Here is a 55917-nt window from a genome sequence, read left to right on the forward strand (position 1 = left end):
TGCCGGGGGGCTTCGGCATCCTCACCACTGGCAGGGGACTGCGGCGGCTGCTCCCGCTGACCAGCCGCAGCCAGAAAGCGCGGCGCACGGTCACCGGGGGCATGCCGAGCCGCTTCCCTCGTTCAAAGAATTGTTCGGTGGCGTTCCCCGTCCGTCTGCTCACGGCCAGTCCGGCGACGACCGCTCCCAGCAGGCCGCCCATGCGTGGCCACTCCACGGCTCCACACAACCTACCGGGTCCTCCCAGGAGCCGGCACGGAACTACAGTCCGCCCGCTCAGAGCGCTCAGCGCGCCCCGCGGCGCTGAGATACACCTGCGAAGAACCCCCAGCCTCGGCGACTGGCCACAGCAACCACCCGGTCATGCACAGCACAGACCGAACTAGCCAACAGCGTCCCCCGGGCGGGGGTACGGCCCCCCCTTCTGCGCTGGTACGACGCCTACGTCGGCTGCGGCTCGAAGTCCCAGTACGGACGCTCCCGGCGCCGCGACGCGATGGTGTGCGGGTGGTCGGCGCCCAGCGTGTCGCTGAGGATCTGCATCGCCTCCCGCTCCACCTTCTTCGCCTCCTGCGAGCGGCGCTGCGACCGCAGGTCGTCCGCGAGCGCCATCATCGCCGACAGCGCCATGGGGTGCCGGTCGCCGAGGACCTCCCTGACGGTGCCGAGCGTCTGCCGGCTCAGCTCCTCGGCGTGGTCCAGGGCTTCCAGCCGGTTGCGGGTGGCGGCCGCGTTCAGCGCGCAGCCCAGCGTCCACGGGTGCGCGGGCCCGACGGCGGCGGTCATGCGGGTGAGCGCCAGCTCCGCGATCTCGGACGCCTCCTGCCAGTCGCCGGTGGGCCACAGGGCGAGCCCGACGTTGCCGAGGGTGCCGGCGGTGTACGGATGCTGCTCGCCGAGCATCGCCTCGTACCGCCGGTTGACCGACTCGGCGAGCTCCCGGGCCCGGTACAGGTCGCGGTGCTCGCGCAGGAAGGTGGCGTAGTCGGCCTCGACCATCAGGGTCTCGGGGTGCCGGGGGCCCTGGACCTGCGTGAACCGCTCGACCACGGACTCCATGAGGGTGTCGGCGTCGGTGAGCCGGCCCAGGCGGCGCAGGCACAGCGCGAGGTTGTGCTCGGCCCGGAGGGTCTGCGGGTTGTGCTCGCCCATGACCTGGCGGTGCAGCGCAGCGTTGCGCTGCTGCCGGGAGTGGGCCTCCTCGTAGCGGCCGAGGAGGCGGAGCGTCCAGGCGTAGAGGGTGCCGGAGGCCATGGTCCGGTGGTGGCGGGTGCGCAGCCGCCGCTCCCGCTCGACGAGCACGGCCCGGTGGATCTCCAGCGCGTCCTGGTAGCGGCCGAGCAGGGCGAGGGAGTCGGCGAGGTTGCTGCGCAGCGACATGGTGCGCGGGTGGTCGGCGCCGAGGAGGTCGGCGTACTTCTGCCGTACGTCGTCGAAGACCTCGCGCGCCGCCTCGTACTCGCCGAGGCCCAGCAGCGCGCCGCTCAGGCCGTTTCTGGCCAGCAGGAGGTCGGGGTCCTCCGCGTCCCGTACCGGCGTCAGCACCTCCACCAGCCGCCGGCCGGCGGCCTCGGACTCGCGGTAGCGGCCGAGGTTGCGCAGCGCCTCGGCGTGCCGGTGCGCCAGGGTGATCATCGAGCGGTGCGTCGGTTCGAGCCGGATGTTCCACGGGGCGAGCGCCAGCTCGCACATCTTCAGGGCGGCCCGGTACTCGCCGCGCTGGAGCAGGTAGTCGATGCAGTGCAGGACCAGCTCCTGCACCGCCGGGTCGGCGCTCTCCATCGCGCCGGCCGGCTCCAGATGCGGCAGCAGCTCGGCGTACCGCCCCCACTCCCGCGTGTCCATGGGACGCCGGGGGTCGGCCGCGGCGAGGATCCGGCAGGCGGTCGCCGACATGGCCTCCCGCTCGTCCTCGGGCAGATCGCTCCGCAGGAAGCGATGGTACAGACGGTGCATTTGGACCTTTTCGACCTCGGTCTCCGGCGAGGGGTCGGTGAGATAGTCGATCGTGACCGCGGTGGACTCGGACAGCCGGCGCAGGGCGGAGTGCCAGCTGATGGGATCGCTCGCCAGCTCCGCCAGATAGCCCGGCAGCTGGTCGCTGCGCTCGACGATGCGGGACACCGGGATGCTGTCCGGGGAGAAGAAGGCGAGCAGGTTGAGCATCGCGGCCGCCGCCGGGGCCTTCTCGCGCATCCCGTTCAGCGTTATCGACCAGCTGGTGAGGAAGCCCATCGGGTAGTCGGAGCCGATGCTGATGCCGACCTTGCCGGGCTCCTTCTCGCGCAGTAGCTCGATGTACTCGGCCGGCGCCATCGTGCTGGAGTCGAGCCACGCCGCGGTCTGGCTCAGCACCAGCGGCAGGTCCTGCACCGCCTCGGCCAGCCCGTCCGCGTCGTGCTCGGAGAGCCGGGGGGCGCGGCGGCGGGCGAAGGCGACGCTCTCCTCCCGGGTGAAGTGCGGGACCTCGATCTCCTGGGCGCCGCCGCTGACGGCCCAGTCCCGGGTGCGGGTCGTGATGAGCACGTGCCCGTCGCCCTCGGGGATGATGTCGTCGAGCAGCTCCATCTCGTCGGCGCTGTCGAAGACCAGCAGCCAGCGGCGGTACGGGCGGCCGGTGCGCAGCGCGTCGCGGACGCGGCGGACGCGGTCGCCGATGTTGCTGCCGACCGGGAGGTTGAGCCGTACGGAGAGGTCGGCGAGCTGCTCGCGGGCCGTCATGCGGTAGTTGGCGTTGACGAACCAGACGACGTCGTAGTCGTTGCCGAACCGGTGGGTGTACTCGATGGCGATCTGGCTCTTGCCGACGCCGGAGATGCCGGACAGCGCGATCCTGGCGCCCTGGCCGGCGGCGCCCGAGGACAGCGTGCCGTGCAGCCGCTCCAGGATGTCGTCGCGGCCGGTGAAGCGGTAGTTGCGGCGGGGGGTGTTGAAGACGACGGGCGGGTCGTTGGGGAACCGCGGGGCCCGCTCGGGCTCGCGGTCCGGGCGCACCGGGGTCTCCGGGTCGATGCCGAGCCGGGTCAGGACGCGGCGCCGGGCTTCGACGGTGCCGAGGTCGCGGAGGTCCACGGGCGCCAGCGCCGCCGCCGCGACCGGCATGGTGGTGGCCACACTGGCGGCGGCGAACCGCTGTCCGTGCTGCGGGATGATCGCCCGCAGCGCGTCGTTCCACTCGTCCTCTTCCCGCGGGCCGAGACCGAAGAACCAGTCGTCGAGCACCAGCAGGATGCGGTCGGGCGCCTGCAATAACCCCGACAGCTCGTCGACCAGCGGCCGGCCGGGCGCGGGGCTCCAGCGCAGCATCGCGGTGGGGTGTCCGAGCAGCTCCAGCTGATGGGCGATCCAGGCCGCCCAGGGGCGGTTGAACCCCGCGTAACTGATGCTGATGGGCTCGGCCATACGACCGTCTCCCTCCGGATTTCGAGACGGACCCTTGTGGGGGCACAGTACCCCATCTGGTGACCCGTCAGCTCACGCACGGCGGGCCCGCGGTGACCTTCCGCTGTGCCGCCACCGCGGTCGCCAGACGGTGCGCGGCGTGCCGGATCAGGCGCTCCAGATCGGCGCAGTACACGGAGGGGTTACGGAACCCCTCACCGGCCCGGAAGCGGTGCGCGTAGTTGCCGCCGCCGCACACGTCGACCACCGCGCAGCCGCGGCACTGCGCGGACAGCGCCCGCAGCCCCAGCTGCCGGGCGACGATGCCCGGGTGGTTCAGCGCCTCGTCGAAGGAGTTGCGGAAGACGTCGAGGCCGGTGCCCGACGCGTCTTCGTACACGAACTTGAGCGAGTCGATCTGCTCGATGGCGCCGTCGGTCTCCACCACGACCGCCGTGACCGGCGACAGGCCCACGGCCTCCGTGCCACTCGGCCGGCCCAGCAGCAGCCCGAGGATCTCGGTGAACAGCCGCACCCGCGGCGACGGCCGGGGCAGGTCCCACCACAGGTCGAAGACCTCGCAGAGCCAGTCGCCGTACGGGGTGGGGCCGCGCCCCGGCACCGCGGGCGGCGGCGCCGACCAGTTGGCATGCGGCAGCAGGAAGTCGACGACCGGCGGCTCCAGGGCGCACAGCGAGTCGAACACGGCGGTCGGCGAGGCGGTGACGTCGACCGTGCACAGGATGCCGCCGTAGCTCTCCGGATGGCGGCGCAGCAGCCGGGCCGCGCGCTCCAGCGCGGGCCAGGAGGGGCGTCCCGCGTGGTCGACGCGGCGGCTGTTCAGCCCGGGCGTGCCGCCGTCGGCGCTCAGGCCCACCCGGATGCCGGCGGCGGAGAGCGTCGCCAGCGCGGACTCGGTGAGCAGCGTGCCGTTGGTCTGTACGCCGGCGACGACGGTGCAGTCGGCCGGAAGGGTGGCGCGTACCTGCGCGGTCTGGCGGACCAGCGACGCGGCGCCGGCGAGCAGCGGCTCGCCGCCGTGCAGTTCGACGCGGATCCGGCGCAGCCCGTGGGCGCGTACGTGCTCGGCGATGCGCTCGGCGGTGCGGCGTGTGGTGGCCTCAGGCATGCGCGCCGGGCGGCGGCGCCACCCGCTGTCGGCGCCGTGGTACACGTAGCAGTAGGTGCACGACAGGTTGCAGCGGCTCTGCACCTTCAGGATGAACTGCCGGAACGGCACCGCCCGGACCCCGGTGGCGCGCAGCAGGTCGACATCCAGCAGCCGGCCCGGCCAGGGCGCCTCCTGCTCCGCGCCCGTGCCTCCGTAGTCCATGCGGCTCCCCGGTCCCCCCGAGTCCGGACGGTGACGACCCACCGCCCCTGAATGCATGGCGCACAAGTCACACGGGTGAAACCCGGCGGCAGCCCAACTGACTGTTTCTGTGCGTAATCTGCCGCGATCCGGCCGCCCGGCTCCTTCGGCGGGCTGTGCGAGGGCATCGGCCGGTGTGTGCGCCGTGACGTTGCGTCGGCGTCCTAATCGTCGTCGTCGTTGCCGTTGCTGAAAGAGGCGCCGGCGTCGTTGCCGGACGGCCAGGTGCGGAGCAGGTGGGCGACGGCTCCCGCGAGCACCGGGGGCTCGCCGCGGACGGCCACCGCATATACGTCGACGTCGCTGAAGTCGGGCAGGCGGACCGACGGGCCTGCGGCTGACGGTGTCCCGTCCCGCTTCGCCGACAGGGGGTTCTCCACGCTGTTCTCCTCCGAAGGGTGTGAGAGTCCTTCCCCGAACAGTCGTGCAGCGAAACGGACCGGGGTCAGTCCTCGGCTTCGAGGGTACGGATCTGCTCCCGGGTCAGCGCCGCCCCGGCGCTCTCCGTCTGCTCCGCGCGGTTCCACTGCTCCCAGGCGTCGCGGTACGCCCTGAGCGCCGCCGCCCGCCCCGCCGTGGGCCGCAGCATCTGCCCGCGCCGGTGGTGCGCGCGGGCGGCGTCGGCCGGGTCGCCGGCCCGTTCGGCCAGCAGGGCCGCGCGCCGGTAGCAGTCCGCCGCCCGCTCCTGCCGCTGCCGGAACTCGGTCCGCAGGTCTATCAGCAGCTGTACGTCCCCCAGCTCCAGCCAGGCGTGCGCCCGTACCCGCGGCGGCGCGTCGTCCTCGCGCGCGGCGAGGTCGAGCACCCACTCCGCCTCGTACAGGTCGGTGCGGGTGCCGAACGACTCGTAGCGCAGCCGCAGCGCCCTGCCGAAGAGCAACTGCCGCCGCGGCAGGTCCGGATGGCGCTGCGGCGTCTCCGCCAGCACCTCGCGCAGCACCGGCACCGCCCGGCCGCGCAGGTCGGTGTCGGTCGGGGTGAGCCGGGCGCGGCGCAGCAGCAGCTCGCCGTGCTCCGTCAGCACCTCGCCGTACAGCGCCGCGCCGGGCGGCAGCAGCCGCCGCGCGTCCGCCAGCCACCCGTCGGCCTCGACCAGCAGCTCGCCGGCGCCGCCGCGGGCGAACTCCGCGATGCGCACCTGGGCCTTGCGGCGCAGGCTCTCGGCGTGCAGCCGGTAGTCGTCGAGGGCGGCGGCGAGGCGGCCCGCCCGGTCGAGCGCGGCCAGCGCCCGGCCCGCGCCGGCGTCGCCGGCCGCGGTCGTGTTCGCCTCCGCCAGGTCGAGCAGCGCCTCGCACTCCTGCCGGCGCAGCTCCGGCCCGCCCTCCATGCGCAGCAGGTCGACGCCGGTACGCAGGTCGGCGGCGGCGCGCAGCCCGTACGCCCGGGTCTCGTCTATCGTCTGCTCCGCGTGGGCGCGGCCGAGGGTGACCCGGCCGCGGGCGAGGAACAGCCGGGCGGGCACCAGCTCGTCGTCGGGCCAGCCGGCCAGCAGCTCGTCTATGGTCTCCTCGGCCTCGTGCAGCGCGGCGCCGTCGCCGGTCAGCGAGTGCAGCCGGCGCAGCACCTCGGCGAGCAGGCCGCCGCGCTCCTGCCGGGCGGCGTGCGTGGTGGCCAGGGCGCGGCTGCCGCGGAGGTGGGCGGCGGACTCGCGGAGCGCGGCGAGGGCCTGCTCGTGCTCGCCGTCGGCCACGCGCTCGCGCGCCACCTCCCACATCACCTCGGCGTACGTGAGCCGTTCGCGCAGCGGCGGCCCCTCGGCCGCGACCGCGCCGCCGCCGCCCGCCGCCGCGCCGGGGTCCGCCGCGGCCAGTGCGCTACGGGCCCACTGCTCGGCCTCCGCCAGCGCGTCCGGCTCGCGCAGCCGCTGCCAGTGCAGCAGCAGGGCCCGCGCGAGCAGCCCCTGCTGGGCGGCGTCCCGCTCCTCGACGACGGCGCGCCGCAGGGCCCGTACGGCGTCCAGCAGGTCGCGGACGCTGCGGGTGCGCTCGTACCGCCCGAGCAGCTCCGCGCCGCCGGCCGCCGCGGGGCCGCGGAAGGTGGGCTGGAAGGCACGTAGCACCTGCTCGGAGACGCGCGCGAACTGGTCCGGGACCCTGCCCTCGCCGAGGTCCGGCTCGCGGTCCTCGCCGGAGAGGTAGGCGACCGCGACGGCGGGGAAGTTGCGCGCGCCCTGGCCGAAGGTCCGCTCGATGTACAGCGAGCAGTGCTTGAGCACGAGCGCCGCCTCGCCGTGGCTGAGCCGCCGCAGCAGCAGCTCGCGCACGCCGGGGCGGAAGTCGAACCACGGGTCGTCGCCCACCGGTTCGCGCCCCGGTTCACGCACTGACTCGGGCACCGGCTCGCGCGCCTCGACCAGCTCGCTGAGCAGGATCTCGGCGGTCTCCGCGGGCCCGGTGTCCGGGAACAGGGCGCGCTGCACCAGCCGGATGACGGGCAGCACCAGCGGCACCGCGGCCAGGTGGATGGCCAGCAGCCGGGCCGCCGGCGAGGCCGTCGCGTCGAATGCGGCGAGCGTGGCGGCCGGGTCGGGACCCACGTCGGCGGGCCGGGCGGTCGCGGCCGGGGCGGCGGCCGTGCCCCCGGCGGACCGGCGCACCCAGCCGGCGGCGCCGGGCAGCGACAGCCCCTCGCCGGCGGCCAGCAGCCGGGCCCAGGTGCCGATCGCGGCGGGCTCGGGCGCGAGCACGGGCAGCGGGCGGGCGTCGGCCGGGGGCGTGTCGCCGCGGGTGCCGGGGCGGAAGTCGAGCGTCGGGTACGGACCGGGGTGGCGGACGAGCAGCCCGGGCAGTGCGGCGAACGGCATCTCCCGCCACCGCCGGTGCGGTAGCGGCTGGACGACGGCGACGGGGGCGGTGCCGAGCCAGCCGTGCAGCATCCGCTGCATCCGGCCGTCGCGCCACATCGGGCCCGCGCAGTCGCTCAGCACGAGCGTCAGCCGGCGCCCGCCGGGGTCGTGCAGCCGGCCGGCGTCCTGCAGCATCGACGGGCGGCCGGCCTCGCCGGTGCAGCCGACGCGGCCGTCGGGCAGCGGGTGCAGGCGCTGCACGGTGACGTCGCGGAACGCGCCGGAGCGCTCGGAGACCGTGCGCAAGTCCTCCAGCAGCCGGCCCCACACCTCCATGGCGGGCGAGGCGTCCATGAGTAACTGCAGGGTGGCGCGCCGCCGCGGGGTCCGCAGCACGGGGATGACCAGGTCGGCCCGCGCGCTGAGTTCCGCGGTCTCGTCCTCGTCCAGCTCGTCGGGTGTCACCGCCGCGACGCGGGGCTGGTAGCGCCGGAGCGGGCGCAGGGCGCGCTGCAGCGGCACCAGCGCGGGCAGCGCGGGCGGCTCGGGTACGCCGACGCGGCCGACCTGGCGGTACGCGGGGGCGTCCGTGCCCGGCGCGCCGCGCGCGTCGTCGCGCCCCGGCGCACGCGGTGGGAGGACCGGGCCCGCCGCGAGCCCCACGTGCCGCTCGGGCGCCGCGTACGCCGCCGCGCCGGTCGCGTCCGAGGCGTCGTCGGTGTCCTCGGCGGCGTCGGCGGCGTCGGTGCCGCGAGCGTCGGTGGCGGTCGCCGAGCCGGGGTCGTCGTCGGCAAATGTGGCCGAATCCATGCGGGTCGCCGGCCCTCGCGCGGCGGCACCCGGATCCGCGCCGCCCGCCGCGGCATCCGCCGCCTCGGCGCTGCGCGCCAGCTCCTCGGCGAGCCACAGCACGTCGGCGAGGCCGCGGGCGTCCGGGGGCAGTCCGGCCGCCAGCAGCCGGCCCACCAGCTGCTCGGCCCCCTGCCCGCCCGCACCCCCGCGCCCCGCCATCGCGCTCACCGCGGCCTGTTGATGGGCCGCATCAGCTCCTCGGTGACGCGCCGGGCGGAGCCGTCCGCCGGATCCCAGTCGGCCTGCCGGGTCAGTTCGATGGCGTTGAGCAGTTGGTCCACGGCGCGTACGTCGCCGGCGCCGGCCGCCAGGAAGCGGTCGATCAGCTCGCCGAACCGCTCGTCGTCGCCCTCGGGGAAGTGCGCCCGCACCATCCCCGTCAGCCGCGCCCGGTCCGGCACCGGCAGCTGCAGCTCGATGCAGCGGCGGCGCAGCGGCGCCGGGAACTCGCGCTCCCCGTTGCTGGTGAGCACGATGAACGGGAAGGCGCCGCAGCGCACCCGGCCGCCGCGCACGGGCACTTTCGTACCGTCGTCGCTGAGTACCTCGACGACCGGCGCGCGGTCGGCGATCCGTTCCAACTCGGGGATCGTGAACTCGCCCTCCTCCAGGACGTGGAGAAGGTCGTTGGGCAGGTCGATGTCGCTCTTGTCCAGCTCGTCCACGAGCAGCACGCGCGGGCGCGCGGAGGGCAGCAGCGCGGTGCCGAGCGCGCCGAGGCGGATGTAGCGCCCGATGCCGCCACCGGGCTCCTCGGCGGCGTCCGTGCCGCTGGCGGTGTCCGTGCTGCCGGCTGTGTCCGTGCCGCCGGCTGTGTCCGTGCCGCCGGCGGTGTCGGCCCGCCGTGCGGCGCGCTCCAGTTGGGCGTCCTGCAGCCGGCCGATGGCGTCGTAGGCGTACAGGCCGTCGCGCAGCGTGCTGCGGCTGACGATGGGCCAGGACAGGACCCGGCCGAGGCCCAGTTCGTACGCCACCGAATGGGCGAGCGTGCTCTTGCCGCTGCCGGCCTGCCCGGTGACGAGCAGCGGGCGGCGCAGGTAGAGCGCCGCGTTGACCATCTCGCACTCGCGGGTGCTGGGCCGGTGGTGGCTGGCCTCGCGGCGCCGCTGGCCGAGCCTGCGTTCGGAGGAGGGCTCCAGCGCGGCCGGCGGAGGCACCGGTGGGCCGCCGTCGAATTCTCGCCAGGGCGGCGGTGCCGGCAGTCTCTCCATGCCGTCGTGGGGGGCGCCGGTGCCTCGGTAGATGAGCCACTCGCTCACGTCGTAACCCCTTTGTCGCCGACCGGGCAGCGGGCTTGCCCCACTGTCTGCCCGGCGACGGACGAGGGCAACCCTCACGGGGATAAGAGGCTAGCCGGGTGCGCTGACGTCGGGTGCCGAATCGGCCATTCCGCGTGGTGGCGGGCGGGTTTCGTCCAACTGCGCAGGCGGTGCGCGGTGTTCGCGTACGGCGCACCCGGACGACCGCGCGCCGTTCACCCGTTCACCGGCCCACATGGCCACCGGGTCACCCGTTCACGCCACCCGTACGAATGCGCCGGAACCTCCGCGGGGTGGGCTGCGCCCGGCGCGGCGGGTGAACGGCACTCACCCGCCCCCGCCGATGGCGTCATCCGCATCGTCGTAAAAGAGGATCACGTCCGCCGCACAGCCCCGACCCGTCTCCAGCGCCTCCCGGCGCACCGCGTGCAGCCGCTCCGGCAGCCCCCGCACGACCGTTCCCGCACCGTCCGTGAGCAGCGCCGCCAGCTCCTCGTGGTACGTCGCGCACGCCTCACCGCACTCGTCGTCCTCGTGGCCGTCCGCGCGCCACAGCGCCACCGCCGTCCCCTCGTCCAGCAGTTGCCCCACGACCGCCGCCCGGCCGCTGCCGCCGCCCAGCGAGTGGCAGAACACCGGCACCGCGCCGTCGTCCGCCCCGCGCCCCCAGCGCGGCGGTTCGGCCCGCTGCAGCCGCTGCCGCGGCGCCCGGCTCATCCGCCGCCACCGGTCCCGCCACAGCGGGTCCGGCTCCGGCCCGCCGCGTGCCGCGTCCCGGTGCACCACCGGCCGCACCGTGCCGGCCGGCGGGCGGGCCGCGGTGGCCCGGAGGGAGGCCGGCAGCTCCCAGCGGTACGTGGGCTGTGCCTGCCGCTCCTCCGGCAGCGCCACCTCCAGCCGCACCCGGGTCTGCGCCTCGGCGTCGGCGCCGAGCAGCTGCGGCGCGAGCGCCTTGAGCACCTGCTGCTCCACCTCCTCGAACGGCCCGCCGGCGTACGACTGGTCGAGGTCGACGTGCTCCCACTCCCCCTTGCCGTAGCCGCGCCGCACGGTCCAGTTGTAGCGGGGCACGGTCGGCGCGGCGGGGTCGCGGAACGGCAGTTCGTCGAACGTGACAAGGACGCTGACGGGGGCGCGCCGCACGTCCCGGATCTGCTGCCGCTCGGGCGGCGGCAGCTCGCCCGCGCGCTCCGCGACCCACGCTTCGAGAGAGTCGACGGCGTCGCGCGCGGCGGCGGGGTCCGCGGCGGAGCCGACGTCCGCCGCGGCCTCGCGGACGACGAGCTTGAGGTACAGCAGCATGTCGCGCAGCGCGCGCTCCGGCGCGCACTGCCGGTGCAGCAGGCCGTGGCCGTCGCGCCAGTCGCGCAGCCGCCGGTCGCCCAGCGGGCGGCCCTGGATGTCGAGTACGAGGTGCACCAGCCGCTCGACGACCTCGGGGTCGCGCGGCGCGGGCAGATCGGCGAGCCGCTTGAGCGCGCTGAGGCGGTCGAGCGCGCCCCAGGCGCCGAAGCGCAGCGGGCCCAGTTCGCGCTGCAGGTCGGTCCAGGACATGCGCTCGTCGTCGATGCCGTGGTGGCGGCGCCAGTGCCAGGCGTCGTGGAGCCGCATCAGCTCGCGGTACGGCTCGGGGCCCAGGCCCGGCGCACCGGGCAGTAGGTGGTCGGGCGAGAGCGCGTGCAGCTCGGCGAGGGAGACGGCGGTGCCGCCAGTGCCGGTGCGGTAGCGGGCCTTGACGACGCCGACGACCTCGCCGCGGCCGAGGTGCAGTACGGGCCCGCCGGAGGCGCCCTTGCGGATGGGGGTGGGGGTGCCGAGCAGGATCTGCTGCCCGTTGCGCCCGGCGAACTCGGCCTTCAGCAGCGCCGCGTCGCCACCCGCCCCGGCACGCCCGTGGGCGCTGAGGAGGACGGCCTCGTCGAGGAAGTCGTCGTAGCGGTCGCCCAGCCAGACCGGTTCGCTGCCCGCCGGGGGACGGGCGACGAGGCCGCGCTCGGCCCCGAACCGCATGCCGAACCGCCCCCCGAACTGCGACTCGTCCCCCGTCACTTCACCCCCGCCGGCCATCTCGCCCCGCCCGGGCAGCAGCCGCACCAGGGCCAGATCCGGTCCTACGTTCATCACTGCTTCGGCGAACGTCTCATCCCTTATCTCCGGGTCGCGCCCCATCCGTGCCGCCGTACCGTCCGGCGACGGCATGCTGTACTCCACCCGTCCCGGCACCGTGCGCCCGCCCACGACCACGCCGACCAACTCGCCCGGCGCCGTGCCGCGTCGCCAGCCGTCGGGGTGGACGAAGACGTGCGCGCAGGTCAGCACCCACTCCGGCGCGACGAGGAACCCGCTGCCCCACAGCGAGCGGTCCTTCGCGCCGGGCGCCGCCCGGATCTCGACGGTCGCCGCCGCGGCCAGTTCGCACAGCTGCCGCCGCGCGTACTCGCCGGACTCGCCGCTCTCGCTCGCAACCCTCATACCGGTGCGGACGCCGTCGAAGACGCGCCGGATGCACCAGATGCAGCCGTATCGTGCGCGGTGGGTGCGGCCGTAGGAGAGCCCGCGGGACCGGGCTGCCAGGTCAGCGTGACCGACAGCTGCGCGGTCGTCTTCGCGTCGGCCAGCAGCGCGATCGCCTTCCCCGCCCCGGCGGAGATCTCCACCCCGAACGTCACGCTCACCTCGTGCGGCGCGGCGGCCGCGGTCGCCGCCCGTACGGAGGCGGCCACCCCGCCGACGAGCGGCCCGAGCCCGGCGAGCCGGGAGGTCAACCGGCCCCAGTCGGCGACGTCTTCCACGTCCTCGTCCACGTCGGCGTCCGCGCCGTACGGGCCGGCGTCCAGACCGGCGTCCTCGCGGGCGCCCGCTGGCGCCGGGATCCCGGCCTGCGTCTCCAGCGCGACGCGCTCGTCGAGCGGTGTCGCCCGGACCCATACCTCGGTGCCGTCCGGCAGCGTCACGCGCTGCGGCAGGCTGCTGCTCATCCGATTCCCCCGACTACGCTGGGTGCCCAATGCACTGACATTAGTCCGCCGTCCGCCGCCTCGCGACAGCGCCTGTCCGGCCCCGGGCCGCTCGTACGAGAGGATTTCCGCCCAACCCGCGCGCGCGGCCTTCTCCGGCACCGGTGTCGGAAACCGGAACTGATCGCCGGGAGAACACCCCGACCCGGTAGCCGACTACGTCGACAAGGTCCTCCAGCGGAACCGCTGCGCGACGTCAGCCGGCGGATGCTGCACGCGCACCACGCACACCTCAAGGACTCCGCCGACTGATCGCTGATCAGCCCGTGGGCCATACTGAACCGGTTACCTTCCCCACTTCCGGAGCACCCACCATGTACTTCACCGACCGCGGCATCGAGGAGCTGGAGAAGCGGCGCGGCGAGGAGCAGGTCACCTTCGAGTGGCTCGCCGAGCAGCTGCGCACGTTCGTCGACCTGAACCCGGAGTTCGAGGTCCCGGTCGAGCGCCTGGCCACCTGGCTCGCCCGCCTTGACGACGACGAGGACGACGAGTAACCCGCGGCCCGGTCACAGCTTGCCGAAGGCGGTCTCGTCCTTCCGCCCTGCCTTCCCCTCCCGGGTGACCATCGTCACCTGCCCGCGGGGGTACGTAACCGCGCGCAGATGCCCCCGCGCGAGTTGCCATCGCCCCCGCTATGTGGCCAGTTCGAGCACATGGAGCGTGTCTCCCTGCGATTCCGTGACGTACGCATGCCGACCATCGGGCGTGATCGCTATCCCGCCGACGTCGTCACCGACGTCCAATGTCGTGGCCACGTCGCCGCTCTTGGTATCGATCACCTGGACGGCGCCGGACTCGTTACCCACGTAGACGCGCCGACCATCGGGATCCGTTGCCAACGCGGTGCTCCTTCCCTTGACCGGGATGGTGCTGCTCACCGTGTTGGTTTCGGCGTCGACCACTGACACCGCATTCGAGGGACTCGGCACACTGGGAAAGTGGGTGACGAAGAGGCAGCAGCCGCCAGGTGCAATCGCCATCTCAAGCGGCGCCTCCCCGTCGACGGGAACGGTTGCGGACACGGTGTCATGCGTCGTGTCGAACACCGAGACGGAGTTTCCGGTCTTGCTGGTTGTTCCGCCGGCGCCAAGAGCGGAATTGGCGATGTAGGCACGACGGCCGTCGCGGGAGAGAACAACGTCGCCGCGATCGGCATCCGGCAGCACAGTCCTGGCCGCCACTTCCTGGCCTTTCACATCGATGACCGCCACCCCGCCTCCTCGGTTGGCGGCATAGACCTGACGGCCATCGGGAGAGACGGCCAGGGAGTACAGAGGCCCGCCGTCGACGGCAACGCTGCCGGTGACCTTCTTCCCGGTGGTGTCGATGAACGACACGGCACCCGCGACGAAGCCGCTCGCAACGTAGGCTTGGCGGCCGTCAGGGCTGAACTGAATCTCCTTTGCTCCGTCAGCCATCGGGATCGTGTCGATCATCTCCTTGCGTTCGAGATCAACCACCGAGATGTCGTTCTCATTGGCCGTGTAGGCGTACCGGCCGTCGGGAGTCACCGCTACGGAAAGGGGACCGCGGCCGACCTCGACGCTGTCGATCACAGTGACGGATGAGCCGGCGTCCCGGCGATCACGCTCAGATTTCGAGTCGCCACCGCTCCGGTCGTCTCCACCTGACCCGCACCCCGCCGCCATCACGGCCATGACCAGGGCAGCAACGGGAGCCACCCTCGCCACCCGACCGGGAGCACTCCGCCCGGCCGACCCGGCACCCGCGTCAGCGCGACGCTGATCATCTCTCGCCGCCGGAGCGATCTCCCTCACAGTCGCTGGCCTCCCTCTCACCGCATGACCGACGGCACACAACGTAGCGCTCCTTCCCCGGGAGGAGGCCCGGAACGCCCTTCGCGCCTCGGGCACGGCCCCGCGCTCCAGGTCCCTGCCGGACGCCGCACTGAGTAGCCTCGGCCTGGCACTGGCGCCGGACAAGGCGTTGCCGACTTGGACGCTGCCGATTTGTGGACTCTGGCAGAGGTGCTTGATTTACCCGAGGACGAGTTGGACTCTGCGGTCGAGTCGACGTTGCGGAACCTGCGCGTCGAGCCGACCCATGTGGGCACGGCGTGCATCGAGGTGCACTGGAAGACTGAGGGACGACCGATCCAGATCAGCAGTGTCACCGGCGCGAAGGCGAGCGAGCCGATTGCCGAGACGCTGGAGGAGCGCTTGCCGCTGGCTACCGTTCCGGGGCTGGTACGGGTGCGGGAGCATCTGAGCCGGTGCAGGCAGGTCGTGAACTTCGAGGCGGAGTTTCGCCCGGCGAGCCGGGGCGTCGACCTGAACCCGGAGTTCGAGGTCCCGGTCGAACGCCCGGTCACAGCTTGCCGAAGGCGACCCCGCGCCACGTCCATCCTGCCTTGAGGACGGTGGCCTGCAGTGGGTGCTTCAGTTCCGAGGGGTCGAAGCGGGATGTCTCGGTCACTCCGAACGTGCCGTCGGCCTTCCGCCCGATCCTCCACTCCCGGGTAACCATCGTCACCTGCCCGCGCGAGTACGTGAGCGCGCTGCCGCCGCCCGGACTGACCTCCCACATCCGGTCGAGGGCACGGACCTCCTGCTGCGCCGGGACCAAACGCATGCACACCAGAAGAGTCCGCCGCACCCGGGTCCGACCAATCCGCCATTCAGCCACCAGGTCCGCGCCCTCCCGTCGGCCGTCCCGCACGACGTAGGGCACGTCCGGCCCGTTGAGCCGGACCAGAGCGTCCCAAACCTCCGCGGGGGAGCGCGATGGGACTCCCCTCTCGGGGTACTTCGTGCCGCTCAGCCTGTCTAAGAAGCCCATCAGACCATCCTTACTTCCCGGCTCGGGACCGAAGCCAGGTTCGGGTAGCCCTGCTGCTATCCCGGCGGTAAGGCGGGGGGCGTTCCCTGCCCCCGCCTCGCGGCGGCGATGGGCACCTGCCGGACCATACGGAGCCCGTCACGTCCCGTCTATTGGCGGTTCCGGCTACCTCGTCGCCGGGCGCAGCCGGCCCGCGGGGCGGTCACAGCTTGCCGGAGCGGAACCGCCCATCTGACGTGAGCGTGATAACCCGCAGCGGTCAACGTGACATGGTGGGAGGCGCCGTGCTTGCCGAGCAGTACGGGTACTGGGTGTCGGAGAGCACGGCCAGCACCGCCCGGCCCACGCGTCGTTGGCTGCAAGGGGCTCCCGAGCGCGAAGCAGCCGCAGAGAAGAAGTTCGGCGTTGGCTGCTTATTCGCAAGTGGCGTGCCTCTCGGGCTCATGCTCCTCATCGGAGTGTCGTCTGACAACCCGACACTCATGGTGGCGCTCTTCTCCGGAGTCGGCGTGTTGATCAGCTTAGGATCGCTGCTCCGCCAGCCGACGAGGGATCCGAAGAAGTTGTTCCCCGCTCTCTACGAGAAGAAATGGCAGGCGTGGCCGTGCCGCGTCGAAGCGCCGGCGCCCACGGGAGCCCGCGTGACCGCCACGGTCACGCTGCTCGGGCCCGCACAGGAGGCAGTTCGGAGGTTCCACGGACGGGTACCAGCCGCGACCTGGCATCGCATGACGGACGGGTACGGAGTCCTGTGGGTCTGCGGAGACCTACGTCTGCCCGTGCACATGGCGGATCCCGGCGGCGCCCCCGTCTGGCACATGGGTCCCGAAAAAGGGAACGGTGATGCAGCATCATCCTCCGCTACGCCCGAATGGGCCGGGGCGGCAGCAGAGGAGGCGGTCCGCGAGGCAAGTGCCGCGGCCACACAACAATGGCTGGAAGAAATGGGCTGGTAACGCCGTCAGCGCGTGGCGCTCGCCGAAGCGGAACGTGGCTGGATGCCGCTGGTCAACCCTGGGACACTGCCCGTGAGCGGCGGTGGGGCACCTGACGACGCGCAGCCCCCGTGCTTGACTTCCCGCCACCGCGATATATCGTGTCTGCGCAGAGACGCGATATGTTGCGTTGGGGTGTGAGTGCTCGCGAGAGCGCGAGTCAGGGAGTCAGGAGGCCGTCGATGTCGGTGCAGCTGGTGGCCGATCCCCAGACCCTCGCTTTCGAGGAGCCGGTCACGGCCCTGAAGGTGCGGATCGTCAACGGAGCCGTGCACGTGGTGGGGACGCACGACCGGGCGGGTGCGGCGCGGCTGGAGGTCAGCGAGATCGAGGGGCCGCCGCTGCGCGTCTGCCTGGAGAACGGTGAGCTGACGGTCGCGTACGAGGACCTGCCCTGGCGCGGCTTCCTGAAGTGGCTCGACCGCAAGGGCTGGCGCCGCCGCGTCGTCATCTCCCTCGCCGTGCCCGCCACCGCCCGCGTCGAGGTCGGCGTCGTCGGCGCCGACGCCGTCGTCTCCGGCATCGCCGGCCGTACGGACGTACGCGGCGTCAGCGGCGGCGCGACGCTCGTCGGTCTCTCCGGCCCGGTCCGCGCCGACACCGTCTCGGGCGAGCTGGAGGCCCAGGCCCTCGAAGGCGACCTGCGCTACAACTCCGTCTCCGGCCCTCTCACCCTCATAGACGGAGCCGGCGGCAGCGTCCGGGCCGACACGGTCAGCGGCGACATGGTCATCGACCTCTCCCCCGCCGCCCGCGCCGCGGACGTCCGGGTCAGCACGGTGTCGGGCGAGATCGCCCTGCGGCTGCCCGAGGGGCCCGACGTCGAGGTGCACGCGAGTACGACGAGCGGCGCGGTCTCCAACGCCTTCGAGACGTTGGACGTCAGCGGCCAGTGGGGCGCGAAGTCCGTCGACGGCCGCCTGGGGACGGGCAAGGGCACGCTGCGCGCGACCACCGTCTCCGGCTCCCTGGCCCTGCTCCGCCGGCCGCCGGGGGTGGACGAGGAACCGGAGGACGCGCCGCCAGTCGACGCCACGGGCCCGGGCGGCGCGACCGGCCCGGGGGACCCGACCGGCACCGGAGACCCGACCGGCACGGGTTACCCGACCGCCACGGGGGATCCGACCGACAAGAAGGTGTTCTGACATGCCCCCCGTCTTCGCCCACGGCCGGCTCCGGCTCTACCTGCTGAAGCTCCTCGACGAGGCCCCCCGCCACGGCTACGAGGTGATCCGCCTCCTCGAAGAGCGCTTCCAGGGCCTGTACGCGCCCTCCGCCGGCACCGTCTACCCGCGGCTCGCCAAGCTGGAGACCGAGGGCCTGGTCACGCACACCTCCGAGGGCGGCCGGAAGGTCTACGCGATCACCGACGCCGGCCGCGCCGAACTGGCCGCCCGCCAGGCGGAGCTGGCCGAACTGGAGCTGGAGATCCGCGAGTCCGTCGCCGAGCTGGCCGCCGAGATCCGGGCTGACGTCAGCGGCACGGCCAGCGACCTGCGCCGCGAGATGCGGCAGGCCGCCAAGGAGGCCCGTACGTCGGGCGGCGGCGGCGCGCACGCCGGGGAGAAGGAGTCGTGGCGGCAGGCGAAGGAGGAGTTCAAGCGGGCGAAGCAGGAGTTCAAGGAGCAGGCGAGGCGCGCGAAGGATGAGACGCGGCGGGCCCGGCAGGACGCGGAGCAGGCACGCCGGTACGCGCGCGAGACGCAGGAGCGGGTGCGCAGCGAGGCGGAGCGGATCGCGCGGCAGGTGCAGGAGCAGGTGCAGACGAGGGTCCGTACGGGCGACTGGCAGAGCGGCTTGATGGACGGTCTGGCGGAGCTGACGCGCGAGTTGGGCAACCTGGGCGGCTTCGGCGGCCGTGGTACGGGCGGTGCAGGCGGTACGGGCACGGGCGGTGCAGGCGGCACCAGCGGTACGGGCACCGGCACCGGCGCACCCCCCGGCTCCCCCGCCGACAAGGTCGCCGACGCCGCCACCCCCGGCACCACTCCCGGCGCCCCCACCGGCGCGGCCTCCGGCCTCGGCGGCATCTCGGCCCCCTGGCCCCCGTACCTCAAACCCGACCCCGCCGACACCCCCGACTGGGCCGAGGACGACACCCCGCAGGACGCCACCCCCGCCGAGCTGGCCCGCGAACTGGAGCGCCTGCTCGACCGGTTCCGCGACGACGTCCGCGACGGCGCCCGCGACAACGGCGTCTCCCCGGACCAGCTCCGCGAGGCCCGCCGCCACCTCTCCACCGCGGCGGCCCACCTCGCCGCGCTGCTGCGCGGGGGCCGGGGCGGCGGCACGTCCGGCTGAACTCCGGGCCGACGCCGACATCTTGAAATGTACGCGGTGAGTGTGCGAAAAAGGTCTGGACCTTTGCTCGCACGATGAGAGGCGTCCCTCGTGAGGCCCACCCCCACGCTCGCCGCGCTGAGCACCACCGCCGCCTGCCTCGTGGCCCTGACCGCGACCTCCTGCAGCTCGGACAGCGGAGCCGCCGAACCACCCGACACACCCGCCGTGCCGACCGGCGTGACCGTCTACACCAGCAGCTCCACGTCGGTGCACGTCATGTGGAACAAGTCGGCCGCGACGGAGAAGGTGCGGCGGTACGAGGTGTACCGTAACGGCACCAAGATCCAGAACGTACCGGCCGCGCAGCACATGATCGACGTCACCGGCCTCAAGCCGTCGTCCTCGTACACCTTCTCCGTACGCGCCCGCGACGCCGACGGCAAACTCTCCGACGCGGGCAAGGCCGCCCCGGTCACCACCCCGTCCGCGGACGCCGACGACAGCAAGCCCCCCACGCGGCCCGCCGGCCTCAAGGCGCGTGCGGACGGGCCCCGTTCGGCCACCCTGACCTGGACGAAGTCAGAGGACAACAAGGAAGTCACGTCCTACGACATCTACCAGGAAGGCACCAAGATCCACAGCGTCGGCGGCACGCAGACCACCGCCTCCGTCACCACCCTCCGCCACGACACCCGCTACACCTTCACGGTCAAGGCCCGCGACGCCGCCGACAACTCCGGCCCGGAGAGCCCGTCGGCCACCGTCACGACGGAGCCGGAACCCGAGGGCAGGGCGGGCGCGGAGGTCCCGACGGACCTGCAGGTGACGGCCCGCGAGGACGCCGGCGTGTGGAACCTGGACCTGGTCTGGAACGCCCCGAAGGCGGACGGGGACGTCACGGGGTACGAGGTCTACGTAGACGGGGAGTTCGCCTCGCAGTTGACGCTGGGCGAGTCGGCGCCGAAAGACACCGGCCGGATCAGCCTGCCGTTGGAGAAGCAGACGAAGGCGACGTACGCGGTGAAGGTGCGGGCGAAGCTCCCGGACGGGAAGTGGGGCCCGTTCACGAAGGAAGTCACGGTCACGGCGGGCGGCTGAGGGCCGCCTTCTCCGCAACGTCACTTCGGCAGGGTGACCCGCGCCCACACGGTCTTCCCCAGCGGCGTCCGGTCGTGATGCCCCGTGCACTCCGCCAGCTCGGCCACCAACTGGAGCCCGCGGCCTCGTTCGTCCTCGGGCCCGGCCGCAAGCCTGCGCGGCGGGACGCGGGTCGCGTCGCTCACCTCGACCAGACAATCCCGCCCACGCAACGTGAGCCGGACCATGAACAACCGCCCGGGCGTGCGGGCGTGCTGGACGGCGTTGGTCGCCAGTTCGCTGCAGATCAGCACGACGTCGTCGGCGGCGTCTCCGCAGCAGCCCCACCCGGCGAGGGCCTTGGCGACCTGGGCGCGGACGAGGCGGACGCATTTGGCGTGGGGGGTGAAGAGCATCTTCCACGTGGGGGTCATGGGCTGGCTCCGTGGGCCGGTCGATCAGTTGGACAGGGGGGCTAGACAACTACGCTCTGTAGCGGGTTGACTACAAGTGTGCCGCCAGGGGGGCCGTGTGACGACGCTCACACAGGTCGGCGCGTGGGCCCACGGCGGTTGTTCCACACCTTCTGCGACGGGAGATCGGCGCATGCCACCACGACGAGCAGTCACGGGACGAAGCCAGGAAGCGCGCCAGCGCTATGCGGAGGAGCTGCGGTTACTGCGGACGAAGAAGGGAGAGAGCCTGCGGCAGCTCGGCGAGGCGCTGGGCTGGGATCCGTCGTTGTTCCACAAGCTGGAGACGGGGGCGACGCTCGGGAGCCCGGAGGTCGCCGAGGCGCTGGACACGCATTACGGGACGACGCCGCTGGTGCTGGCGCTGTGGGAGGTGGCGGCGGCGGATCCGACGCAGTTCAAGGAGCAGTATCAGCGGTACATGACGCTGGAGAAGGAGGCGACGAGCTTGTGGCAGTTCGCGGTGAGTACGGTCCCCGGCCTGCTCCAGACCGAGGCGTACGCACGCGCGTTGCTTTCGGCGGGCGGCGCGAAGGGCAACGAGCTGGAGCAGCAGGTCGAGGCCCGCATGAACCGCCGCATGCTGCTGGACAGCGCGCGTGAGCCGCGCTTCCGGGCCATTCTCTCCGAGGCGGTGCTGCGTACGCCGCTGAGCGACCCGAAGGCGTGGCGGGAACAGCTGGAGTACTTGCTGGAGATGGCCGAGCACCCAGGAGTGACGCTCCAAGTGCTGCCGTTCAGCGCCGGGTTGTACGGCCTCGACGGCACCGACGTCATGTTCCTGCGGCTACCCGAAGGGCGTACCGTTGCCTATACGGAAAATGCCCATCGCGGCGAACTCGTCCAGGAAAACGGGTCAGTTGAGCGTTTGCAGCTCGCGTACGATGCCGTCCGCGACAAGGCGCTCACACCGGCCGAGTCGCGCAAGCTCATCGTGCAGACGTTGGAGGAAGTCCCGTGCGACGAATCGACCTGAGTACCGCCACCTGGCGCAAGAGCAGCTACAGCAACTCCGACGGCGGCAACTGCATCGAGGTCTCCGACGACTTCCTGCAGACCGTCACCTGGCGCAAGTCGACCCACAGCAACCCCGATGGCGGCGAGTGCATCGAGGTGTCCGACGACCACCCCGCCCTCGTCCCCGTCCGTGACAGCAAGGACCCCGACGGCCCCGCCCTGATCTTCGAGGCAGCCGCCTGGACCGCCTTCGTCACCGCCGTCAAGGCGGGCGAACTCTCCGCCTGACTCCGCATCCGACGCCGCCCTGCCCCGCCGCCCACGGCGACGGGGAGAGGCGGCGTCGGCGTGCAGGGGCCCGGGGCCGCCCCATCTCCTGAGTGTGCGGCAGGCGTCCGCCGTGAAGAGCGTCCCTTCTCTTCGCTCCGGGACCTCGCTACGCGAGGGAATCCACGCGCGGGTGGCCCCGGGTGTGCCTCTCCGTGGCGAACCTGCCGTAATAATCTCCTTGAAAGCGAGCAAAACAGGCCCACAAGTCGCCCCCCACCCCCCACCCACCAAACGCACCGCGGCCCGTTGCCTGCGTCACCGGGCGTACTCAGGTGCCCCCGGCGGCTTCTCCGCCCGGCTCGCTCGCCCCTCGGCGACGGTGACCGAGGTGGCGAGCAGTGCCAGGACGGCAGCGGGAACGCCGAGCAGGGTGACCGACAGCCAGTCCTGGGTCAGACCGCCGAGTACGCCGCCCACCGCGACGCCGACGTAGATCGCGGAGGAGTTGAGGCCGAGGAGAACAGGCGCCGAGGCGGGTGCAATGGTCACCAGCCGGTGCTGTTGCACGACCGAGGCCGCTCCGTCGGTGGTGCCCCAGACGGCAGCCCAGACGGTTGCGGAGAACAGGTGGTTGACCGTGAGTGGGCTGATCGCGAGCAGCGCGGTGCCGCCGGCGAGTGCGGCGACCGCGACGCCGAGCGCTGGACGCTTGTCCGCGAGGTAGCCGGCGAAGAAGTTGCCGGCCAGGACTCCGATGCCCCAGGCGAACAGGATCAGGGTGAGCGCCTGGGGGAACGATCCGGTGGTGGCTTCGGCGGAGACCGTGCCGATGTACGTGTAGACGGTGAAGTGCCCGGCCATCACCAGAAGCGTCGCCGCCAGGATGGTGAGCACCTTGGGCCGGCGCAGCGGAGCCAGCCGGGCGGTCAGGCTCGCCGCAGGCAGCACCACCCTGGGCAACGACGCCGAGATCCCGATCGCGGCAACGACGCCCAGCGCCGCAACGGCCCACAGGGTCAGCCGCCAGTCGACGCTGCCGATCAGATTGCCCAGGGGCATGCCCAGCGCGGTGGACAGCGTCAATCCACCGATGACCAGAGCCATTGCGCGGCCCCGCCGTTCGGCAGGCGTGATCGCGACGGCCGCGCTGGAGGCGGTGGCCACGATCGTGGCGGCCCCGAGCGCGGTGAGAATCCGGGCCAGCATCGCCAGCGGATAGGTCGGGCTGAGGGCGGTCAGGACGTTGCCGACGACGAACACGATGAGCGCCAGCTGCAGAGCCCTCCGGCGATCCAGCGGGCTCAGCAGCCAGCTCAGTACCGGGGCGGCGACGGCGAGCGTCAACGCGAACATCGTCACCAACTGGCCGGCAGCCGGGACGCTCACGTCGAGGTCGGCGGCAATGGCGGGCAGGAGTCCCGCCATCACGAATGCGTCGGTACCGACCGCGAAGGTCGCCAACGCCAACGGAAGCAGCGGCCTGACGAGGTGCCCGGCCCCCTGTGGCCTCGTCTCGGTTTCGGTGCGGCTCAAGCGTGGTCTCCTGCCTCTTGGGACAGGCTGAACTCCACGCCCTGATCGTCGGTGCAGTGGGCGTACGCGCCGGAGGGGATGGTGACCGGATCTTCCGCCGTACCGCCGAGTTCGCGCACCCGGGCGACGGCGGCCTCGATGTCGTCGACGGCGAAGTAGATCCGGGGGTGCCGGGACGCGTCGTCGTGCGGCGCGCCGCCCATCGGCTCCGGCCCCTGGATCATCGAGTAACCCGGGAAGTTGCCCTCGTAGAACCTCCAGCCGAACAGCGAGCCCCAGAACCGCTGAGTCGCCGCGATGTCGCTGCTCGGCAGCTCGAAGTACGTGACTCGTCCACTCATAGCCCTGCCCCCTCATGTCAGCGTGCTGACATCCACCGTATGTCAGAATGCTGACATGGAGCAAGCAGAGACGGTTGGCGACCTTGAGCTGTCGGTGGGCTACGTTCTCAAACAGGTGCACGCCTCCCTGCGCACGGCGATGGACGAAGCCCTGCGGCCACTGGACCTGACCGTCCCTCAGTACGCATGCCTCGAACTGCTCGGCCAGCATCCTGGGCTGTCCAACTCCGAACTCGCCCGCCGCGCGTTCGTCACCCGCCAGTCGATGAACCTCGTCCTTCGCCGGCTGCAGGAGCGGGGCCTGCTCACGCGGCCCGATCAGGCGCCTCACGGACGGGCACTGCCGACCGAACTCACCCGGGACGGACAGGCGGCGCTGCGCAAGGCCAGTGTGGCCGTGCGCGCCGCCGAAAAGCAGGTGTTCTCGCCCTTGTCCCAGGAGCAGCAGGTCCGACTACGTGAGGCCCTTGCCGCATGCGTCGCCTCTCCCGGCGACATCTAGCCCGCCCCCCGGAGCCCGGGTTTCGCCCGGCGACGCGCACACTCCGCCCGCGGGGCGGGGCGTTATCCGCCCGGCGTCGCGCCCGGGCCCGACCGACCGGCTCGCCCTCACCCGACCAGATCCCGCGCCACAATTGCCGCCTGCACCCTGTTCGTCACCCCCAACTCCGCCAGGATGCGGCTCACATGGGCCTTCACCGTCGACTCCCGGAGCCGCAGCAACGCCCCGATCTCCGCGTTCGTCATCCCGTCCGCCACCGCCGACAGCACCTGTCGCTCCCGCGGCGTCAGCCGCGCCGCCGCCTCGCGGGCGGCCCGGCCGCGGGCGGCCTCCGGGTGGTGGAAGCGGCTGATGACCGTGCGGGTCACGGTCGGGGAGAGCATGGCGGCGCCCCCCGCGACCACGTGGATCGCCTGGAGGATGTCGTCCGGCGGGGTGTCCTTGAGCAGGAAGCCGGCGGCACCCGCCGCCAGCGCGCCGTAGACGTACTCGTCGAGGTCGAACGTCGTGAGCACGATGACCGCCGGCGGGTCCGGCAGCCGGCACAGCGCCGCCGTGGCGGCGATGCCGTCCGTGCCCGGCATGCGGATGTCCACCAGGGCGACGTCGACGCGCCGGCCGCGGGCCGTCGCCACCGCGGCGGCGCCGTCGGCGGCCTCCCCGGCGAGTTCGAGCCCGTCGTCCGTGGCGACCAGGTCCCGCAACCCGGCGCGCACGAAGGCGTCGTCGTCGACGACGAGGACGCGGATCACCGGGCCACCGCGCCGCTCAGCACCGACGGCTCGTCCACCGGGTGTACGGGCACGGGCAGTTCGGCGGTGAGGAGGAAGGAGCCGCCGGGGGTGTGCCCCGTGGTGAGGTCGCCGTGGAGGGCGGCCACCCGCTCGGCTATGCCGACCAGGCCGTAGCCGCGCGGGGGACGGTCGCCGGACTCCGGCGGCACGGGGCAGTCGTTTTCGGCGCGTATGACCACGCGCGTCCTGGTCACCGTGACGGTCAGGTCGACAGGCGCCCCCGGCGCGTGCTTGCGGGCGTTCGTCAGCGCCTCCTGCACGATGCGGTGGGCGGCGAGACGCACGGCGGCGGGCAGGCCGGCGAGGTCGTCGGTGCGGGCGCGGACCCGGGTGCCGGCGCGCTCGGACTCGGCGATGAGGGCCGGCAGGTCGTCGGCGGTGGGGGCCAGCGGGACGGGTCCTTCGTGGTCGCGCAGGGCGCCCAGGAGGTCGCGTAGGTCGTCCAACGCGTGGGCGCTTGTCGTACGGAGGAGGTCGAGGCGTTCCCGTACGGGATCGGGCATGGCGTCCGGCGCCGCGTCGCCGCGGCGCTGGAGCACGCCGGTGTGCAGGACGAGGAGGCTGAGCCGGTGCGCCAGCACGTCGTGCATCTCGCGTGCGATACGCGCCCGTTCGGCCATCCGTACCTGCTCGTCGCGCATCCGCTCCCGCTCGTCGCGCAGCCGGTTCGCCGCCTCCAGGTGTTCCAGCTGGCGCGCGAGCGAACCGGTCAGGTCGCGCTGGCTGCGCGTGGCGAGCCCGACGGCCAGCGGCACGGCGAGCACCGAGCAGGGGAAGAGCATGACCTGCGGCATGTTCACCAGCTCGCGGAACGGGCCGAAGGCCGCCGGTACGAAGACGGCGCCGGTCAGCGCGACGGCGGCCACCCGGGACCGCCACACCGTCACCGCGTACAGCGCGACGAGCACCGGCCACAGCTGGCTCTCCAGCAGGAACCCGGCGCCGGTGACCACCGCCGCCGTCACCGGCATCCGGCGGCACAGCAGCAGCGCCGCGCACAGCGCGGCGGCGACCACGGCGCTCGCCGCCGCCGAGGTGATGAGCCCCGCCTCCTCGGTCAGCGCCTTACGCACCGACTTGACGACGACGAAGACGAACCCGGCGGCCAGCAGCAGCCGAAGCTGCGGCGGCGTCAGCAGTGCGCGGCGCACGGACCGCGGTTCGACGGTGGACATACCGGCCATCGTAAGCACCGCCACTGACACGCGCATTCGACGAAAGTCGGGGGTCGCGGCGGCACGCCACCGCCGTAGGTCGGTGCGCGGCGCCTCCGGGCGGCGGATGCGGCGTCCGGTGCACGGGCCGGAGGGTGGAGCCGTACGGCAGCAGGTCGAGGAGGGACAGCAGATGCAGGACGGGAAACGTGGGTCGGTGGGCCGGCGCAACGTGCTGGGCGGGGCGGCAGCGGCAGTGGCCGCGGCGGGGGTGGGCCTCGCGGCGGGTGCGCGGACGACGTCGGCGCAGGAGCCCGACCGGCGCGCGGAGGAGCGCGCCGGCACGGGCGGCGAGGGCGGCAGGTACGCGGGGAAGACCGTTCTCGTCACCGGTGCCACGTCGGGCATCGGGCGGGCGGCGGCGATCGCGTTCGCCGCGGAGGGTGCGCGGGTCGGGTTCTGCGGGCGGCGGGTGACCCTGGGGCGCGAGGTGGAGGGGCAGATCCGGAGTGCCGGCGGGGAGGCGACGTACATCAGGGCCGACGTGCGCCGGCCCGAGGAGGTGCAGGGGTTTGTCGACGAGGTGGTGAAGAAGTACGGCGGTCTCGACATCGCGCTCAACAACGCGGGGATCCAGAAGCCGTTCACCGACCTGCACGAGGTCTCGGTGGCAGACTGGGACGACGTGACGCTCACCAACACCCGCGGCATCTTCGTGGCGATGAAGTACGAGATCCCTCATCTGCGGGCGCGCGGGGGCGGGGTCATCCTCGTCACCGGATCGTCGAACCAGTACGCGACCCGTCCGGGACTCGGCTCGTACACGGCGAGCAAGAACAGCGTCTCGGGTCTCGTGCAGGCGGCGGCGATCGAAAACGGCACGCACGGCATCCGGGTGGTGGCGATGGCGCCGGGGATGACGGACACGCCGATGCTGGACGTGCACCGGCCGCCGGGCGACACCGACGAGCAGTGGGCGGCGCGGAAGGCGGAGTTCGGCAGGCAGGGGATCGACGCCTTCAAGCGGATGGCGACGCCTGAGGAGATGGCGTCGGCGGCGCTGGCCCTGGCGTCGGACGACATGGGGTTCCAGACGGGGACGACGGTGATGGTCGACGGCGGCCAGCTGGCGGGCCTGTAACCCCGGCGGGCCCCCGCACCCGCCCGCCGCCCGGAGCCCGCGGGGGCGGTCGGGGGCGGTCGGGCACACGGCGAGCGGGCCTTACCGGCGCGGGCTCGCCGGGGAGGGGTCCGCCCCGGGTCACCCCGCCCGCTGCACGGCGGGCAGGGCGGCCTCGATGGCCGCGTACGTCACACCGTGGTCGGCCAGGACCTCCGCCGGGATGCCGCGGGCGGCGGCGAGCGCGAGCAGGATGTGCTCGTCGCCGATAGCCTTGTCGCCACGCCCCAGGGCCACCCTGAGGGACCGTTCCAGCACGGCCTTGGCGTCCGCGTCGAATCGCATACGGCCACGCCGCCACGCCCGCGACCGGGCGAGGGCGCCGCGGCCGTGGGCGGACTCGACGCGGTCGACGACCTCGGCGACGTCGATGCCGATCCCGGCGAGGGCCGCGGTGTCGGACTTGGTGAGCCCGCCCCGCCGCCGCGCCTCGTTCAGGTCCCGTTCGACGGCGCCGCGCCGCTCCTCGCCGTCGATCCCGGCCGCGGCGAGCGCGACGGCCCCGGGGGTGCCGGAGGCGGCGAGGAGCTGCCGGAGCAGGTGCTCGGCGGTGACGTACGGGTCGCCGGCCCGTTCCGCGCGATCGGCCGCCCCGCGGACGAGGTCCTTGGCGGCCTTGGTGAACCGTTCGAACATCAGCGCCTCCCGTGCTTCTTGTGCACCGCCTGCCGGCTGACCCCCAGCTCGGCCGCGACCTCCTGCCACGACCAGCCCTGGTTGCGCGCACTGCGCACCTGCACGGCCTCCAACTGCTCCAGCAGCCGCCGCAAAGCGGCAACGGCCCGGAGCCCTTCCCGGGGATCGGCGCCCCCGGCCCGCTCGGCAAGCTCGGTCGCATCACTCATGACGTCAACCTACGTTGACATCGAGTAGATGTCAACCTCGGTTGACATGACACGTCGAGGTCCGGCGGGGCCAAAGGCCGTCAGCGGCTCGCCCAGAGAAGTCCCTGCCGGGTGAGCGTGCGCACGTGCGAGTTGCGGAAGTCGGCCGGCGTACGGCCGACGGTGGAGACGAAGACGCGGCCCTTGCCCCACGCCCTGGTCCACACCGCGGGGATGGTCACCGCCCGCTGCCGCGTGTCGTCGGGGTCGAACGTGACCGTGGCCAGCACGTCGTTCAGGGGGTCGGTCAGCGTCCAGCACGCGTCGGTGTCCACCGCGAAGTCGTCGAGACGGGCGATGACCGGATGGTCGGCGTGTCCGGCGCTCAGGTGAACGCGCAGCGGCCCGCGGCCCGAGGGGTTTCCGACGAACGTCCCACCCGTCATCAGCTGGTAGTCGGGGTCCTCCCGGAAGGCGTCGACGACTCCCCTGTGCCAGCCCGCGAAGCCGGTTCCGGCCCGGACCGCCGCGAGCAGCCCGGCGCTCTCGCCGCGGGTGATGTCCCCCCGGGTCCAGCACTGGAGGATGAGGTCCGTTTCGAGCAGCAGGTCCGCGTCCTCGTAGACCTCCAGCGAATCCTGAACGAGGACCTCGAAGCCGTTCTCGCGGAGAAACGGGAGGAACAGGTTCGTCGTCTGCACCGGACGGCTGTCGTCCCAGCCACCGCGCACTACCAGAGCCCGCCGCCGTCCGGAGGTCATGGCACCGTCACTCCTCGGGATACATAAAAAAATTTCGCAACTCTTATCGTATGCCACGGACAATAAGAACGCCCGGTGTCGGCCGTCAAGGCTGCACACGCGGGCGATGCGAAGATGTTTCCCGGTCAGTCGCGGGCGGCGGTGCTGCCCCGTACGACCAGGGTCGTCGCCAGCTCGACGCGCGGGCTCTCCAACTCGTCGCCGTTCATCAGGCGCAACAGCGTGCGCAGCGCGCTGCGGCCCATGTCCTTGAGCGGCTGGCGCACCGTCGTCAGCGCCGGGGCGACCCAGCGCGCCTCGGGCAGGTCGTCGAAGCCGACGATGCTGACGTCCCCGGGCACGCGCAGCCCCGCCTCGGCAAGGGCCTCGTACCCGCCGATGGCCATGTGGTCGGAGCAGATGAACAGCGCGGTCGGCGGCTCCGGCGCCGCGAACAGCGCCCGTACCTGCTCCGCGCCGCTCGCGCGGTCGTACGACCCGTGCCTGACCAGCCCGGGGGGCACCTTGACGCCGGCCGCCGCCATGGCGGAGCGGTAGCCGGCGGTGCGCGCGCGGGCGTAGAGGTGGTGCGGTGGGCCGGTCACGAGCGCGATGCGCCGGTGGCCGCGGTCGAGCAGGTGGGTGGTCGCCTCGTAGGCGCCGGCCCAGTTGGTCGTGCCCACGGAGATCACGTCGGGCGGCGGGTCGCTGAGCGGGTCGATGACGACGATGGGGACATGCGCCTGCCGCAGGCGGGCGAGCTGGTCGGGGGCCGGCTCGATGAGGCCGAGCACCACGCCCGCGCTGCCCCGCTCCAGTACGCGGTCCACCCAGTCCTGCGTGGCGTGGTTGTTCGCGGAGGCGCCCTGCCGGGCCACGGAGATCACCACGTGCACGCCGGCCTCGTACGCGGCCGCCTCCAGGCCGCTCGCGACGCTCGCCGGCCAGGACCCGTCGAGGCCGTTCATCACCAGGTCGAGGGTGCGGACGGCGGGGTCGTGCAGCGACGCGCCGCGGCGCCGGTAGCGGTGCTCGCGCAGGGCGGAGTCGACCTTGGCGCGGGTGTCCCGCGAGACGTCGTCCCGGCCGTTGAGGACCTTGGAGACGGTGGAGATCGACACGCCGGCCGTCTCGGCGATCTGCGCGAGCGTGGGTCGCGGCATCCTGGTATGGGTCACGATCCGCTCTCTGCCCTACCGACACATTTTCGGAACCCGGGGCGCTCAGCGCGGTGCTTCCTCGCCTGCCCCTCCACCTGCACATTACTCGACTCCCCCGGCTCCGGCCATGGCGTGCCTCCCGTAGAGTTCCTTGACGGTGCCCGGCGGGGCCCCTAGCTTCCGTAGCGCCGCTTCCGAAAACTTTTCTGGGTGTTCTTGCAGGTACGAGGGAGATGCCATGTCGTCGCCGAAGCCACCGGCTGCCCTGCGCGTCACGGTCTGGGGCGAGGGCCTCCACGAGCAGCGCGAGCCCGAGGTCGCGCAGCGGTATCCGCACGGCATGCACGGTGCCGTCGCCGAGGGGATCGCGGAACACCTGGGCGACGGCGCCCGGCTGCGCACGGCGACGCTGGCGGAACCCGAGCACGGGCTGACCGAGGAGGTGCTCGCGGAGACGGACGTGCTGACCTGGTGGGGGCACCTGGCCCACCGGGAGGTCTCGGACGAGGTCGTCACGCGGGTGTACCGGCGCGTGCTCGCCGGGATGGGCCTGGTCGTGCTGCACTCCGCGCACTGGTCGAAGATCTTCACCCGGCTCATGGGCACCACCTGCACCCTGCGCTGGCGCAACTCGGGCGACCGCGAGCTGGTCTGGACGGTCGACCCCACCCACCCCATCGCCGCCGGCGTGCCGCATCCGATCGTCATCGAGCAGCAGGAGATGTACGGGGAGTTCTTCGACATCCCCGCCCCCGACGAGCTGGTCTTCCTCAGCTCCTTCAGCGGCGGCGAGGTCTTCCGCAGCGGCTGCACCTTCCGGCGCGGGCACGGCCGGATCTTCTACTTCAGCCCCGGCGACCAGGACTACCCCGTCTACCACCACCCGCACGTACGCCGCGTCATCGCCAACGCCGTGCGCTGGACCGCCCCGGGCGGCGACGGCACCGCGCCCCGGCTGGTGCACAGCGACACCGGCTGGTGGGCCGACGAGAGCGGCACCCCCGGCGAGAGCGGCACCGCCACCGACACCGCCACCGACACCGCCACCGCCACCGCCACCGACGGCGAGCGGCCGTGACGCGTGGCGCCTTCCGCACCGTGCCGGACGACGGCGCGCCGCTGCGCGTCGTCGTCGTGGGCGCGGGCCGGATGTCGCGGCTCTGGCTGCGTACCATCGCGGCATCGCCGGACGTCGAACTGGCGGGGGTGGTGGACACCGAGCCGGCGGCGGCCGTCCGGGCACTGAAGGAGACGGGCGCCGGCGACGTGCCCACCGGGGCGAGTCTCACCGCGCTGGCGTCCGCCGCCGCGCCGGACGCGGTCGTCGACGTCACCGTTCCCGAGGCCCACCTGCCCGTCACCCTGGAGGCGCTGAGACTGGGGCTGCCGGTGCTCGGCGAGAAACCGCTCGCCGCCACGCTCGCCCAGGCCCTGCGGCTGGCCGCCGCGGCCGGGCTGGCGGAACGGCTGTTCATGGTCAGCCAGTCGCGCCGCTACCACCCGCACCTCTTCGCGTTCCGGGACCAGGCCGCCCGGCTGGGCCGGCCGGGCGTCCTCACCACCGAGTTCTTCAAGGACCCGCACTTCGGCGGGTTTCGCGAGGCCATGGACCACCCGCTGCTCATCGACATGGCGATCCATCCGTTCGACACCGCCCGCTGGCTCCTGGACGCCGATCCCGTGTCGGTCCACTGCGAGGAGTACAGCCCTCCCTGGAGCTGGTACGCCGGCGCTGCCGCCACCACCGCCGTCTTCGAGATGACGGGCGGCAGCCGCTACGTCTTCACCGGCAGCTGGTGCAGCCCGGGCCTGACGACCTCGTGGAACGGCGCCTGGCGGCTGAGCGCCGAACACGGCTCGCTGGTCTGGGACGGCGAGAATCCCGTCGCCGTCGAGGCCACGGCCGCGGCCGGGGCCGCCCCGCCCGCGCGGGGCGCGGGGTCCGTACCGGCTAAGCCGGCTAAGGGGGTCGCCGGCTCCCTGGCCGAGTTCGTACGCGCGCTGCGTACCGGCGACGTACCGATGGGCGAGGTGCACGACAACGTGATGAGCCTCGCGATGGTGACGGCCGCCGTCGAGTCCGCGGAGACCGGCCGGCGGGTCCGCGTCGACGACCTCGTCGACGCCGCCCGGGAGGAAGCCCTCGCGTCGTCGGAACCCCCGGAGCGCGACGCCCTCCGCTCCTGGACCGCTCCCGGGCGGGGGCGTTAGGCCGCGGCCGGCTCAGGGAGTGAGGACCACCTTGCCGAAGAGTTCGCCGCCGGCCATCTTCTCGAAGCCCTCCCGCGCCCGGTCCAGCGGCAGCACCGTGTCGATCACCGGCCGTACGCCCTTCGCCGCGCAGAAGTTCAGCAGGCCCGCCAGCTCCTCCTTGCTGCCCATCGTCGAGCCGACGACCTTCAGCTCCAGGAAGAAGATCCGCTGCAGCTCCCCCGCCGGCGGGTTCGGCCCGCTGGTCGCGCCGGAGATGACGAGCGTGCCGCCGGGGCGCAGCGACTTCACGGAGTGGGACCACGTCGCCGCGCCCACCGTCTCCAGGACCGCGTCCACCCGGCGCGGAAGGCGCGTGCCCGGCGCCACCGCGGCCTCGGCGCCGAGGTCTTCGGCGCGCTTGCGCTTCGCCTCGTCGCGGCTCGTGGCGTACATCCGCAGGCCCGCCGCCGCGCCCAGGACGATCGCGGCCGTGGCGACGCCGCCGCCCGCGCCCTGGACCAGGACGGAGTCGCCCGGCCGGACGCCCGCGTGGGTGAAGAGCATGCGGTAGGCGGTGAGCCAGGCCGTCGGCAGGCAGGCGGCCTCCTCGAAGGACAGCTCCGCGGGCTTGGGCAGGACGTTCCACGCCGGGACGGCGACCTGCTCCGCGAACGTGCCCTGGTACCGCTCCGTCAGCAGCGACCGCGGCTCGTCCGGGCCCACCCCGTGGCCGGTCTGGCCGATGACGGAGTGGAGGACGACCTCGTTGCCGTCGGCGTCGACGCCGGCCGCGTCGCAGCCGAGGATCATCGGCAGGGCGTCCTCGCCGAGCCCGACCCCGCGCAGCGACCACAGGTCGTGGTGGTTGAGGGAGGCGGCTCTGACGTCGACGACGGCCCATCCGGGCGGGGGCTGCGGCGCCGGCCGCTCCCCCAACTCCAGGCCGTTCAGCGGCTCGTCGCGGTCGATGCGGGCGGCGTAGGCGGCGTACATGACCATGAAGTTACGCCGCGGGGCGGGGGCCGTACCAGCCCCCGCCCCGCCAAGCGAGCTATGTCACCCGGTGACGGGCGAAAACCTCACAACACCTTCGACAGGAACGCCTTCGTCCGCTGGTGCTGCGGGTTCGTCAGCACCTCCCTGGGGTGCCCCGACTCCACCACCACACCGTCGTCCATGAACACCAGCGCGTCCCCGACCTCCCGCGCGAAGCCCATCTCGTGCGTGACGACGATCATCGTCATGCCCGACTGCGCGAGGTCGCGCATCACGTCCAGCACCTCGCCGACCAGCTCCGGGTCGAGCGCCGACGTGGGCTCGTCGAAGAGCATCAGCTTGGGCTCCATCGCCAGCGCCCGCGCGATGGCGACGCGCTGCTGCTGGCCGCCGGAGAGCTGCGTCGGGTAGCCGTCCGCCTTGTCCGCCAGGCCCACTCGGTCCAGCAGCCGCAGCGCGCGCTCCCGGGCGGTCGCCTTGGCCTCCCGCTTGACCTGGACCGGCGCCTCCATGACGTTCTCCAGCGCGGTCATGTGCGGGAAGAGGTTGAAGCGCTGGAACACCATGCCGATGTCCTTGCGCTGGGCGGCGACCTCCTTGTCCTTCAGCTCGTAGAGCTTGTTGCCGTGCTGCCGGTAGCCGACGAGGTTGCCGTCGACGTACAGCCGGCCGGCGTTGATCTTCTCCAGGTGGTTGATGCACCGCAGGAAGGTGGACTTGCCGGAGCCCGAGGGGCCGACGATGCAGAAGACCTCGCGCGGGGCGACCTCCAGGTCTATGCCCTTGAGCACGTGGGTGAGCCCGAAGGACTTGTGTACGCCCTCGGCCCTGACCATTGCCGTCATGGCGCCGCTCACCTCGTTCCCGTCATGCGCGGCCCGGAGAAGATGTTCCGCCGGAGCTTCTGCATCGGTGTCAGCGGCAACTGGCGTACGGAGCCCTTGGCGTAGTGCCGCTCGATGTAGTACTGGATCACGCTGAACACGCTGGTCATCGCCAGATACCAGATGGCGACGACGATGTACATCTCCATCGGGTTCAGGTTGGTCGCGGAGATCTCGTTCGCCACGAAGGTCAGCTCGGTGTATTGGATCACCATCGCCAGCGACGAGGTCTTGAGCATGTTGATGAACTCGTTCCCCGTCGGCGGCACGATCACCCGCATCGCCTGGGGCAGCACGATGCGCCGCGTGGTCTTGCCCCGGCTCATGCCGAGCGCGTGCGACGCCTCCGTCTGGCCCTCGTCGACCGACTGGATGCCGGCCCGGACGATCTCGGCCATGTACGCGGCCTCGTTGAGGCCGAGGCCGAGCAGCGCCGCCACGAACGGGGTCATGACGTCGGTCATCTCGTTCTTGTAGAGCGGACCCAGGTTGAGGGTCTGGAAGACGAGGCCGAGGTTGTACCAGAGCAGCAGCTGCAGCAATACCGGGGTGCCGCGGAAGAACCAGATGTAGAGGTTGGCGAACGCCGAGGTCACCGGGTTGTCCGACAGCCGCATGATGGCGATCACGATGCCGAGGACCACGCCGAGCAGCATGGCGAGCACGGTGATCAGCAGCGTGTTCCCGGCGGCTTCGACGACGCGGTCGGCGAACAGGTAGTCGGGGACGTCGCCCCACTCGATCTTGGCGTTGGCGAAGGCGTAGACGAGCAGCCCGAGGAGCGCGAGGACGACCGCGGCGCTCACCCAGCGCAGCGGGTGGCGCACGGGGATCGCCTTGATCGCCTCGGGCGGTACCGCGGTGGCGGCGCCGGACTTCGAGGGCCCGGGCCCGGCCGGTTGCTTGTCGGCCGGGCCCGGTGAGGTCGGGTCGGTCACGGGAGGACTTCTCTCTGGAACGTCTTACGGGCGGTGGTCAGCTGCCTCCGTTGACGGTGGCCTTGTCGACGCCGCCCTTCTGGACGTTCCACTTCTCCAGCACCTTCTGGTACTCGCCGTTCTCGATGATCGTGTCCAGCGCCTTCGCGAGCGCGTCCCGCAGCTCCGGGTTGTCCTTGGCGACCGCGATGCCGTACGGAGCCGCGTCGATCTGCTCGCCGACGACCTCGAAGTCCTCGCCGCCGCCCGACTCCCGGGCGTTGTACGCGGCGACCGGGAAGTCGTTCAGGTCCGCGACCGCCCGGCCCTGCTTGACCTGCTGCAGCGCCTCGGTGTCCTTGGTGAAGGGCAGCGTCTCGATCGGCTTGTCGCACTTCTCGTTCTGCGCCTTGGCGATGTCCGCGCTGACGGTGCCCCGCTGGAAGGCGACCGTCTGGCCGCACAGGTCGTCGAGCGACTTGACGCCCTCGGGGTTGCCCTTCTGAACCAGGATGGAGACGCCGGCGGAGAAGTAGTCGACGAAGTCGACCTCGGCCTGGCGCTCCTTGTTGTCGGTCATCGACGACATGATGATGTCGAAGCGGCCGGAGTCCAGCGAGGGGATCAGGTTGTCGAAGACGTTGTTCTGGAACTGGAACTCGACGCCCAGCTCCTCGCCGAGCGCGTTGGCGATGTCGATGTCGACGCCGGCGGGCTCGCCGCCCTGGTCGAACTCCATCGGGGCGTACGCGATGTCCGAGCCGACCTTGATCACGCCGGCGTCCGCGATGTCCTTCGGCAGCGCGCCGGGCGCCGCGTTCGCGGAGCCCTTGGTCTCACCGCCGTCGCCGCCGTCGCCCCCGTCGTCCGTCTGGTCGCCGCAGGACGAGAGCACGAGTGCCCCCGCGGCGGCGAGTGCCCCGACGGCCACCAGTCGTGACTTGGCTGCTCCGGTGCGCCGGGTGGTGCGAGGGGTCATTGCGGGGTCCTCCTGCGGGGGTGAACGCGGGGTCAGAAGTTCACGGCCCCGGACGCGGCAGTTGGTGCGCCTGGGGCAGATGTCGACGGCTGCCGACGACGGCATCTTTGCATCCGGAAGTCATGCCTCAGGAATGCTGCCGGGTCAAAATCCGATAACAGGTGCGGTAATGAGACGTAGCTCACGCTGATACATAACGACAATAATCTGCCATACGCGACTTATCGCAGCATACGAATCTCCACATGGCCATGCGATTCGGGCCCCCTCACTCTCGCGAAGTGGCTCGCACGGGGCGCTCGGCGTCCTGTACAACGGACACTTACACCCCAGATCCGGGGCTCAGGGCGCGAGTGCGGCGCGCCCGGTGTCCGGGCCTCACCGTGGCCATGGCGCTCACTCCGCGGCCAGGCGGCCGGACACGTGCCCGCCCGCCCCTCGACCGAGAGGGGCGGTTCCTCTCTTTATGACTGCGACTAAGGGGTCAACAACGTGGCAGCGGAGATCGTCAACCCTCCGAGCGGGACGGATACGTCCGACAGCCCGGACGATGATTACTTCGATCCGGCCTTCGCCCTGCACCGGGGCGGGAAGATGGCCGTCCAGGCGACCGTGCCGGTAGACGACAGGGACGACCTGTCACTCGCCTACACACCGGGCGTCGCCAAGGTGTGCACCGCCATCGCCGAGCAGCCCGAGCTGGTGCACGACTACACCTGGAAGTCCCAGGTCGTCGCCGTCGTCACGGACGGCAGCGCGGTCCTCGGCCTCGGCGACATCGGGCCCGAGGCGTCCCTTCCGGTGATGGAGGGCAAGGCCATCCTGTTCAAGCAGTTCGGCGGCGTGGACGCGGTCCCCGTCGCGCTGGACTGCCGCGAGGTCGACGAGATCGTCGAGACCGTGGTGCGGCTGGCGCCCTCCTTCGGTGGGGTGAACCTGGAGGACATCTCCGCCCCCCGCTGCTTCGAGATCGAGCGCAGGCTGCAGGAGCGTCTCGACATCCCGATCTTCCACGACGACCAGCACGGCACCGCCGTCGTCACGCTCGCCGCGCTGCGCAACGCCACGAAGCTCAGCGGCCGGGCGCTCGGCGCACTGCGCGCGGTGATCTCCGGGGCCGGCGCGGCCGGCGCGGCGATCGCGAAGATCCTGGTGGAGGCGGGCATCGGCGACGTGGTGGTCGCCGACCGCAAGGGCATCGTCTCCGCGGACCGCGAGGACCTGACCGACGCCAAGCGGGAGCTGGCCGAGCTGACGAACCGCGAGGGGCGCACGGGCTCGCTGGAGTCGGCGCTCGCGGGCGCCGACGTGTTCATCGGCGTCTCCGGCGGCACGGTGCCGGAGCGGGCGGTGGCGACGATGGCGGAGGGCGCCTTCATCTTCGCCATGGCCAACCCGAACCCGGAGATCCACCCGGACGTGGCACACAAGTACGCGGCGGTCGTGGCCACGGGCCGCAGCGACTACCCGAACCAGATCAACAACGTGCTCGCGTTCCCCGGCATCTTCGCCGGGGCGCTGCAGGTGCGCGCCTCGCGGATCACCGAGGGCATGAAGCTGGCGGCGGCGGAGGCGCTGGCGGACGTGGTCGCCGGCGAGCTGAGCCCGGACTGCGTCGTTCCGTCGCCGTTCGACGAGCGGGTGGCCCCGGCCATCACGCGCGCGGTCGCGGCGGCGGCGCGTGCGGAGGGCGTGGCGCGGCGGTAGGCGGCTGAGCGCGCCGTACGGCGTGCGCCCCGCGGGCGGCGCCGTACGGAACGCGCAGAGCCCCGGGCGGGGCCGTCCGGCAGTGTGCCGGGCGGCCCCGCTTCGCGTCGTACGGACGGGGCGTACGAAGGGCGCGTACGGCCCCGGACGGCCCGGCCCATACGTCCCGCGCCCCTTAGGTCACCCCTCAGGCCGCCACGCGCTCCTCCGGCGCCCTGCGCCGCAGCCCGGCGTGCAGGATCGCCGGCGGGTCGTACGCCATGTCCAGCCGGCCGACCTCCGTGCCCGGCGGCACGAGGGCGTCGATCTCGTCGAGCACGTCGTCCCCGAGCGTCGTCCCGGCGCCGGCGAGCAGGTCGTCGAGCTGCTCCATGGTGCGCGGCCCGATGATCGCGGACGTGACGCCGGGGTGGGAGATCACGAAGGCCAGCGCCATGTGCGTCAGCGACATGCCCGCCTTCTCCGCGAGCGGGATCAGCTGCTCCACGACGTCGAGCCGGCGCTCGTCGCCGAGGTACCTGAAGCCGAAGCCGCCGCGGTGGGTGGCGGGCTCCTGGCCCTTGCGGTAGCGGCCGGTGAGCATGCCGCCGGCCAGCGGGCTCCACACCAGCGTGCCGATCCCGTAGCGCTCGCAGACGGGCAGCACCTCGCGCTCGATGCCGCGGTCGAGCAGCGAGTACTGCGGCTGCTCGGTACGGAACCGCTGCAGGCCGCGCCGCTCGGCGACCCACTGCGCCTCTACCAGGTCGGAGGCGGGGAAGGCGGAGGTGCCAATGGCCCGCACCTTGCCCGCGCGCACCAGGTCGGTGAGGGCGGAGAGGGTCTCCTCGACGTCGGTGTCCGGCGCCGGCCGGTGGACCTGGAACAGGTCGACGTGGTCGGTCCCGAGCCGGCGCAGCGAGTCCTCCAGCGCGCGGACCAACCAGCGGCGGGAGCTGCCCCGCCGGTTGGGGTCGTCGCCCATGGGCAGGTGCGCCTTGGTGGCGAGCACGACGTCGTCGCGCCGGCCGCCCCTGAGCGCCTTCGCGACGATCTCCTCGGACTCGCCGTGGCTGTAGAAGTCGGCTGTGTCGACGAAGTTGACACCCGCGTCCAGCGCCTTGTGGATGATGCGGACGGAGTCGTCGTGGTCGGGGTTCCCGTGGGCGCCGAACATCATCGCGCCCAGGCAGTAGGGGCTGACCTTGATCCCCGTCCGGCCCAGCGTGCGGTACTGCATGGCTCTCCTCCTGCGTGGACTGCGGGTCGTACGCCCCGGTAGAGTGAAATGCGGAACGCCGTTCAGTTCCCAACAATACGGAACACTGTTCCGCTTTTGCAAGGGGTCCACGCGCATGCCTGACCGCACCACGGAGGAGCCGGCCGCCGGCCGCCGCATGCGGCCGGACGTCCGGCGCAGCCTCGACGCGCTGCTGACCGCGGCGGCCGAGGTCTTCGAGACGGACGGCGTGGACGCGCCCGTACGCCGCATCACGGCGAAGGCCGGGGTGGGAGCGGGCACGCTCTACCGGCACTTCCCGCAGCGCTCGGACCTCATCACGGCCGTCTTCCGTAAAGAGGTCGATGCCTGCGCCGCGGCCGCCCCCGCCCTGGCCGCGCAGTACGAGCCGCTGGAGGCGCTGCGGCACTGGCTGCACCGCTACACGCGGTTCTTCGCCGCGAAGCAGGGATTGAAGGCCGCGCTGCACTCCGGCGACTGCGCGTACGAGAGCCTGCCGGGGTACTTCCGGGGCCGCTTCGTCCCCGCCCTGACGCAGCTGCTGGACGCCGCCGCGGCGGTCGGCGACGTCCGCTCCGACGTGGCCCCGTACGACCTGCTGCGGGCGCTCAGCAGCATCATCGAACCCGACGACCCGGCGTACACGCAGCGCATGATCGACCTGCTCGTCGACGGCCTCCGCTACCGCGCCTGAGGGAGACCGCCGACACCATCCGCAGCGCAGCGCGGCGCCGGGCTCAGCACCAGGCTCAGCGCAGCGCCAGCACCGCCGCGTCGCGCGCCGAGGCCCAGACCGTACGCGCCTCGGCGAAGCCCGCGGCGCGCAGCGTCTCCGCGTGCCAGGCGGGCGCCTGGACGTCGCCGTCGGCGTGGCCCTCGTTCGGGTCGTTCGGGTCGCCGAAGATCGCGAAGCGCTCCGCCGCGGGGCCGCCGAGCACCGGGTCCGCGGCGACCAGGCGCCACCAGTCCGCCCAGTCCAGCACCCCTTCCGCCCGCTCGCGGTCCTGGCGCACCTTGCTCCAGTTGCGCACCGCCTCGTTGATGCCGGGGGTGGCGGGGTCGGGCATGTGGTCGGCATTGACGAAGATGCCGCCCTTGCGGACCACGCCGGCCAACTGCCCGTACAGCGTGGCGAGCTGGTCGGAGAAGAGCCAGTGCAGGGCGGTGGAGGTGAGCACCGCGTCGTACGAGGCGTGCGGCAGCCGCGCCGTCCAGTCGGGCTTGGCCAGGTCGGCGGTGACGAACTCCGCGCGCGGGTCGTCCGCGAAGGTGCCGCGCGCGATGGTGAGCAGCGCGGGGTCGAGATCGACGCCGGTGGTACGGGCGCCGGGCAGCCGGCGCAGCAGCCGGGCGCTGATGCTGCCCGTACCGCAGGCCAGGTCGAGCACCCGGGGCTCCGGCCCGACGAGGGCCTCGACCGCGTCGAGCATGACCGTGAAGCGCTCCTCCCGGTCCGGCATGTACCACTCCTGCTGACGGTCCCAGCTCGCCTGCCAGCCCTGCCAGTCGGCACCCACGGGCGTCGCGGCCTCGGTCGTTCCGGCCGTTGTTCCGGCCGTTGTTCCGGCCATACTGCCTCCCCTGTGTCAGCTGCGTAATACCCTCTAGGCAGGGTCGTCCATTACGACCCCGCGGCGTCAGCATAAGTCGAGCCCGTAAGGACTGCAAGTGGAACTGGCCTATTACTCAGATCTGGCCGTGCGCCTCGTCAACACCGAGGAGCCGGAGCGTGGCACGGACTCGCTGACCTCGCTGGACGCGGCCAAGGAACTCTTCCGGGACAGCGAGAACTTCATCCGGCGGGCCACCGACGCCGACGTCAGCCGGCTGCGCCAGGTGCGCGGGCGGCTGCGGGCGATCTTCGAGGCGGCCGACGAGGGCGACGAGGTACGCGCGGTGGACATGCTGAACGCGCTGCTCATCGACTTCCCGGTCAGCCCGCAGATCAGCGGCCACGACTTCCGCGACGAGGACGGGCGCCCCAAGTGGCACCTGCACATCGCCGAACAGTCGGCAAACGCCGGCGCGGGCTTCGCCGCCGCGGCGTGCATGGGCCTGGCCGTACACCTCACCGACTACGGCGTCGACCGCCTGGGCCTGTGCACCGCGCCACCGTGCCGCAACGTGTTCCTCGACACCTCGACGAACCGCTCCCGCCGCTACTGCTCCGACCGCTGCGCAACCCGCGCCAACGTCGCGGCTTACCGGGCCCGGAAGCGCCAGGCCAGCGGACGCACCGCCGACACCGCCCACGACACCACCGCCGGCACCGACCGCACCGACCGCTGAAGCCCCCGCGAGGTCGGCTCCGCCGAGGAGGCGGGAGAAAACAGGAGAGGGCGACGTATACCACCCCGCCCCACCCGCCACCACCGCGGCAGCGGACCCCGCGCCAACGCCGCGGCCTACCGGGCCCGAAGGCGCCAGGCCAGCGGACGCACCGCCGACACCGCCCACGACACCACCGCCGGCACCGACCGCACCGACCGCTGAAGCCCCCGCGGGGGCCGCAGCCGCAGCAGCGCCCGGGCGACGACCAGTTCGTCGGGCACGGCGCCGAACTCCCGGCTGTCGTTCTCGACGAACCTGTTGTCGCCGAGCACCCACCAGCCGCCGTCGCGGCGCCCCACCACCCGTTTCACGATCAGCAGATCCTGCTGGAACGGATGGCACACCACCGCCACGTCACCGGGCCGCACCGCCGCCCCGTACTGCACGAGCAGCTGGTCCCCCGGACGCAGCGTGGGCACCATCGACGGACCGTCGACCGCCGCGAGGCCGAGGCGCTGCAGTCCTCGGCGCTCGGCGTCGTGCCTGCGCTCGTTCACCTGGCCCTGCATCGGGCATGCACCTCCGGCCTGTCGTCCACAAGGCCCAGCCTTCCACTGGACTTTTGACCTAAGCCCTCCGGGGCACTCGCGAATTTTCGTTCCCCACGGAGTAATGTCCCACCTGGAAGACGATCACGAGGAAGGACGGCTGCTTTCCATGTTTTCTCGCCTGTTCGCCCCCAAGGTGACGGTCAGTGCACACTGCGACCTCCCCTGCGGCGTCTACGACCCGGCCCAGGCTCGCATCGAGGCCGAATCGGTCAAGGCCATCCAGGAGAAGATGCAGGGCAACGACGACCCGCACTTCCAGGCGCGGGCCACCACCATCAAGGAGCAGCGCGCGGAGCTTGCCAAGCACCACGTTTCGGTGCTGTGGAGCGACTACTTCAAGCCTCCGCACTTCGAGAAGTACCCTGAGCTGCACCAACTCGTCAACGAGACCCTCAAGGCCCTGAGCACCGCCAAGGGCTCCACCGACCCGGCCACGGGCCAGAAGGCGCTGGACTACATCGCCCAGGTCGACAAGATCTTCTGGGAGACCAAGCAGGGCTGAGCCCCGGAACCATGCCCGCGGGAACAGACCCGGACAGACCGCGGACAGACCGCGGACACCCGCGCGCCCGCACCGTCACAATCGGTGCGGGCGCGCTGTCGTCCGGCCCGTGTCGGGCGGATTCGCGGATTCCCCCCGGCTGTCTGGCAGTTCCCTGCTACGTCCGCGCTCGCCGAAAACTTCTTGCTACCGCGCGCGTCGTCATTACTTCTTCCCGAGATCGGCGAGCGCCGCCTCGGTCTCTTCCTTCAGCATCTGCTCCACCTCGTCGTACGACGGCGGGTCGGCGGCGTCGGTGCCTCCGCCGTAGTAGCTCCAGTCCATCTCGTAGGTGAACCAGCCGTCGCGTACGGCGAGGGTCATCGAGCGGCTGCTGGCGTCGTCGCCGCTGTCCTCCCGGACGAGGAACGCCTCCTCGCCCAGTCCGCTGACGGGCTCGGTCTTGTACTCGTAGTCCTCGTTCGAGCGGTCCTCGAAGCCCTTGTACGTCGCGGCGAACTCGCCGGTGGGGTCGGACGCCTCGTGCCATATGGCGCTGCTGGAGACGTACGTGCTGGAGTAGTCGGACGAGTCGCCCCCGCGGTCCCTCAGGTTCCAGCTGCAGAAGCTCTGGTCCAGCCCCTCCTGCTGTGAGCCCCAGCCGGTGGCGCCCTCGGTGCTCTCGGCGACGTTGTAGCGCTCGTCGAACGCCTTCAGCTCCGTGGTCTCGCAGAGGTCCTTCTCGAAGCCGTAGCCCAGGACCGCCTCGGGCTCCTCGGCGGAGTCGAAGCCGCCGGTGGCGAAGAGCGCACCCACCCACACCGCGGAGGCGACGACCACGCCGCCCAGACCCCACAGCCAGCCCGGCACGGACTTCTTCTCCGCGGCGCCGAAGGGCGGTGCGCCCGGGGGCTGGCCGGGCGGCTGGCCGCCGGGCGGGGCACCGCCGGCGGGCTGGCTCGCGAGCGGAATGCCGGCGGGCATCGTCGGCTGGGCGTACGGGTACTGCTGCGGCACCGAGCCCTGGGGCTGCTGCTGAGCGTACGGGTTGGGGTTGTTCTGCTGGTACGGATTCGGCGGCGGGCCCGGCGGTATCGACATGTGCGCAATGTACCGCCAGGCGGGTCGCGGGCCGAGTCGCGGCCGGTCGGCGGACAGGGGTGCCCGTCGGTGCGGCCCGGGCGGGCCGGCCCGCCGACCGGGCGCGTCAGCGCAACCGGGCGGCGCGCAGCTGCAGGTAGCGCTGCTCGGGCACGCTCAGGGTGCGCTCCGCCGCACGCCCGTACGCCTCCCGCGCCGCCGCCTGCTCCCCCGCCAGCTCCAGCAGGTGGGCCCGTACGGCGGCGAGGCGGTGGTGCTCCGCGAGCCGCGGGTCGTCCGCGAGCTTGACCAGCAGGTCGAGCCCGGCCCGCGGGCCGTCGGTCATCGCCACGGCCACCGCCCGGTTGAGGCTGACGACAGGGCTCGGCGCCAGCCGCTCCAGCAGGTCGTACAGCCCGAGGATCTGCCGCCAGTCGGTGTCCTCGGCGCGCTCCGCCTCGTCGTGCACGGCGGCGATGGCGGCCTGCACCTGGTACGGGCCGAGGGCGGTGGTCGTCAGTGCGCGGCTGACCAGCGCGACACCCTCCTCGATCTGCGCGCGGTCCCAGCGCCCGCGGTCCTGCTCGTCGAGCGGCACCAGTGCGCCGCCCGGCCCGCTGCGGGCGTCCCGGCGGGCGTCGGTGAGCAGCATCAGCGCCAGCAGGCCGGCCGCCTCGCCGCTGTCCGGCGCCAGGGTGTGGACGGCGCGGGCGAGGCGGATCGCCTCGGCGGCCAGGTCGGCGCGGCGGAGGGCTGCGCCGGAGGTGGCGGTGTAGCCCTCGTTGAATATCAAGTACAGAACGTGCAGCGCGGCGGTGAAACGCCCCGGCAGCTCCGCGGGCTCCGGCCGCTGGAAGCGGGCGCCCGCGTCCTTCAGCGTCTTCTTCGCCCGGCTGATCCGCTGCGCCATCGTCGCCTCCGGCACCAGAAAGGCGCGGGCGATCTCCGCGGTGGTCAGACCGCCGACCGCGCGCAGGGTCAGCGCGATGCGGGACGGCTGGGTGAGCGCGGGGTGGCAGCAGAGGAGCAGGAGGGTGAGGGTGTCGTCCTCGGAGGGGTGGCGCGCCTCCCCCGGCGGCGGTGTGCGGAAGTCGTCGCGGGGCGTCAGCGCGGCGGCGGTCTCCTCGCGGCGGCGCCGGGCCTCCTCGCTGCGCAGCTCGTCCGTCAGCCGGCGGGAGGCGACGCGTATCAGCCAGCCGCGCGGGTTGTCCGGCACCCCTTGCGCCGGCCACTGGCCGGAGGCGGCCAGCAGCGCCTCCTGCACGGCGTCCTCGGCGGCGTCGAAGTGGCCGTAGCGGCGTACGAGGGCGCCGAGGACCTGCGGCGCGTAGCGGCGCAGCAGGTCCTCGACAGGGGCGCTCACTTGCCCGGGGGCGCTTCCAGGATGGGGCGGATCACCACGTCGGAGGGCGGGGAGCCTTCGGGGACGGGGCACTGGTGGACGCGCTTGGCGATCTCGGTGACGCGCTCGTCGCTGGCGCAGTCCAGCACCCAGTAGCCCGCGAGGACCTCCTTGGTCTCGCCGAACGGGCCGTCGGAGACCACGGGCGCGCCGTCGGCGCCGCCGGTGACGACGATGGCCTGCTTGGGCGCCGCCAGCCCGTTGCCGTCGACGACCTCCCCGGTCTCGGCCAGGTCGTTGTTGATCGACTCCATGTGCTGGAACATCGCCTGCAGGTCCTTCTCGGTCCAGGCGGGGTGGCCCGCGGAGCCCGCGCCGTTCATGGCGTCGTAGTCGGCCTGCGAGCCGTAGATCATCACCAGGTACTTCATGGTTCTCACTTCCCGTGTTCCCGGCACCCGGTGCGGGCGCCTCTCACAGGAGACGTCGGGGCCGGCCGGCGCTTCTCGACATGCTCCGCCAAAGATTCTTACGGGAATTTTCCGCATCTGCCCGTTCTCCATAGGAGGAGCGTGGCGTAATCTCGATTACATGATTACATCGCAGGACACGGACGAACTACGAGGATGGATCACCGGGCGTTTGCCCGACGGCCTCTACGACGCACCGGTCGAGGTCACCGTCGACCGGGAGGAGATCCGCGTCGTCGGCACGGTCCCCGAGCCCGCGGGGCTCGGGAAGGACGTGACCGGCGCCGAGCGCGACGCGGCGCTGGACGGCCGCATCGCCGAGTTCCGCGAGCGCACCCGCAAGGAGCGCATGGCGGTGGCGCGGGCGGCGGAGCGGCGCTACCGCAAGAAGGTCTCGTGGGGCGCCGAGTGCGGCGGCCGGCGGGAAATCTTCACGAACGTCTCCGCGCCGGTGATGACCCGGCTGCGGCAGCCGCAGCGTCAGGTGCTCGACACCCTCATCGAGGCGGGCGTGGCCCGCAGCCGCAGCGAGGCGCTGGGGTGGTGCGTACGGCTGGTGGAGGCACACGCGGACGACTGGCTGCGGGAGCTGCGGGACTCGCTGGAGCACGTACGGCACGTACGGGAACAGGGCCCGGACCGGGACGGGGAGCCGGCGGACGCGGCGCCGGACACGACTGGGCGGGGCGCGCAGGGCGTGAAGGACGGGGAGGGCGGGGCGTGAGCGAGGGCACTCCGAGCCTGTACGAGTGGGCCGGCGGGGACGAGGCGTTCCAGCGGCTGACCGCGGTCTTCTACGGACACGTGCGCAAGGACCCCGTCCTGGCACCGGTGTTCGCGCACATGGACGACGAACACCCGCGGCACGTGGCGATGTTCCTCGCCGAGGTCTTCGGCGGCCCCGAGCGCTACAGCACGGAGCGCGGCGGCCACGACCACATGGCGCGCATGCACCTCGGCCGGCACATCACCGAGGAGCAGCGCAGGCGTTGGGTGTCGCTGCTGATGGACAGCGCGGACGAGGTGGGGCTGCCCGCCGACCCGGAGTTCCGGGCGGTGTTCTCTTACTACATCGAGTGGGGGACGCGGATGGCGCTCGTCTACTCCGCCGACGACCCGCCGCCCACGGCGGGCCCGATGCCGAAGTGGGACTGGGGGCAGACGCCACCGTGGCAGCCGGGCGGCTGACCGGCCGACTGACCAGGGTGGTCTGGACATTGGCACACGCGGTCGGATAAACAGAGTATCCGTTGCACATTCGTACACGGAGCAGCGTGACGACCCCCCACAACCCGTACCGTGAGAGGACCGCCATGCGACCTGAGCACCGTGTGAATGTCTCCCGGCGAACCGCGCTCAAGGCCGGCGCGGGCGCCGCGCTCGCCGCTGGCGGGGGCGGCGCGCTGCTCCTCGGCAACGGCATCGCCGCCGCCGAGGGCGGCGACTCCATACGCAGCACGGCCGACGACCCGTCGTACGTCGTCGGCACCGCGGACTGGGGCGCCCGGCCGCCCGCCGAGGACGTCTCCGTCTCGTCCGGCACGACCACGAAGATCGTCGTCCACCACACCGCGTTCCCGAACACCACGGACTACTCGTACGAGGCCGCCGTCTTCATGGCCCGCGAGATCCAGGACCTGCACATGGACGACAACGGCTGGATCGACAGCGGCCAGCACTTCACGATCAGCCGCGGCGGGCACGTGCTGGAGGGCCGCCACCGCAGCCTGGAGGCGCTGGCCGACGGCGGCTTCCAGGTCGTCAGCGCGCACGCGGTCGGCGAGAACACGCGCGGCATAGGCATCGAGAACGACGGCCACTACGTCAACGACACCCCGCCGGCGGCGCTGCTGTTCTCGCTGCGGCGGCTGTGCGTGACGATCGGCACGCAGTACGGCTTCGGGGCGGACCGCATCTTCGGCCACTGGGACTTCAACGACACGCAGTGCCCGGGCGCGCTGTTCTACCGCGAGTTCCCGGCGCTGCGCCGGCAGGTGGCCCACGTGCTCGGCCAGAGCCCGGACGAGATCCCGGAGCGCACCTGGCCCGACACGTACACGTCCAGCAAGGGCGGCACGGTCGAGATGGTGCAGCGCCTGCTGCGCGCGTACGGCTACGACCTGGCGGCGGACGCCGTGTACGGGCCGGAAACGCTGGAGGCGGTGCACACCTTCCAGCGCACGATGGGGCTGCCGGTCGCCGCCGACGGCATCCTCGACAACGCCACGTGGGAGGCCATGACCGTGCCGGTGGGCACGGGGCACAGCGGGGAAGCGGTGCTGGCGGTGCAGCAGATGCTGGTCCGCAAGCTGCACCTGAAGAAGGCCACGGGCAGGTACGACAGGGCGACGGCGGTGGCGGTGGCCGAGATGCAGGAGCTGCACGGGCTGCAGGCGACGGGCGCGATGGACGTGGCGACGTGGTGCGCGACGGCGGGCGGGGTCGTCCGCGAGGAGTTCACCACCGCGTGAGCCGGCGCCCGGCGGCGCACACGCCGCAGGAACGCCCCCCCGGGGCGAGCACCGCCGGGTGGGTCTGGCAGGCCAGGGCCCGGAGCCCGCTGAGACGCCCGCGACGCCCGCGCGCCGGGGGCGTACGGGCTACCCGGGCGCGGCGAACCTGACCTCCGTCTTCTCCGCCCCCGGGGCCGCGAACGCCAGCAGGTCCTCGGCCGCCGCGGCCAGCCGGTCCCTGTCCCGTCCGGACAGCGGCGCGAAGGGCCGCAGGTCGACCGCGGCGGACGTCCGCTTCAGCTCCGGCCGCCACACACCCGCGACGCGACCGTCGAGCAGCAGGGTGCCGCGGACGATGCCGTTCGCCGTGAACACCCGCCGCTCGTCGGCCTTGTCGATGATCCGCGTGCGGTCCGCGTGCGCGAGGAGCACGTTGTCGAAGGGGCCGAGGAGCAGCGGCGGCACCGGGGCGCCGGGGTCGGGCAGCTCGGTGCCGGCGAGGTCGAACAGCTCCCGCCCGGTCTCGTCCCGGTACGTCACCAGCCGCGGGCGCAGCCGGTCGAAGACCGCCTTGAGGCCGGTCAGCGACAGCCACTTCTGCGCGTCCGCGACCGACGCCGGGCCGTACGCGGCGAGGTAGCGCAGCACCGTCTCGTCCGGGGCGGGGTCCGTCGCGGAGGGGGCCCCGAGGTACTGGTCGGCGTGCGCGTAGACGAGTCCGCCGCCCGCGCCCCAGACCCCGCGCGGCGGCACCTGCACCAGCGGCAGCAGCGAACGGGCCAGGTACGCCAGGTCGTTCGGCTCGCCGTCCGGCCAGCGGGCGGCGAGCCGGGCGCCCAGGTCGTCGTTGTGCAGCGGCCCGGCGGCCAGCGCCGTGCGGGCGGCGTCCGCCAGCTCGGCCGGGTCGACGCCGGTGAGCCTGCGGCCGGCGGCGACGCTGTACAGCGTCTTGTCGAGGTACGGCTGCACCACCGCGCGCAGCCGCAGCGCGTCGCGGGCGACGACGAGGTGGATCGTGCCGCGCATCAGCACCACCCGCACCGCCCGCCGGTCGGTCAGCAGCGCCGACAGGTCGCCGGTGGTGAAGCCGGCGAGCCGGCTCCACAGCTGGTAGTACGGGGCGTCGCCGGACTGCGCCTGCAGCGCGACGAGGTGCTCGACGGCGTCGAGCGGCGCCGCCTCACGCCGCTCGACGAGCAACTGCCGGTGCAGCAGGGCGCGGCCCAGCGCGCGGGCGTCGAGGACGGTGCCGGGCGAGGTCATGCGGGTTCCCTTCGTCGTGCAGGTGTACGAGCATGCCAGCCGCGACCGCCGCCGGCCCGGCCGCCCCGGCTGCCCGCCCGCCGTACCGCCCCGGCTATCCGCCACCCCGCACCGCGGATCGCGGCGGGGTCCGTACCGCGCCGATGCTCGCCGCGATCACCATGGCGATCGCCACACACTGCGCCGCCGTGAGCCCCTGGTCCAGCACCAGGAACCCGGCCAGCGCCGCGACCGCCGGCGCCAGGCTCATCATCACGGCGAACGTCGCCGCCGGCAGCCGGCGCAGGGCGAACTGGTCCAGCGCGTACGGCAGCCCCGAGGACATCACCGCCACCGCCAGGCCCAGCCCCAGCGTCACCGGGTCCACCAGGCGGCTCCCCGCGCTCACCACCCCGACCGGCACGCTGATCACCGCCGCCACCGTCAACGCGACCGCCAGCCCGTCCGCCCGCGGGAAGCGCGCACCGGCCCGCGCGCTCATCAGGATGTACGTGGCCCACAGGCCGCCCGCGCCGAGCGCGCACGCGACGCCCACCGGGTCGAGGCCGCCGAACCCGCCGCCGCTCAGCAGCGCCACCCCGCCCAGCGCCAGCGCCGCCCACGCGAGGCTCGCCGGCCGCCGGTTGGTGAGCACGGAAAGCGCCAGCGGCCCGAGCACCTCCAACGTCACCGCCGGCCCCAGCGGGATCCGCTCGATGGCCTGGTAGAAGACGGTGTTCATGGCGCCCAGCACCACGCCGAAGCCGCACAGCACCGCCCAGTCGCCCCGCGAGTGACCGCGCAGCCGCGGCCGGAAGACGAGCATCAACACGACCGCGGAAAGCGCCAGCCGCAGCGTCACCACGCCCAGCGCGCCCGCCCGCGGGAACAACAGCGCGGCGACCGCGGCACCGAACTGCGTGGACAGCGCCCCGCTCACCACGAGCGCGACCCCGCCGAGCCGCCCGGCGCCCCACCCGCGCCCGCCACCCCGACCGCCCACGCGACCAGGTGGCCCGGCGCGTACCCCCGCGGGGCCGGGGTCCGGGGCAGCGGCGGGGTCCGGGGCGGCGGCGGAGGCGGCGGGACCGGGGCTCTGGCACGTCACGCCCCCACGCTACGAGCGCCCGCGCGCGGTGTGAAATGCGTAACCGGCTTGCGGTTATGCTTTCGCAGCATGACGGTGGAGCTGCGGCATCTGCGCGCCTTCCTCGCCATCGCCGAGGAGGGCAGCATCACCCGCGCCGCCGCCCGGCTGGGCACCGGCCAGCCGGGCGTCTCCCGTACCCTGCGCCGCCTGGAGGACCACATGGGCGTCCTCCTGGTCGACCGCTCCACCCACCACCTGGAGCTGACCCGCGCGGGGCACGCCTTCCTCGACCGGGCCCGCGCCGCCGTCGCCGCGGCCGACGCCGCCCTGGACCCCGCGGGCCTCGTCGTACGCCCGCTGCGGCTCGGCCACTCCTGGGCCGCCCTCGGCGACGGGACCACGGCCCTGCTGCGCCGCTGGGACGAGGAGCACCCCGACGTCCCGCTGGCGCTGCTGCGCATCGACGACCGCTGCGCCGGCCTCACCCGTGGCCGCGTCGACGTCGCCGTGCTGCGCGCCCCCGCCGCCGACTGCGCGGCGCGCACCGAACTGCTGCGCACCGAGCCCCGCGTCGCCGCGGTCCCGGCGGACAGCCCGCTCGCCGCCCCCGGCCGCGGCCCGCTCACCCTCTCCGACCTGGCGCACCTGCCGCTGGCGGTCAACACCGTCTCCGGGACCACCACCCCGGCCCTGTGGCCGGAAGCGCACCGCCCGCGCCGCACCGTCGAGGTCGCCAACGCGGACGACTGGCTGGCCGCCATCGCCGCCGGCCGCGCCGTCGGTGTCACCACCGCGGCCGCCGCCCAGGCGCTCCGCCATCACTCGGTTGCCTACGTCCCGCTGACCGGCGCGCCCGCGGTGCCCCTGGTGCTGGCGTGGCGGGACCCGCCAGGCCACCCCGCGGTTCCCGCCCTGCTGAGGCTTGCGCACCAGGTCGTCGGGGAAGCCGACCAGGAACCGACGGGCCCCGGCAACCGTTGATCCATTAAGTGACGCGCGGGATACTTGGATCGAAAGCAGTACCAGCGGTAGATATCCACCCCACACGTCAGGCAATACGTCAGGAGAGACTCATGGCAGGCTTCCTCGACCGCGCGAAGGAGAAGGCGGAGACCGCTCTGCACCAGGGCAAGGAGAAGGTCGGAGAGGTGCAGGCGCAGCGCGAGGGCCAGGCCCTTCTGCGCCGGCTGGGCACGGCCTACTTCAACGAGCAGCGCGGCGCCGGCTCGTCGCAGGAGGTGCAGGACGCCCTGCAGGCCGTCCACGCACACATCGCCGAGCACGGCGACGGATTCCTCACCCGCGGCTGAGCCGACGCCGAGCCCACGCCGAGCCCGCGGCCGAGCCCTCCGCAGCCGAGCCTCTGCGGTACGGCCCGGGGGCCCGGCACGGTCCCGACCGGCCACCCGTCAGCGTCCCGTGCACCCGCCCGAGCCCGCCGGCCCCGCGCCCGTAGCCCCGCCGCCCGCCAGCCCGCCGCCCGAAGACCGGCGCCCCGACGGCCGGCCGCTCGCGGATGGGCTGACGGGGCGGCTCGCCGCGCTCCGCCCCCGGTTGCCCTCGCCCCTGGAGGAGGTCGCGGACGACCGCCTCGCCACCCGCGGCATACGGCTGCTGCTCAAGCGGGACGACCTGATCCACCCGGCGCTGCCGGGCAACAAGTGGCGCAAGCTCATGCCGAACCTGGCGCGGCGGGCGGCCTGCTCCCCCGCCGGGGACGACCGCCCGCTGCTGACGTTCGGCGGCGCGTACTCCAACCACCTGCGGGCCACCGCCGCCGCGGGCCGGCTGCTCGGCATCCCGACGATCGGCGTGGTCCGCGGCGCCGAGCTGGCCGACCGCCCGCTCAACGGCTCCCTCACGCAGGCGGCGGCGGACGGCATGCGGCTGCACTTCGTACCGCGCGCGACGTACCGGCGGCGCGCCGACCCCGCCTACCACGCCGAACTGCACGCGCGCTTCGGCGACTTCCAGCTCATCCCGGAGGGCGGCAGCAACGCCGCGGCGGTACGCGGCTGCGCCGGCCTCGGCCGCGAACTCGCCGGCGCGGCCCAGACGGCGGTGATCGCCTGCGGTACCGGCGGCACGCTCGCCGGCCTGGCCGCGGGGCTGCCGGCCGGCGGACGGGCGATCGGCATACCGGTGCTCAAGGGCGGGTTCCTCGGCGCCGAGGTCGAGCGGCTGCAGACCGCCGCGTTCGGCGGCCGGCGCGGCGACTGGCGCCTCGCGGACGGCTTCCACTTCGGCGGCTTCGCCCGCCGCACCCCGGAACTCGACGCCTTCGCCGCCGACTTCGCCGCCCGTCACGGCCTCACCCCCGAACCCGTGTACGTCGCGAAGATGCTCTACGCCGTCGTCACCCTCGCCGCCGAGGGCGCGTTTCCGCGCGGCTCCACCGTCGCGGCGGTCGTCACCGGCTGACCCGGTGTCGCCCGGACGAGGGGTGTCGGTCGGCGGTCGGCGGCCGGCCCTGTCATAATGGCAACCCGGAGTGACCGCACGGGAATTGGGACGAGCAAAGCCCTAGCCACGGAGCGTAACTAGGGTTTACTATTAGTGACAGCCGCGGGATGGGGTGGCCTTCTCCCGACCAGGAGACATCTCCTCATCGCACGCGGTAGCGTCGCAGGCGAACGATTTGCCGCGCCGGTCCGTTACTCCTAGTGACGGGGGACAGGCCGGCGTTCCCATGGCAGAGAGTCGCCACGCACCATGGAGGTGAGGGTGTCCCAGTTCGAAGGTGAGCCCAGTCCGAAGGACTTCGTCGAAGTCCGGCTGCCGGCTGCCGGGGCGTACCTGTCGGTGCTCCGCACCGCCACGGCAGGGCTCGCTGCCCGCCTGGACTTCACGCTCGACGAGATCGAGGATCTGCGCATCGCGGTCGACGAAGCCTGCGCGATCCTTCTCCAGCAGGCCGTCCCCGGCTCCATCCTCACCTGCGTCTTCCAGCTCGGGGACGACGCGCTGCTGGTCACCGTCTCGGCGCCGACCACCGACGGCCGGGCGCCCGAGCGCGACACCTTCGCGTGGACCGTGCTGTCCGCGCTGGCGGGCAGGGTGGACGCGACCGTGGGGGACGACCGCACGGTCACGATCAGCCTGCTCAAGGAGCGCGGCGCGGCGCCGGGGCTGACGTGACGTACGTCAGGGGCGTTCCGATGCGAGACGAGGGCCGGCTGGCCGCGGCGGAGCGAGAGCGGGCGGACCACATGGACGGACTGCAGCAGCACGACAGGCGTGAACCGCAGGACCGCAGCGGCGCGCGGGCGATGTTCCACGAGCTGCGCAAGCTGCCCGCGGAGTCCGCCGAGCACGCCGAGCTGCGGAACGCCCTCGTGCAGATGCACCTGCCGCTGGTGGAGCACCTGGCCCGGCGCTTCCGCAACCGCGGCGAGCCGCTGGACGACCTCACCCAGGTCGCCACCATCGGCCTGATCAAGTCCGTGGACCGCTTCGACCCCGACCGCGGCGTCGAGTTCTCGACGTACGCGACGCCCACGGTCGTCGGCGAGATCAAGCGGCACTTCCGCGACAAGGGCTGGGCCGTGCGGGTCCCGCGCCGGCTGCAGGAGCTGCGGCTGTCGCTGACCTCCGCCACCGCCGAGCTGTCCCAGCTGCACGGCCGGGCCCCGACGGTGCACGAGCTGGCCCAGAAGCTGAACATCTCCGAGGAAGAGGTCCTGGAGGGCCTGGAGTCGGCGAACGCGTACTCCACGCTCTCCCTGGACGTCCCCGACACCGACGACGAGTCGCCGGCCGTCGCCGACACCCTCGGCGCGGAGGACGACGCGCTGGAGGGCGTCGAGTACCGCGAGTCGCTCAAGCCGCTGCTGGAGGAGCTGCCGCCGCGGGAGAAGAAGATCCTGCTGCTCCGCTTCTTCGGGAACATGACCCAGTCCCAGATCGCCCAGGAGGTCGGCATCTCGCAGATGCACGTCTCCCGGCTGCTGGCGCGCACGCTGGCGCAGCTGCGCGAGCGGCTGCTCGTCGAGGAGTGAGCCGAGGAGTGAGCCGTGGGGCGCGTGCGCGCCGCCGTGACCCCCGAGGCGCCGTGCGCCGTTCTACGGCGCCCAGTGCGTCCACGGCGGCAAGCGGGCGCCGGGCTCAGTCCCGTGCCGTACGGGCCGTGTGGCGGCCGTACGCGGTCGTGCGCCCGCTCCCCCGGCCCGCCCGGCGGTCTCCTCTGCCGTCACGCCGTCCGGCTCGGCCCCACGCCCAGCGCCTCCGCCGTGCTCGGGCTGAGCACGCACACGAGCGCCACCAGCGCGACCGCGCCCAGCGTGAGCCCCAGCGGCAGCATCACGCCGCCCGCGGACGACATCGCCCAGGCCACCGGCAGCGCCAGGATCTGAGTGATCATCGAGGGTCCCCGGCTCCAGCGGCGCTGCCGCCACAGCCCGAGCGCGGCGGCCAGCGGCAGCGCGGCGAGCGCCAGCACGGTGAGCCCGCCGAAGACGGCCTGGCGGGTGCTGTCCGGTTCGCCGAAGATCCCGAGCACCAGCTCGTAGCACCCGAAGGCGGCGATCACGAGCCCCTCGACCCCACTCAGCACGGCGGCGACGGTCACCCGCGGCGGGCGCGGCCCGCGCGTGCCGCTCTCCGCGGCCTCACCGGACCCGCCGTCCTCCGCCGTCTCCGACTGGCCTGGTCCCTGCTTGTCCGGCGCACGCCCAACCGGCTCACGCTTCACGGACCTGGCGCCGGCGGCCTTGCGCTTGGCCGGCGTGCCTGCAGAAGCCACGCCGGGCTCGCCGCCCGCGCCAGACGCGGTGTCCTTCGCCGTCTCCGGCCGCTTCTCCTCGGCCGTCGTCTCCTTGCCCGGCTTCCTCTTCCCCGTCGCGGACGCGCCGCCACCGGCGGCGCCGCGCTTGGCCGGCGTACCCGCCGAAGCCCCGGTCGCCTTCTCCTGCCCGGACCGAGCGGGCGCCCGCTTCCGCCCGCCCCGGCCCTGCGTTCCGCTCATGCCCTCCAGCCTACCGAGAGGCTCCGGGCCCCCACGTCAGGGCTGGGCCCGTCTCGTTCGCGGTAGGTAACCTGCATGCCATGCGTGCGCTCCTCGTGGTCAATCCCGCCGCCACCGACACCAGTGCCCGGACCCGCGACGTGCTGATCCACGCACTCGCCAGCGATCTGAAGCTGGAGACGGTCACCACCGAGTACCGGGGCCACGCCCGCGACGTCGCGCGGCACGCGGCGGACAGCGGCGAGACCGACATCGTCGTCGCCCTCGGCGGCGACGGCACCGTCAACGAGGTCGTCAACGGCCTTCTGCACCACGGCCCCGCGCCCGAGGAGCTGCCCCGCCTCGCCGTCGTGCCCGGAGGCTCCACGAACGTCTTCGCCCGCGCCCTCGGCCTGCCCAACGACGCGGTCGAGGCCACCGGCGCGCTGCTGGACGCCCTGCACTCCGGCGGCGAGCGCACCGTCGGCCTCGGGCTCGCCTCCGGCACCCCGGACACCGACGATGAGGGCGCGCCGGCGCGCTGGTTCACGTTCTGCGCGGGCATGGGTTTCGACGCGGGCGTCGTCGGCCGCGTCGAGCAGAAGCGCGAGCGCGGCAAGAAGTCCACGCACCCGCTCTACGTCCGGCAGTTGCTGCGCCAGTGGCTCGGCGAGGGTGACCGCCGGCACGGCGCGATCACCCTGCGGCGGCCGGCCGAGGACCCCGTCGAGGGCCTGGTGCTCTCGCTCGTCTGCAACACCTCGCCGTGGAGCTACCTGGGCAACCGCCCCCTGTACGCGACCCCCGGCGCGTCCTTCGACACCGCCCTCGACGTGCTCGGACTCGCCCGGCTCTCCACCCCGTCGCTGCTGCGCTACGGCACCCAGCTGCTGACCTCCTCGCCCGACCGCGGGCCGCACGGCAAGCACGCGGTGTCACTGCACGACCTCACCGACTTCACCTTGGAATCGCAGGCCCCACTGCCCTTCCAGATGGACGGTGACCACCTCGGACTGCGTACGAGCGTGACCTTCACAGGCGTACGGCGCGCACTGCGTGTGATTGTGTGAGTGGAAGGGCGGAAAGTCCTTCCAGTCGAACGTTTAGGCTGCGCATCACCCCCTGGAAGTGGGGCCCTGAGTCAACTGAGACCAAGGAATCCAAAGAAACTTCTCTGAAGGGGTTGTATCCGAAGCTGAGGTTTGCGAACCTCTTCATGGCGGCTGGAGCGCCCCTCCCGGGGGCCTGCCTCCGGCGCACTCGCCCCCCTCCACATGCCGAAGGTCACA

The 55917-nt window shown here is 72.9% G+C and carries 57 protein-coding genes; 25 read left to right on the top strand and 32 right to left on the bottom strand.

All coding sequences use genetic code 11. The annotated features are described in order from the left end of the window. From T328_RS08945 to T328_RS08980, 8 genes are all read right to left on the bottom strand, one after another. Positions 1-202: hypothetical protein (locus T328_RS08945; protein ID WP_496495393.1), on the bottom strand; the 202-nt coding region annotated here is incomplete at its 3' end. 239 nt (positions 203-441) lie between these two features. Further along, positions 442-3402: an FxSxx-COOH system tetratricopeptide repeat protein gene (gene fxsT, locus T328_RS08950; protein WP_496495394.1), complete on the bottom strand. Its 2961-nt coding sequence runs from the start codon at positions 3400-3402 to the stop codon at positions 442-444. Between the two features lie 67 nt (positions 3403-3469). Next, on the bottom strand, positions 3470-4714 hold the full coding sequence (locus T328_RS08955; protein WP_496495395.1) for an FxsB family cyclophane-forming radical SAM/SPASM peptide maturase: 1245 nt from the start codon (positions 4712-4714) through the stop codon (positions 3470-3472). A 203-nt stretch (positions 4715-4917) separates the two neighbouring features. After that, a complete protein-coding gene (locus T328_RS08960; RefSeq protein ID WP_496495396.1) occupies positions 4918-5133 on the bottom strand; it encodes a hypothetical protein in 216 nt (71 codons plus the stop codon). A 65-nt stretch (positions 5134-5198) separates the two neighbouring features. Further along, a complete protein-coding gene (locus T328_RS08965; protein ID WP_496495397.1) occupies positions 5199-8549 on the bottom strand; it encodes an SAV_2336 N-terminal domain-related protein in 3351 nt (1116 codons plus the stop codon). A gap of 5 nt (positions 8550-8554) precedes the next feature. Next, positions 8555-9649: an AAA family ATPase gene (locus tag T328_RS08970; RefSeq protein ID WP_496495398.1), complete on the bottom strand. Its 1095-nt coding sequence runs from the start codon at positions 9647-9649 to the stop codon at positions 8555-8557. A gap of 327 nt (positions 9650-9976) precedes the next feature. Next, positions 9977-12121 (bottom strand): VMAP-C domain-containing protein, encoded by a 2145-nt coding sequence (locus T328_RS08975; RefSeq protein ID WP_496495399.1) that lies wholly within the window; start codon positions 12119-12121, stop codon positions 9977-9979. Then, entirely contained in the window at positions 12118-12627 is a 510-nt protein-coding gene (locus T328_RS08980; RefSeq protein WP_496495400.1) for a CU044_2847 family protein, read from the bottom strand. Before T328_RS08980 ends, T328_RS08975 begins: the two co-directional genes overlap by 4 nt. A 353-nt stretch (positions 12628-12980) precedes the next feature. Here T328_RS08980 and T328_RS08985 point away from each other — a divergent pair, with 353 nt between their 5' ends. Beyond that, complete coding sequence (locus T328_RS08985; protein ID WP_496495401.1) at positions 12981-13163, top strand: DUF6104 family protein; 183 nt, start codon at positions 12981-12983, stop codon at positions 13161-13163. Between the two features lie 138 nt (positions 13164-13301). Here T328_RS08985 and T328_RS08990 read toward each other — a convergent pair whose 3' ends face one another. Then, the gene (locus T328_RS08990) at positions 13302-14225 is read right to left on the bottom strand and encodes a YncE family protein (protein WP_496495402.1); all 924 of its coding nucleotides are present in this window, start codon (positions 14223-14225) and stop codon (positions 13302-13304) included. 399 nt (positions 14226-14624) lie between these two features. On the opposite strand from T328_RS08990, the gene T328_RS08995 reads away from it, so the two are divergent. Next, the gene (locus T328_RS08995; protein WP_496495403.1) at positions 14625-15044 is read left to right on the top strand and encodes a hypothetical protein; all 420 of its coding nucleotides are present in this window, start codon (positions 14625-14627) and stop codon (positions 15042-15044) included. Here the strand turns inward: T328_RS08995 and T328_RS09000 are convergent. Then, the gene (locus T328_RS09000; protein ID WP_496495404.1) at positions 14998-15261 is read right to left on the bottom strand and encodes a hypothetical protein; all 264 of its coding nucleotides are present in this window, start codon (positions 15259-15261) and stop codon (positions 14998-15000) included. The genes T328_RS08995 and T328_RS09000 overlap by 47 nt on opposite strands. A 491-nt stretch (positions 15262-15752) precedes the next feature. Here T328_RS09000 and T328_RS09005 point away from each other — a divergent pair, with 491 nt between their 5' ends. The 4 genes from T328_RS09005 (at position 15753) to T328_RS09020 (ending at position 19844) form a co-directional block, all read left to right on the top strand. Next, the gene (locus tag T328_RS09005) at positions 15753-16424 is read left to right on the top strand and encodes a hypothetical protein (RefSeq protein WP_496495405.1); all 672 of its coding nucleotides are present in this window, start codon (positions 15753-15755) and stop codon (positions 16422-16424) included. Between the two features lie 221 nt (positions 16425-16645). Further along, positions 16646-17608, top strand: coding sequence for a DUF4097 family beta strand repeat-containing protein (locus T328_RS09010; protein WP_496495406.1), 963 nt, complete (start codon positions 16646-16648; stop codon positions 17606-17608). A 1-nt stretch (position 17609) separates the two neighbouring features. After that, positions 17610-18764 carry a PadR family transcriptional regulator gene (locus tag T328_RS09015; RefSeq protein ID WP_496495407.1) on the top strand — a complete coding sequence of 385 codons (1155 nt, stop codon included), beginning with the start codon at positions 17610-17612 and terminating at the stop codon, positions 18762-18764. A gap of 90 nt (positions 18765-18854) precedes the next feature. Further along, positions 18855-19844 carry a fibronectin type III domain-containing protein gene (locus tag T328_RS09020; RefSeq protein WP_496495408.1) on the top strand — a complete coding sequence of 330 codons (990 nt, stop codon included), beginning with the start codon at positions 18855-18857 and terminating at the stop codon, positions 19842-19844. Between the two features lie 20 nt (positions 19845-19864). On the opposite strand, the gene T328_RS09025 is transcribed toward T328_RS09020, so the two are convergent. Then, complete coding sequence (locus tag T328_RS09025; RefSeq protein WP_496495409.1) at positions 19865-20257, bottom strand: ATP-binding protein; 393 nt, start codon at positions 20255-20257, stop codon at positions 19865-19867. A gap of 172 nt (positions 20258-20429) precedes the next feature. Here T328_RS09025 and T328_RS09030 point away from each other — a divergent pair, with 172 nt between their 5' ends. Both T328_RS09030 and T328_RS09035 read left to right on the top strand, forming a co-directional pair. Next, on the top strand, positions 20430-21272 hold the full coding sequence (locus T328_RS09030) for a helix-turn-helix domain-containing protein (RefSeq protein ID WP_496495410.1): 843 nt from the start codon (positions 20430-20432) through the stop codon (positions 21270-21272). Next, entirely contained in the window at positions 21254-21541 is a 288-nt protein-coding gene (locus T328_RS09035) for a DUF397 domain-containing protein (RefSeq protein ID WP_496495411.1), read from the top strand. Before T328_RS09030 ends, T328_RS09035 begins: the two co-directional genes overlap by 19 nt. A 297-nt stretch (positions 21542-21838) precedes the next feature. On the opposite strand, the gene T328_RS09040 is transcribed toward T328_RS09035, so the two are convergent. Continuing rightward, the gene (locus T328_RS09040) at positions 21839-23056 is read right to left on the bottom strand and encodes an MFS transporter (protein WP_496495412.1); all 1218 of its coding nucleotides are present in this window, start codon (positions 23054-23056) and stop codon (positions 21839-21841) included. After that, positions 23053-23397 (bottom strand): VOC family protein, encoded by a 345-nt coding sequence (locus T328_RS09045; RefSeq protein ID WP_496495413.1) that lies wholly within the window; start codon positions 23395-23397, stop codon positions 23053-23055. The genes T328_RS09040 and T328_RS09045 overlap by 4 nt, the downstream gene beginning before the upstream one ends. A gap of 55 nt (positions 23398-23452) precedes the next feature. Between T328_RS09045 and T328_RS09050 the strand changes: the two genes are divergently transcribed. Continuing rightward, on the top strand, positions 23453-23899 hold the full coding sequence (locus tag T328_RS09050; RefSeq protein WP_496495414.1) for a MarR family winged helix-turn-helix transcriptional regulator: 447 nt from the start codon (positions 23453-23455) through the stop codon (positions 23897-23899). A gap of 107 nt (positions 23900-24006) precedes the next feature. Here T328_RS09050 and T328_RS09055 read toward each other — a convergent pair whose 3' ends face one another. Both T328_RS09055 and T328_RS09060 read right to left on the bottom strand, forming a co-directional pair. Further along, positions 24007-24651 (bottom strand): response regulator transcription factor, encoded by a 645-nt coding sequence (locus T328_RS09055; RefSeq protein ID WP_496495415.1) that lies wholly within the window; start codon positions 24649-24651, stop codon positions 24007-24009. After that, on the bottom strand, positions 24648-25868 hold the full coding sequence (locus tag T328_RS09060; protein WP_496495416.1) for a sensor histidine kinase: 1221 nt from the start codon (positions 25866-25868) through the stop codon (positions 24648-24650). Before T328_RS09060 ends, T328_RS09055 begins: the two co-directional genes overlap by 4 nt. Before the next feature lie 172 nt (positions 25869-26040). Here T328_RS09060 and T328_RS09065 point away from each other — a divergent pair, with 172 nt between their 5' ends. Beyond that, a complete protein-coding gene (locus T328_RS09065; RefSeq protein WP_496495417.1) occupies positions 26041-26988 on the top strand; it encodes an SDR family NAD(P)-dependent oxidoreductase in 948 nt (315 codons plus the stop codon). 120 nt (positions 26989-27108) lie between these two features. On the opposite strand, the gene T328_RS09070 is transcribed toward T328_RS09065, so the two are convergent. The 4 genes from T328_RS09070 to T328_RS09085 form a co-directional block, all read right to left on the bottom strand. Next, positions 27109-27663, bottom strand: a complete 555-nt coding sequence (locus tag T328_RS09070; RefSeq protein WP_496495418.1) for a Clp protease N-terminal domain-containing protein — start codon at positions 27661-27663, stop codon at positions 27109-27111. Beyond that, positions 27663-27872 carry a DNA-directed RNA polymerase sigma-70 factor gene (locus tag T328_RS09075; RefSeq protein WP_018835100.1) on the bottom strand — a complete coding sequence of 70 codons (210 nt, stop codon included), beginning with the start codon at positions 27870-27872 and terminating at the stop codon, positions 27663-27665. The genes T328_RS09070 and T328_RS09075 overlap by 1 nt, the downstream gene beginning before the upstream one ends. Before the next feature lie 80 nt (positions 27873-27952). Further along, the gene (locus tag T328_RS09080) at positions 27953-28612 is read right to left on the bottom strand and encodes a ThuA domain-containing protein (protein ID WP_496495419.1); all 660 of its coding nucleotides are present in this window, start codon (positions 28610-28612) and stop codon (positions 27953-27955) included. A 125-nt stretch (positions 28613-28737) separates the two neighbouring features. Continuing rightward, positions 28738-29754 carry a LacI family DNA-binding transcriptional regulator gene (locus tag T328_RS09085; RefSeq protein WP_496495740.1) on the bottom strand — a complete coding sequence of 339 codons (1017 nt, stop codon included), beginning with the start codon at positions 29752-29754 and terminating at the stop codon, positions 28738-28740. Positions 29755-29989: 235 nt separating this feature from the next. Here T328_RS09085 and T328_RS09090 point away from each other — a divergent pair, with 235 nt between their 5' ends. Together T328_RS09090 and T328_RS09095 are read left to right on the top strand one after the other, a co-directional pair. Further along, the gene (locus T328_RS09090; protein ID WP_496495420.1) at positions 29990-30829 is read left to right on the top strand and encodes a ThuA domain-containing protein; all 840 of its coding nucleotides are present in this window, start codon (positions 29990-29992) and stop codon (positions 30827-30829) included. Continuing rightward, positions 30826-31962: a Gfo/Idh/MocA family protein gene (locus T328_RS09095; RefSeq protein ID WP_496495421.1), complete on the top strand. Its 1137-nt coding sequence runs from the start codon at positions 30826-30828 to the stop codon at positions 31960-31962. The genes T328_RS09090 and T328_RS09095 overlap by 4 nt, the downstream gene beginning before the upstream one ends. 12 nt (positions 31963-31974) lie before the next feature. Here T328_RS09095 and T328_RS09100 read toward each other — a convergent pair whose 3' ends face one another. From T328_RS09100 to T328_RS09115, 4 genes are all read right to left on the bottom strand, one after another. Next, positions 31975-32937: a zinc-binding dehydrogenase gene (locus T328_RS09100; RefSeq protein ID WP_496495422.1), complete on the bottom strand. Its 963-nt coding sequence runs from the start codon at positions 32935-32937 to the stop codon at positions 31975-31977. Positions 32938-33023: 86 nt separating this feature from the next. Continuing rightward, complete coding sequence (locus tag T328_RS09105) at positions 33024-33776, bottom strand: amino acid ABC transporter ATP-binding protein (RefSeq protein WP_496495741.1); 753 nt, start codon at positions 33774-33776, stop codon at positions 33024-33026. A 17-nt stretch (positions 33777-33793) separates the two neighbouring features. Beyond that, positions 33794-34762 carry an amino acid ABC transporter permease gene (locus T328_RS09110; RefSeq protein WP_496495423.1) on the bottom strand — a complete coding sequence of 323 codons (969 nt, stop codon included), beginning with the start codon at positions 34760-34762 and terminating at the stop codon, positions 33794-33796. A 37-nt stretch (positions 34763-34799) separates the two neighbouring features. Continuing rightward, positions 34800-35720: an ABC transporter substrate-binding protein gene (locus T328_RS09115; protein WP_496495424.1), complete on the bottom strand. Its 921-nt coding sequence runs from the start codon at positions 35718-35720 to the stop codon at positions 34800-34802. Positions 35721-36212: 492 nt separating this feature from the next. Between T328_RS09115 and T328_RS09120 the strand changes: the two genes are divergently transcribed. Beyond that, on the top strand, positions 36213-37427 hold the full coding sequence (locus tag T328_RS09120) for an NAD(P)-dependent malic enzyme (protein WP_496495425.1): 1215 nt from the start codon (positions 36213-36215) through the stop codon (positions 37425-37427). Between the two features lie 187 nt (positions 37428-37614). On the opposite strand, the gene T328_RS09125 is transcribed toward T328_RS09120, so the two are convergent. Next, positions 37615-38646, bottom strand: coding sequence for an aldo/keto reductase (locus T328_RS09125; protein WP_496495426.1), 1032 nt, complete (start codon positions 38644-38646; stop codon positions 37615-37617). Positions 38647-38761: 115 nt separating this feature from the next. On the opposite strand from T328_RS09125, the gene T328_RS09130 reads away from it, so the two are divergent. Then, positions 38762-39340 carry a TetR/AcrR family transcriptional regulator gene (locus tag T328_RS09130; protein WP_496495427.1) on the top strand — a complete coding sequence of 193 codons (579 nt, stop codon included), beginning with the start codon at positions 38762-38764 and terminating at the stop codon, positions 39338-39340. Positions 39341-39395: 55 nt separating this feature from the next. Here T328_RS09130 and T328_RS09135 read toward each other — a convergent pair whose 3' ends face one another. Then, positions 39396-40217 carry a class I SAM-dependent methyltransferase gene (locus tag T328_RS09135; RefSeq protein WP_496495428.1) on the bottom strand — a complete coding sequence of 274 codons (822 nt, stop codon included), beginning with the start codon at positions 40215-40217 and terminating at the stop codon, positions 39396-39398. A 97-nt stretch (positions 40218-40314) separates the two neighbouring features. On the opposite strand from T328_RS09135, the gene T328_RS09140 reads away from it, so the two are divergent. Then, positions 40315-40935, top strand: coding sequence for a CGNR zinc finger domain-containing protein (locus T328_RS09140; RefSeq protein ID WP_496495429.1), 621 nt, complete (start codon positions 40315-40317; stop codon positions 40933-40935). Positions 40936-41051: 116 nt separating this feature from the next. Here the strand turns inward: T328_RS09140 and sodX are convergent, their stop codons facing one another. After that, on the bottom strand, positions 41052-41486 hold the full coding sequence (gene sodX / locus T328_RS09145; RefSeq protein WP_496495430.1) for a nickel-type superoxide dismutase maturation protease: 435 nt from the start codon (positions 41484-41486) through the stop codon (positions 41052-41054). Between the two features lie 148 nt (positions 41487-41634). Between sodX and sodN the strand changes: the two genes are divergently transcribed. After that, positions 41635-42030 carry a superoxide dismutase, Ni gene (gene sodN, locus T328_RS09150; protein WP_496495431.1) on the top strand — a complete coding sequence of 132 codons (396 nt, stop codon included), beginning with the start codon at positions 41635-41637 and terminating at the stop codon, positions 42028-42030. Between the two features lie 204 nt (positions 42031-42234). Here the strand turns inward: sodN and T328_RS09155 are convergent, their stop codons facing one another. The 3 genes from T328_RS09155 to T328_RS09165 form a co-directional block, all read right to left on the bottom strand. Beyond that, positions 42235-43110, bottom strand: coding sequence for a hypothetical protein (locus T328_RS09155; protein ID WP_496495432.1), 876 nt, complete (start codon positions 43108-43110; stop codon positions 42235-42237). Positions 43111-43216: 106 nt separating this feature from the next. Continuing rightward, positions 43217-44452, bottom strand: a complete 1236-nt coding sequence (locus T328_RS09160) for an RNA polymerase sigma factor (RefSeq protein WP_496495433.1) — start codon at positions 44450-44452, stop codon at positions 43217-43219. After that, the gene (locus T328_RS09165; RefSeq protein WP_496495434.1) at positions 44449-44862 is read right to left on the bottom strand and encodes a YciI family protein; all 414 of its coding nucleotides are present in this window, start codon (positions 44860-44862) and stop codon (positions 44449-44451) included. Before T328_RS09165 ends, T328_RS09160 begins: the two co-directional genes overlap by 4 nt. A 160-nt stretch (positions 44863-45022) precedes the next feature. Here T328_RS09165 and abmR point away from each other — a divergent pair, with 160 nt between their 5' ends. The 3 genes from abmR (at position 45023) to T328_RS09180 (ending at position 47372) form a co-directional block, all read left to right on the top strand. Beyond that, positions 45023-45625, top strand: a complete 603-nt coding sequence (gene abmR, locus T328_RS09170; RefSeq protein ID WP_496495435.1) for an ATP-binding transcription factor AbmR — start codon at positions 45023-45025, stop codon at positions 45623-45625. After that, entirely contained in the window at positions 45622-46089 is a 468-nt protein-coding gene (locus T328_RS09175) for a group II truncated hemoglobin (protein WP_496495436.1), read from the top strand. The genes abmR and T328_RS09175 overlap by 4 nt, the downstream gene beginning before the upstream one ends. 125 nt (positions 46090-46214) lie before the next feature. Next, complete coding sequence (locus tag T328_RS09180) at positions 46215-47372, top strand: peptidoglycan recognition protein family protein (RefSeq protein WP_496495437.1); 1158 nt, start codon at positions 46215-46217, stop codon at positions 47370-47372. A gap of 129 nt (positions 47373-47501) precedes the next feature. Here the strand turns inward: T328_RS09180 and T328_RS09185 are convergent, their stop codons facing one another. Next, a complete protein-coding gene (locus T328_RS09185; RefSeq protein WP_496495438.1) occupies positions 47502-48617 on the bottom strand; it encodes a winged helix DNA-binding domain-containing protein in 1116 nt (371 codons plus the stop codon). A 94-nt stretch (positions 48618-48711) separates the two neighbouring features. Next, positions 48712-49704, bottom strand: a complete 993-nt coding sequence (locus tag T328_RS09190; protein WP_496495439.1) for an EamA family transporter — start codon at positions 49702-49704, stop codon at positions 48712-48714. A 69-nt stretch (positions 49705-49773) separates the two neighbouring features. On the opposite strand from T328_RS09190, the gene T328_RS09195 reads away from it, so the two are divergent. The 5 genes from T328_RS09195 to T328_RS09215 all read left to right on the top strand — a co-directional run bounded on the left by T328_RS09195 (position 49774) and on the right by T328_RS09215 (position 53684). After that, positions 49774-50667 (top strand): LysR family transcriptional regulator, encoded by an 894-nt coding sequence (locus tag T328_RS09195; protein ID WP_496495440.1) that lies wholly within the window; start codon positions 49774-49776, stop codon positions 50665-50667. Positions 50668-50759: 92 nt separating this feature from the next. After that, positions 50760-50996 (top strand): hypothetical protein, encoded by a 237-nt coding sequence (locus T328_RS09200; RefSeq protein ID WP_496495441.1) that lies wholly within the window; start codon positions 50760-50762, stop codon positions 50994-50996. A gap of 211 nt (positions 50997-51207) precedes the next feature. Beyond that, positions 51208-52107 (top strand): 1-aminocyclopropane-1-carboxylate deaminase/D-cysteine desulfhydrase, encoded by a 900-nt coding sequence (locus tag T328_RS09205; protein WP_496495742.1) that lies wholly within the window; start codon positions 51208-51210, stop codon positions 52105-52107. 303 nt (positions 52108-52410) lie between these two features. Further along, positions 52411-52824, top strand: a complete 414-nt coding sequence (locus tag T328_RS09210) for an ATP-binding protein (RefSeq protein WP_496495442.1) — start codon at positions 52411-52413, stop codon at positions 52822-52824. Next, the gene (locus T328_RS09215; protein WP_496495443.1) at positions 52713-53684 is read left to right on the top strand and encodes an RNA polymerase sigma factor SigF; all 972 of its coding nucleotides are present in this window, start codon (positions 52713-52715) and stop codon (positions 53682-53684) included. The genes T328_RS09210 and T328_RS09215 overlap by 112 nt, the downstream gene beginning before the upstream one ends. Before the next feature lie 191 nt (positions 53685-53875). Here the strand turns inward: T328_RS09215 and T328_RS09220 are convergent, their stop codons facing one another. Then, positions 53876-54649: a hypothetical protein gene (locus tag T328_RS09220; RefSeq protein ID WP_496495444.1), complete on the bottom strand. Its 774-nt coding sequence runs from the start codon at positions 54647-54649 to the stop codon at positions 53876-53878. 80 nt (positions 54650-54729) lie between these two features. Here T328_RS09220 and T328_RS09225 point away from each other — a divergent pair, with 80 nt between their 5' ends. Continuing rightward, positions 54730-55698: a diacylglycerol/lipid kinase family protein gene (locus tag T328_RS09225; protein ID WP_496495445.1), complete on the top strand. Its 969-nt coding sequence runs from the start codon at positions 54730-54732 to the stop codon at positions 55696-55698. Positions 55699-55917 lie beyond the last annotated feature (219 nt).

It is taken from the genome of Streptomyces sp. CNX435 (assembly GCF_059570575.1).

What these genes read in the sequence shown, in the direction of transcription:
- T328_RS09075 (WP_018835100.1), bottom strand. Translation starts at nt 27,872, where the DNA reads ATGAGTGATGCGACCGAGCTTGCCGAGCGGGCCGGGGGCGCCGATCCC.
- T328_RS09115 (WP_496495424.1), bottom strand. Translation starts at nt 35,720, where the DNA reads ATGACCCCTCGCACCACCCGGCGCACCGGAGCAGCCAAGTCACGACTG.
- T328_RS09165 (WP_496495434.1), bottom strand. Translation starts at nt 44,862, where the DNA reads ATGAAGTACCTGGTGATGATCTACGGCTCGCAGGCCGACTACGACGCC.
- T328_RS09070 (WP_496495418.1), bottom strand. Translation starts at nt 27,663, where the DNA reads ATGTTCGAACGGTTCACCAAGGCCGCCAAGGACCTCGTCCGCGGGGCG.
- abmR (WP_496495435.1), top strand. Translation starts at nt 45,023, where the DNA reads ATGATTACATCGCAGGACACGGACGAACTACGAGGATGGATCACCGGG.
- T328_RS09025 (WP_496495409.1), bottom strand. Translation starts at nt 20,257, where the DNA reads ATGACCCCCACGTGGAAGATGCTCTTCACCCCCCACGCCAAATGCGTC.
- sodN (WP_496495431.1), top strand. Translation starts at nt 41,635, where the DNA reads ATGTTTTCTCGCCTGTTCGCCCCCAAGGTGACGGTCAGTGCACACTGC.
- T328_RS08965 (WP_496495397.1), bottom strand. Translation starts at nt 8,549, where the DNA reads ATGGCGGGGCGCGGGGGTGCGGGCGGGCAGGGGGCCGAGCAGCTGGTG.
- T328_RS09225 (WP_496495445.1), top strand. Translation starts at nt 54,730, where the DNA reads ATGCGTGCGCTCCTCGTGGTCAATCCCGCCGCCACCGACACCAGTGCC.
- T328_RS09060 (WP_496495416.1), bottom strand. Translation starts at nt 25,868, where the DNA reads ATGTCCACCGTCGAACCGCGGTCCGTGCGCCGCGCACTGCTGACGCCG.
- T328_RS08975 (WP_496495399.1), bottom strand. Translation starts at nt 12,121, where the DNA reads ATGAGGGTTGCGAGCGAGAGCGGCGAGTCCGGCGAGTACGCGCGGCGG.
- sodX (WP_496495430.1), bottom strand. Translation starts at nt 41,486, where the DNA reads ATGCAGGGCCAGGTGAACGAGCGCAGGCACGACGCCGAGCGCCGAGGA.
- T328_RS09220 (WP_496495444.1), bottom strand. Translation starts at nt 54,649, where the DNA reads ATGAGCGGAACGCAGGGCCGGGGCGGGCGGAAGCGGGCGCCCGCTCGG.
- T328_RS09085 (WP_496495740.1), bottom strand. Translation starts at nt 29,754, where the DNA reads ATGCCGCGACCCACGCTCGCGCAGATCGCCGAGACGGCCGGCGTGTCG.
- T328_RS09125 (WP_496495426.1), bottom strand. Translation starts at nt 38,646, where the DNA reads ATGCAGTACCGCACGCTGGGCCGGACGGGGATCAAGGTCAGCCCCTAC.
- fxsT (WP_496495394.1), bottom strand. Translation starts at nt 3,402, where the DNA reads ATGGCCGAGCCCATCAGCATCAGTTACGCGGGGTTCAACCGCCCCTGG.
- T328_RS09050 (WP_496495414.1), top strand. Translation starts at nt 23,453, where the DNA reads ATGGAGCAAGCAGAGACGGTTGGCGACCTTGAGCTGTCGGTGGGCTAC.
- T328_RS09010 (WP_496495406.1), top strand. Translation starts at nt 16,646, where the DNA reads ATGTCGGTGCAGCTGGTGGCCGATCCCCAGACCCTCGCTTTCGAGGAG.
- T328_RS09105 (WP_496495741.1), bottom strand. Translation starts at nt 33,776, where the DNA reads ATGGTCAGGGCCGAGGGCGTACACAAGTCCTTCGGGCTCACCCACGTG.
- T328_RS09180 (WP_496495437.1), top strand. Translation starts at nt 46,215, where the DNA reads ATGCGACCTGAGCACCGTGTGAATGTCTCCCGGCGAACCGCGCTCAAG.
- T328_RS09000 (WP_496495404.1), bottom strand. Translation starts at nt 15,261, where the DNA reads ATGCGTTTGGTCCCGGCGCAGCAGGAGGTCCGTGCCCTCGACCGGATG.
- T328_RS08980 (WP_496495400.1), bottom strand. Translation starts at nt 12,627, where the DNA reads ATGAGCAGCAGCCTGCCGCAGCGCGTGACGCTGCCGGACGGCACCGAG.
- T328_RS08985 (WP_496495401.1), top strand. Translation starts at nt 12,981, where the DNA reads ATGTACTTCACCGACCGCGGCATCGAGGAGCTGGAGAAGCGGCGCGGC.
- T328_RS09155 (WP_496495432.1), bottom strand. Translation starts at nt 43,110, where the DNA reads ATGTCGATACCGCCGGGCCCGCCGCCGAATCCGTACCAGCAGAACAAC.
- T328_RS09185 (WP_496495438.1), bottom strand. Translation starts at nt 48,617, where the DNA reads ATGACCTCGCCCGGCACCGTCCTCGACGCCCGCGCGCTGGGCCGCGCC.
- T328_RS09195 (WP_496495440.1), top strand. Translation starts at nt 49,774, where the DNA reads ATGACGGTGGAGCTGCGGCATCTGCGCGCCTTCCTCGCCATCGCCGAG.
- T328_RS08955 (WP_496495395.1), bottom strand. Translation starts at nt 4,714, where the DNA reads ATGGACTACGGAGGCACGGGCGCGGAGCAGGAGGCGCCCTGGCCGGGC.
- T328_RS09030 (WP_496495410.1), top strand. Translation starts at nt 20,430, where the DNA reads ATGCCACCACGACGAGCAGTCACGGGACGAAGCCAGGAAGCGCGCCAG.
- T328_RS09135 (WP_496495428.1), bottom strand. Translation starts at nt 40,217, where the DNA reads ATGGCCGGAACAACGGCCGGAACAACGGCCGGAACGACCGAGGCCGCG.
- T328_RS09065 (WP_496495417.1), top strand. Translation starts at nt 26,041, where the DNA reads ATGCAGGACGGGAAACGTGGGTCGGTGGGCCGGCGCAACGTGCTGGGC.
- T328_RS09100 (WP_496495422.1), bottom strand. Translation starts at nt 32,937, where the DNA reads ATGTACGCCGCCTACGCCGCCCGCATCGACCGCGACGAGCCGCTGAAC.
- T328_RS09015 (WP_496495407.1), top strand. Translation starts at nt 17,610, where the DNA reads ATGCCCCCCGTCTTCGCCCACGGCCGGCTCCGGCTCTACCTGCTGAAG.
- T328_RS09090 (WP_496495420.1), top strand. Translation starts at nt 29,990, where the DNA reads ATGTCGTCGCCGAAGCCACCGGCTGCCCTGCGCGTCACGGTCTGGGGC.
- T328_RS09045 (WP_496495413.1), bottom strand. Translation starts at nt 23,397, where the DNA reads ATGAGTGGACGAGTCACGTACTTCGAGCTGCCGAGCAGCGACATCGCG.
- T328_RS09130 (WP_496495427.1), top strand. Translation starts at nt 38,762, where the DNA reads ATGCCTGACCGCACCACGGAGGAGCCGGCCGCCGGCCGCCGCATGCGG.
- T328_RS09200 (WP_496495441.1), top strand. Translation starts at nt 50,760, where the DNA reads ATGGCAGGCTTCCTCGACCGCGCGAAGGAGAAGGCGGAGACCGCTCTG.
- T328_RS09080 (WP_496495419.1), bottom strand. Translation starts at nt 28,612, where the DNA reads ATGACCTCCGGACGGCGGCGGGCTCTGGTAGTGCGCGGTGGCTGGGAC.